Origin of the sequence: Vibrio sp. 1557 (assembly GCF_033340175.1) — a bacterium.
GTDB classification, from domain to species: Bacteria; Pseudomonadota; Gammaproteobacteria; order Enterobacterales; family Vibrionaceae; genus Vibrio; species Vibrio alginolyticus.
Genome location: NZ_JAWOVZ010000003.1, coordinates 1 through 56,051, shown reverse-complemented (window position 1 = coordinate 56,051; position 56,051 = coordinate 1). Strand labels below are relative to the sequence as shown.

General features: G+C 46.4%; 58 protein-coding genes, 1 rRNA gene, 1 pseudogene and 1 riboswitch (1 of these 61 running past the window's edge). Of the genes and pseudogenes, 24 read left to right on the top strand and 36 right to left on the bottom strand.

Annotation, left to right across the window (positions count from 1 at the left end):
* Nucleotides 1-275, bottom strand: the beginning of a protein-coding gene (locus R7070_RS05995) for a GGDEF domain-containing protein (RefSeq protein ID WP_025768745.1). Its footprint begins 874 nt before the window's first position; 275 of the gene's 1,149 nt are visible here — the first part of the coding sequence; its start codon is at nt 273-275; its stop codon lies off the left edge, out of view.
* A 507-nt stretch (nt 276-782) separates the two neighbouring features.
* Here R7070_RS05995 and R7070_RS05990 point away from each other — a divergent pair.
* On the top strand, nt 783-2,123 hold the full coding sequence (locus tag R7070_RS05990; protein ID WP_017633826.1) for an MATE family efflux transporter: 1,341 nt from the start codon (nt 783-785) through the stop codon (nt 2,121-2,123).
* Nucleotides 2,124-2,220: 97 nt separating this feature from the next.
* Here the strand turns inward: R7070_RS05990 and R7070_RS05985 are convergent, their stop codons facing one another.
* From R7070_RS05985 to R7070_RS05975, 3 genes are all read right to left on the bottom strand, one after another.
* The gene (locus R7070_RS05985) at nt 2,221-3,900 is read right to left on the bottom strand and encodes an RluA family pseudouridine synthase (protein WP_238967353.1); all 1,680 of its coding nucleotides are present in this window, start codon (nt 3,898-3,900) and stop codon (nt 2,221-2,223) included.
* Nucleotides 3,901-4,017: 117 nt separating this feature from the next.
* A complete protein-coding gene (locus R7070_RS05980) occupies nt 4,018-4,638 on the bottom strand; it encodes a DsbA family protein (protein ID WP_213903342.1) in 621 nt (206 codons plus the stop codon).
* On the bottom strand, nt 4,632-5,489 hold the full coding sequence (locus tag R7070_RS05975; protein WP_169628496.1) for an MBL fold metallo-hydrolase: 858 nt from the start codon (nt 5,487-5,489) through the stop codon (nt 4,632-4,634). The genes R7070_RS05980 and R7070_RS05975 overlap by 7 nt, the downstream gene beginning before the upstream one ends.
* A 126-nt stretch (nt 5,490-5,615) precedes the next feature.
* Here R7070_RS05975 and R7070_RS05970 point away from each other — a divergent pair, with 126 nt between their 5' ends.
* On the top strand, nt 5,616-6,503 hold the full coding sequence (locus R7070_RS05970; RefSeq protein WP_017633830.1) for a LysR family transcriptional regulator: 888 nt from the start codon (nt 5,616-5,618) through the stop codon (nt 6,501-6,503).
* 94 nt (nt 6,504-6,597) lie between these two features.
* Nucleotides 6,598-7,401, top strand: a complete 804-nt coding sequence (locus R7070_RS05965; RefSeq protein ID WP_213903341.1) for an HAD family hydrolase — start codon at nt 6,598-6,600, stop codon at nt 7,399-7,401.
* Nucleotides 7,402-7,510: 109 nt separating this feature from the next.
* On the opposite strand, the gene R7070_RS05960 is transcribed toward R7070_RS05965, so the two are convergent.
* From R7070_RS05960 to R7070_RS05940, 5 genes are all read right to left on the bottom strand, one after another.
* The gene (locus R7070_RS05960; protein WP_017633832.1) at nt 7,511-7,900 is read right to left on the bottom strand and encodes a hypothetical protein; all 390 of its coding nucleotides are present in this window, start codon (nt 7,898-7,900) and stop codon (nt 7,511-7,513) included.
* 24 nt (nt 7,901-7,924) lie between these two features.
* The gene (locus R7070_RS05955) at nt 7,925-9,022 is read right to left on the bottom strand and encodes a GGDEF domain-containing protein (RefSeq protein WP_213903340.1); all 1,098 of its coding nucleotides are present in this window, start codon (nt 9,020-9,022) and stop codon (nt 7,925-7,927) included.
* 5 nt (nt 9,023-9,027) lie between these two features.
* On the bottom strand, nt 9,028-9,483 hold the full coding sequence (locus R7070_RS05950; protein ID WP_005374384.1) for a hypothetical protein: 456 nt from the start codon (nt 9,481-9,483) through the stop codon (nt 9,028-9,030).
* Between the two features lie 444 nt (nt 9,484-9,927).
* The gene (gene fghA / locus R7070_RS05945; RefSeq protein WP_005374382.1) at nt 9,928-10,767 is read right to left on the bottom strand and encodes an S-formylglutathione hydrolase; all 840 of its coding nucleotides are present in this window, start codon (nt 10,765-10,767) and stop codon (nt 9,928-9,930) included.
* A 62-nt stretch (nt 10,768-10,829) separates the two neighbouring features.
* Nucleotides 10,830-11,978 carry an S-(hydroxymethyl)glutathione dehydrogenase/class III alcohol dehydrogenase gene (locus R7070_RS05940; RefSeq protein ID WP_017633834.1) on the bottom strand — a complete coding sequence of 383 codons (1,149 nt, stop codon included), beginning with the start codon at nt 11,976-11,978 and terminating at the stop codon, nt 10,830-10,832.
* A gap of 293 nt (nt 11,979-12,271) precedes the next feature.
* Here R7070_RS05940 and R7070_RS05935 point away from each other — a divergent pair, with 293 nt between their 5' ends.
* Both R7070_RS05935 and R7070_RS05930 read left to right on the top strand, forming a co-directional pair.
* A complete protein-coding gene (locus tag R7070_RS05935; protein WP_005374380.1) occupies nt 12,272-13,078 on the top strand; it encodes an arylamine N-acetyltransferase family protein in 807 nt (268 codons plus the stop codon).
* An 81-nt stretch (nt 13,079-13,159) separates the two neighbouring features.
* Nucleotides 13,160-14,032: a LysR family transcriptional regulator gene (locus R7070_RS05930; protein ID WP_017633836.1), complete on the top strand. Its 873-nt coding sequence runs from the start codon at nt 13,160-13,162 to the stop codon at nt 14,030-14,032.
* 99 nt (nt 14,033-14,131) lie between these two features.
* Here R7070_RS05930 and R7070_RS05925 read toward each other — a convergent pair whose 3' ends face one another.
* Both R7070_RS05925 and R7070_RS05920 read right to left on the bottom strand, forming a co-directional pair.
* A complete protein-coding gene (locus R7070_RS05925) occupies nt 14,132-14,905 on the bottom strand; it encodes a siderophore-interacting protein (RefSeq protein ID WP_017821025.1) in 774 nt (257 codons plus the stop codon).
* 179 nt (nt 14,906-15,084) lie between these two features.
* On the bottom strand, nt 15,085-15,669 hold the full coding sequence (locus tag R7070_RS05920; RefSeq protein WP_005482872.1) for a LysE family translocator: 585 nt from the start codon (nt 15,667-15,669) through the stop codon (nt 15,085-15,087).
* A gap of 114 nt (nt 15,670-15,783) precedes the next feature.
* Here R7070_RS05920 and R7070_RS05915 point away from each other — a divergent pair, with 114 nt between their 5' ends.
* Nucleotides 15,784-16,224 (top strand): Lrp/AsnC family transcriptional regulator, encoded by a 441-nt coding sequence (locus tag R7070_RS05915; protein WP_005482841.1) that lies wholly within the window; start codon nt 15,784-15,786, stop codon nt 16,222-16,224.
* Between the two features lie 214 nt (nt 16,225-16,438).
* A complete protein-coding gene (locus tag R7070_RS05910) occupies nt 16,439-17,617 on the top strand; it encodes a lytic polysaccharide monooxygenase (RefSeq protein WP_031813569.1) in 1,179 nt (392 codons plus the stop codon).
* A gap of 115 nt (nt 17,618-17,732) precedes the next feature.
* Here the strand turns inward: R7070_RS05910 and R7070_RS05905 are convergent, their stop codons facing one another.
* From R7070_RS05905 to R7070_RS05895, 3 genes are read right to left on the bottom strand one after another with little or no spacing between them, the layout of a single operon-like run.
* The gene (locus R7070_RS05905; RefSeq protein ID WP_053308043.1) at nt 17,733-18,353 is read right to left on the bottom strand and encodes an HAD-IB family hydrolase; all 621 of its coding nucleotides are present in this window, start codon (nt 18,351-18,353) and stop codon (nt 17,733-17,735) included.
* A 38-nt stretch (nt 18,354-18,391) separates the two neighbouring features.
* The gene (locus tag R7070_RS05900; RefSeq protein ID WP_256900180.1) at nt 18,392-18,703 is read right to left on the bottom strand and encodes a cupin domain-containing protein; all 312 of its coding nucleotides are present in this window, start codon (nt 18,701-18,703) and stop codon (nt 18,392-18,394) included.
* A gap of 9 nt (nt 18,704-18,712) precedes the next feature.
* Nucleotides 18,713-19,363 (bottom strand): Qnr family pentapeptide repeat protein, encoded by a 651-nt coding sequence (locus R7070_RS05895; protein WP_256900179.1) that lies wholly within the window; start codon nt 19,361-19,363, stop codon nt 18,713-18,715.
* Nucleotides 19,364-19,858: 495 nt separating this feature from the next.
* Here R7070_RS05895 and ompW point away from each other — a divergent pair, with 495 nt between their 5' ends.
* The 3 genes from ompW to R7070_RS05880 all read left to right on the top strand — a co-directional run bounded on the left by ompW (nt 19,859) and on the right by R7070_RS05880 (nt 23,227).
* Nucleotides 19,859-20,500, top strand: coding sequence for an outer membrane protein OmpW (gene ompW, locus R7070_RS05890; protein WP_017634373.1), 642 nt, complete (start codon nt 19,859-19,861; stop codon nt 20,498-20,500).
* A 214-nt stretch (nt 20,501-20,714) separates the two neighbouring features.
* Nucleotides 20,715-21,740 (top strand): HlyD family secretion protein, encoded by a 1,026-nt coding sequence (locus R7070_RS05885; RefSeq protein WP_318141167.1) that lies wholly within the window; start codon nt 20,715-20,717, stop codon nt 21,738-21,740.
* Complete coding sequence (locus R7070_RS05880) at nt 21,737-23,227, top strand: MDR family MFS transporter (protein ID WP_318141166.1); 1,491 nt, start codon at nt 21,737-21,739, stop codon at nt 23,225-23,227. Before R7070_RS05885 ends, R7070_RS05880 begins: the two co-directional genes overlap by 4 nt.
* A gap of 96 nt (nt 23,228-23,323) precedes the next feature.
* Here R7070_RS05880 and R7070_RS05875 read toward each other — a convergent pair whose 3' ends face one another.
* Nucleotides 23,324-23,569, bottom strand: a complete 246-nt coding sequence (locus R7070_RS05875) for a Rho-binding antiterminator (RefSeq protein WP_256900176.1) — start codon at nt 23,567-23,569, stop codon at nt 23,324-23,326.
* A gap of 180 nt (nt 23,570-23,749) precedes the next feature.
* On the opposite strand from R7070_RS05875, the gene R7070_RS05870 reads away from it, so the two are divergent.
* Nucleotides 23,750-24,859, top strand: coding sequence for an MBL fold metallo-hydrolase (locus tag R7070_RS05870; RefSeq protein WP_256900175.1), 1,110 nt, complete (start codon nt 23,750-23,752; stop codon nt 24,857-24,859).
* A 104-nt stretch (nt 24,860-24,963) separates the two neighbouring features.
* Here the strand turns inward: R7070_RS05870 and R7070_RS05865 are convergent, their stop codons facing one another.
* The 5 genes from R7070_RS05865 to R7070_RS05845 form a co-directional block, all read right to left on the bottom strand.
* Nucleotides 24,964-25,389, bottom strand: coding sequence for a VOC family protein (locus R7070_RS05865; RefSeq protein WP_033907199.1), 426 nt, complete (start codon nt 25,387-25,389; stop codon nt 24,964-24,966).
* 174 nt (nt 25,390-25,563) lie between these two features.
* Complete coding sequence (locus R7070_RS05860; RefSeq protein WP_025768760.1) at nt 25,564-26,049, bottom strand: VOC family protein; 486 nt, start codon at nt 26,047-26,049, stop codon at nt 25,564-25,566.
* Nucleotides 26,050-26,188: 139 nt separating this feature from the next.
* Nucleotides 26,189-26,518: a DUF4144 domain-containing protein gene (locus R7070_RS05855; RefSeq protein ID WP_033907198.1), complete on the bottom strand. Its 330-nt coding sequence runs from the start codon at nt 26,516-26,518 to the stop codon at nt 26,189-26,191.
* Between the two features lie 24 nt (nt 26,519-26,542).
* Entirely contained in the window at nt 26,543-27,079 is a 537-nt protein-coding gene (locus tag R7070_RS05850) for a DUF924 family protein (protein WP_256900174.1), read from the bottom strand.
* Between the two features lie 69 nt (nt 27,080-27,148).
* On the bottom strand, nt 27,149-28,996 hold the full coding sequence (locus R7070_RS05845; RefSeq protein ID WP_318141165.1) for a M3 family metallopeptidase: 1,848 nt from the start codon (nt 28,994-28,996) through the stop codon (nt 27,149-27,151).
* 276 nt (nt 28,997-29,272) lie between these two features.
* Here R7070_RS05845 and R7070_RS05840 point away from each other — a divergent pair, with 276 nt between their 5' ends.
* Nucleotides 29,273-29,635: a hypothetical protein gene (locus R7070_RS05840; RefSeq protein WP_054575251.1), complete on the top strand. Its 363-nt coding sequence runs from the start codon at nt 29,273-29,275 to the stop codon at nt 29,633-29,635.
* Nucleotides 29,636-29,705: 70 nt separating this feature from the next.
* Here the strand turns inward: R7070_RS05840 and R7070_RS05835 are convergent, their stop codons facing one another.
* Nucleotides 29,706-29,879 (bottom strand): hypothetical protein, encoded by a 174-nt coding sequence (locus tag R7070_RS05835; protein ID WP_005374332.1) that lies wholly within the window; start codon nt 29,877-29,879, stop codon nt 29,706-29,708.
* 234 nt (nt 29,880-30,113) lie between these two features.
* Here R7070_RS05835 and R7070_RS05830 point away from each other — a divergent pair, with 234 nt between their 5' ends.
* From R7070_RS05830 to R7070_RS05820, 3 genes are all read left to right on the top strand, one after another.
* A complete protein-coding gene (locus R7070_RS05830; protein WP_005374330.1) occupies nt 30,114-31,256 on the top strand; it encodes a sugar diacid recognition domain-containing protein in 1,143 nt (380 codons plus the stop codon).
* A 158-nt stretch (nt 31,257-31,414) separates the two neighbouring features.
* Nucleotides 31,415-32,767: a GntP family permease gene (locus R7070_RS05825; RefSeq protein ID WP_256900172.1), complete on the top strand. Its 1,353-nt coding sequence runs from the start codon at nt 31,415-31,417 to the stop codon at nt 32,765-32,767.
* Nucleotides 32,768-32,783: 16 nt separating this feature from the next.
* The gene (locus R7070_RS05820; protein WP_042522351.1) at nt 32,784-33,920 is read left to right on the top strand and encodes a glycerate kinase; all 1,137 of its coding nucleotides are present in this window, start codon (nt 32,784-32,786) and stop codon (nt 33,918-33,920) included.
* A gap of 95 nt (nt 33,921-34,015) precedes the next feature.
* On the opposite strand, the pseudogene R7070_RS05815 reads toward R7070_RS05820, so the two are convergent.
* Nucleotides 34,016-35,451 (bottom strand): annotated as a pseudogene (locus R7070_RS05815) (PLP-dependent aminotransferase family protein).
* Between the two features lie 92 nt (nt 35,452-35,543).
* Here R7070_RS05815 and R7070_RS05810 point away from each other — a divergent pair.
* The 3 genes from R7070_RS05810 to R7070_RS05800 all read left to right on the top strand — a co-directional run bounded on the left by R7070_RS05810 (nt 35,544) and on the right by R7070_RS05800 (nt 37,542).
* Nucleotides 35,544-36,443, top strand: coding sequence for a DMT family transporter (locus R7070_RS05810; protein ID WP_017634359.1), 900 nt, complete (start codon nt 35,544-35,546; stop codon nt 36,441-36,443).
* 66 nt (nt 36,444-36,509) lie between these two features.
* Nucleotides 36,510-36,797 (top strand): hypothetical protein, encoded by a 288-nt coding sequence (locus tag R7070_RS05805; RefSeq protein ID WP_005374318.1) that lies wholly within the window; start codon nt 36,510-36,512, stop codon nt 36,795-36,797.
* Nucleotides 36,798-36,951: 154 nt separating this feature from the next.
* Nucleotides 36,952-37,542 carry a type II secretion system protein gene (locus tag R7070_RS05800; RefSeq protein ID WP_411912988.1) on the top strand — a complete coding sequence of 197 codons (591 nt, stop codon included), beginning with the start codon at nt 36,952-36,954 and terminating at the stop codon, nt 37,540-37,542.
* Nucleotides 37,543-37,579: 37 nt separating this feature from the next.
* On the opposite strand, the gene R7070_RS05795 is transcribed toward R7070_RS05800, so the two are convergent.
* The 5 genes from R7070_RS05795 to R7070_RS05775 all read right to left on the bottom strand — a co-directional run bounded on the left by R7070_RS05795 (nt 37,580) and on the right by R7070_RS05775 (nt 40,455).
* Nucleotides 37,580-38,107, bottom strand: coding sequence for a GNAT family N-acetyltransferase (locus tag R7070_RS05795; RefSeq protein ID WP_256900170.1), 528 nt, complete (start codon nt 38,105-38,107; stop codon nt 37,580-37,582).
* Between the two features lie 33 nt (nt 38,108-38,140).
* On the bottom strand, nt 38,141-38,608 hold the full coding sequence (locus R7070_RS05790) for an HAD family hydrolase (protein WP_193837834.1): 468 nt from the start codon (nt 38,606-38,608) through the stop codon (nt 38,141-38,143).
* Between the two features lie 118 nt (nt 38,609-38,726).
* Nucleotides 38,727-39,197: a GNAT family N-acetyltransferase gene (locus R7070_RS05785; RefSeq protein WP_033907192.1), complete on the bottom strand. Its 471-nt coding sequence runs from the start codon at nt 39,195-39,197 to the stop codon at nt 38,727-38,729.
* A gap of 1 nt (nt 39,198) precedes the next feature.
* Entirely contained in the window at nt 39,199-39,930 is a 732-nt protein-coding gene (locus tag R7070_RS05780) for a glucose 1-dehydrogenase (RefSeq protein WP_193837835.1), read from the bottom strand.
* Nucleotides 39,931-39,939: 9 nt separating this feature from the next.
* Nucleotides 39,940-40,455: a GNAT family N-acetyltransferase gene (locus tag R7070_RS05775; RefSeq protein WP_025768771.1), complete on the bottom strand. Its 516-nt coding sequence runs from the start codon at nt 40,453-40,455 to the stop codon at nt 39,940-39,942.
* Between the two features lie 270 nt (nt 40,456-40,725).
* Here R7070_RS05775 and R7070_RS05770 point away from each other — a divergent pair, with 270 nt between their 5' ends.
* Nucleotides 40,726-41,820 carry a NapC/NirT family cytochrome c gene (locus tag R7070_RS05770; RefSeq protein ID WP_017634357.1) on the top strand — a complete coding sequence of 365 codons (1,095 nt, stop codon included), beginning with the start codon at nt 40,726-40,728 and terminating at the stop codon, nt 41,818-41,820.
* A 22-nt stretch (nt 41,821-41,842) separates the two neighbouring features.
* Nucleotides 41,843-44,290, top strand: a complete 2,448-nt coding sequence (locus R7070_RS05765) for a trimethylamine-N-oxide reductase 2 (protein ID WP_193837836.1) — start codon at nt 41,843-41,845, stop codon at nt 44,288-44,290.
* Between the two features lie 70 nt (nt 44,291-44,360).
* On the opposite strand, the gene R7070_RS05760 is transcribed toward R7070_RS05765, so the two are convergent.
* The 8 genes from R7070_RS05760 to thiD all read right to left on the bottom strand — a co-directional run bounded on the left by R7070_RS05760 (nt 44,361) and on the right by thiD (nt 50,893).
* Complete coding sequence (locus R7070_RS05760; protein WP_005374297.1) at nt 44,361-45,086, bottom strand: phosphatase PAP2 family protein; 726 nt, start codon at nt 45,084-45,086, stop codon at nt 44,361-44,363.
* A gap of 210 nt (nt 45,087-45,296) precedes the next feature.
* Complete coding sequence (gene thiE / locus R7070_RS05755; protein WP_005374296.1) at nt 45,297-45,911, bottom strand: thiamine phosphate synthase; 615 nt, start codon at nt 45,909-45,911, stop codon at nt 45,297-45,299.
* Between the two features lie 61 nt (nt 45,912-45,972).
* Complete coding sequence (gene thiM / locus R7070_RS05750) at nt 45,973-46,764, bottom strand: hydroxyethylthiazole kinase (protein ID WP_085569487.1); 792 nt, start codon at nt 46,762-46,764, stop codon at nt 45,973-45,975.
* 18 nt (nt 46,765-46,782) lie between these two features.
* Entirely contained in the window at nt 46,783-47,445 is a 663-nt protein-coding gene (tenA, locus tag R7070_RS05745) for a thiaminase II (protein WP_085569488.1), read from the bottom strand.
* A gap of 54 nt (nt 47,446-47,499) precedes the next feature.
* Nucleotides 47,500-48,450, bottom strand: coding sequence for an ABC transporter substrate-binding protein (locus tag R7070_RS05740; protein WP_086027682.1), 951 nt, complete (start codon nt 48,448-48,450; stop codon nt 47,500-47,502).
* A 47-nt stretch (nt 48,451-48,497) separates the two neighbouring features.
* Nucleotides 48,498-49,298: an ABC transporter permease gene (locus R7070_RS05735; protein ID WP_009706843.1), complete on the bottom strand. Its 801-nt coding sequence runs from the start codon at nt 49,296-49,298 to the stop codon at nt 48,498-48,500.
* Nucleotides 49,291-50,046, bottom strand: coding sequence for an ABC transporter ATP-binding protein (locus R7070_RS05730; protein WP_033907185.1), 756 nt, complete (start codon nt 50,044-50,046; stop codon nt 49,291-49,293). The genes R7070_RS05735 and R7070_RS05730 overlap by 8 nt, the downstream gene beginning before the upstream one ends.
* Complete coding sequence (gene thiD / locus R7070_RS05725; RefSeq protein WP_005383329.1) at nt 50,036-50,893, bottom strand: bifunctional hydroxymethylpyrimidine kinase/phosphomethylpyrimidine kinase; 858 nt, start codon at nt 50,891-50,893, stop codon at nt 50,036-50,038. The genes R7070_RS05730 and thiD overlap by 11 nt, the downstream gene beginning before the upstream one ends.
* Nucleotides 50,894-50,990: 97 nt before the next feature.
* Nucleotides 50,991-51,098: riboswitch (TPP riboswitch) on the bottom strand.
* Nucleotides 51,099-51,409: 311 nt separating this feature from the next.
* Here thiD and R7070_RS05720 point away from each other — a divergent pair.
* Complete coding sequence (locus R7070_RS05720; protein WP_085569489.1) at nt 51,410-52,795, top strand: TldD/PmbA family protein; 1,386 nt, start codon at nt 51,410-51,412, stop codon at nt 52,793-52,795.
* Nucleotides 52,795-54,138: a TldD/PmbA family protein gene (locus tag R7070_RS05715; protein ID WP_085569490.1), complete on the top strand. Its 1,344-nt coding sequence runs from the start codon at nt 52,795-52,797 to the stop codon at nt 54,136-54,138. Before R7070_RS05720 ends, R7070_RS05715 begins: the two co-directional genes overlap by 1 nt.
* A gap of 77 nt (nt 54,139-54,215) precedes the next feature.
* Here the strand turns inward: R7070_RS05715 and trmY are convergent, their stop codons facing one another.
* Complete coding sequence (gene trmY / locus R7070_RS05710) at nt 54,216-54,815, bottom strand: tRNA (pseudouridine(54)-N(1))-methyltransferase TrmY (protein ID WP_017634347.1); 600 nt, start codon at nt 54,813-54,815, stop codon at nt 54,216-54,218.
* A gap of 160 nt (nt 54,816-54,975) precedes the next feature.
* On the opposite strand from trmY, the gene R7070_RS05705 reads away from it, so the two are divergent.
* Nucleotides 54,976-55,500 carry a DUF3087 domain-containing protein gene (locus tag R7070_RS05705; RefSeq protein ID WP_033907183.1) on the top strand — a complete coding sequence of 175 codons (525 nt, stop codon included), beginning with the start codon at nt 54,976-54,978 and terminating at the stop codon, nt 55,498-55,500.
* Between the two features lie 483 nt (nt 55,501-55,983).
* Nucleotides 55,984-56,051 (top strand): 16S ribosomal RNA (locus R7070_RS05700); the annotation flags it as partial.

The window sequence follows — 56,051 nt, the reverse complement described above, 5'->3', positions numbered from 1 at the left end:
AACAATAACCCTTCGAACATTAAGACAGCACTTAGCCATAAGTCGGCGTATTGATGGTGCCGCTGGACTTTTATTACATAACTGATTGCTAAGCATGCCAAGGCACACAAAGCATGGAAAAAGCTTAAACCCCAGTTATTCTCAAGTGATTGAGCAATGGAACCATAAGTTAAACAGGCAGCGGCGATACTGGAGCATAAAAAGACAATTTTCTTTTTTCTTGTTGAGCGGATGTCCGCCATTTCTTCTAAGCGCGCCCCAGCCAATGTCGACATTACGTATCCTTGCTTAATTAACGTGTACGCTTATTCTAGGCGGTATTTTCGCGATAAATAGAACAACAAAGTTTCCAAATGTGATATCAGTCATTTTTAGTGCAAAGCCATCAGTGTGATTTGGTGCGAGTGTTCAAAGAGGAATGGTGGCGCATGCAGGTTTTCATGACGGTTCTTCATGGCTCTATATGGTTGGACTGATAATTCAAAGTAATGTATCTAGTTAGACATATTTCTATTGATTATCCTGATTCTGTTCGGTGCTCGTTGATTGAGAGTATTGTTCACCAATCTCTGCTCTACGTATCGTCAAGGCATATGTCGTTTCGAAAATGCATTAGAAATATTTTTCCGAAACAGGGCGAAATATTGTTGTCGTTATGACCAATATGCGACTAGAATCCGCGCTAAATCACAACCTCATATCGAGCTTCGTTCGAGTCACTATTTTTAAACTGCTTCACAAATATTGTGAGGCAGTTTTTAGTTGTAGGAAAGGTTACAAGCATGCCTAAAAGCCAAAACATCAACCAACGAATGTCCATCGTGGCATTAGCTTGGCCAATTCTTGTCGAAATTTTGCTACGGACGGCTTTAGGAACCAGTGACGTGTTCATGCTGAGTGGCTACTCAGACAAAGCCGTATCCGCTGTTGGTGTGATCACGCAGATTACCTTCTTTTTAATCATCGTTTCGACGTTTGTCAGCAGCGGTACGGGGATTTTGATTGCCCAATACAATGGCGCTGGACGCGAGCAAGAGTCAGTGAGCGTTGGTGTTGCGAGTATTGCGTTGTCTGTGCTCGTCGGTGTGCTATTGAGTGTGATTGCCGTGCTTGGTGCGATATATCTACTCCCGTATTACGGCTTGGAAGCGCAAGTCGAGCAGTACGCTCATGAATATCTGCTGATAAGCGGTGCGATGACGTTTAACGTTACGATTGGCGTTGTTTTTACAACTATTCTGCGTAGTCATGGTTATTCACGTTCCCCAATGGTGGTGAATTTGATCTCGGGTGTATTCAACATCATTGGTAACTATATTGCGCTTTACCAGCCATTCGGTTTACCTGTGTATGGTGTGCAAGGTGTAGCAATAGCAACCGTCGTCAGCCAAGTCATCGGTACGTTAATGTTATGGTTTATTCTCGCTCGCAGTAGCATTGAACTACCAATGTCGACTATGAAACAAGTACCGGCAGAGATTTACAAAAAGATCTTAAAAATCGGCGGCATGAACGCGGGTGAGGTGCTGTCTTACAACGTGGCGCAAATCTGCATTGTATACTTTGTGGTGCAAATGGGGACGGCATCGTTGGCGGCTTTCACTTATGCGCAAAACATTGCCCGTTTCTCGTTTGCTTTCGCGCTGGCAATTGGTCAGGCTGCGCAAATTCAGACCGGTTACTACATTGGTAAAGGTTGGGTGAGTAGCATTTTAAAACGCGTACAAATCTACTTCTTAGTGGGATTTGTGGCATCAACGGCGGCAACCACACTGATTTACCTGTTTAGAGAAGAGATTCTACGCGTATTTACCGATCAACCGGAAATACTCGCATTGGCAAGTTCGTTAGTCATGGGCTCAATTTTGCTCGAAGCTGGACGTGTGTTTAACCTGATTTTTATCGCGGGGCTCAAAGGCGCGGGTGACATCAAGTTCCCAGTGCAAATGGGGATTTTGAGTATGTGGGGACTAGGCGTGCTTTTCTCTTACATCTTTGGCATCCACTTGGGTTATGGCGTTTTAGGGGCTTGGATGGCAATCGCACTCGATGAATGGGTACGTGGTATCATCATGGCAAGGCGTTGGCGCTCTCAGGTGTGGACCAAGTTTAAGGTGAGCTAACGGTTTTCGGTATCGCGCATCACGCTTATTCTGTTGTTAGAAACCAAAAAAGGCACTGTTAGTCAGTGCCTTTTTGTTATTTAAAATCGGGAAGACGTTAGAATTCGCACTCAGCTTGGAACACCATACGCTCTTTGCTGTATGGATGATCCAGCTCTAGCATCTCAGCATGCAGGTGTAAGCGATTCGATTTTTCGCCGTATAAACCATCACCAACCATCGGCATGTTTAACCCCATGTGATGAGCACTGTGTACACGTAGTTGGTGAGTTCGCCCGGTTTTCGGATACATGTATACCTTGCTGCGTCCATCTTTGACTTCAATCAGTTGCCAGTAGGTTTCTGCATGTTTCCCGTGTTCAAAACACACCAGTTGACGTGGGCGGTCGTCTGGGTCACCACGCATTGGCAGTGAAATTTCCCCTTCAGGCTCGTTTAATACGCCTTCGAGCAGTGCCATATAACGTTTTTGTACGCCGCGAGACATAAACTGTTTTTGCAGACTTTTGTTCGCGCGCTTAGTTAAGGCAAACACCAAAATGCCAGAGGTCGCCATGTCGAGGCGATGAATCACAAACGGCCCTTCCACATCAGGGAACATCGCTTGTAGGCGCGTATAAGCAGAGTCTTTGATGGTTTTACCCGGCACTGAAAGTAAGCCCGAGGGCTTGTTGACGACGACCATAGCGTCGTCTTGGTAGATTATCTCTAGCTCTTTGTCTTCTGCCCAATTCTCCGCCAATGGGTTGGGTTCGACGTCCAGCCCTTGCATCATATGGCCTAAAATCGGCTGACATTTGCTGTTGCACGATGGGTAGAATTTTTTGTGTTGGCGAACCTCAGACTTTGGCGAAACACCCCACCAAAATTCTGCCAGCGCCAGCGGTTTGAATCTGTGTTTAAATGCGTATTGGAGCAGTTTTGGCGCAGCACATTCCCCCGCACCTGCTGGTGGGATTGGGTTTGTGGTGTCCGCAAAAATGTCCACCAAGTCGCGTGTTTCGCCATGGCTGTTTAGGAAGCGGTATTGTTTATGCAGTTTGTGCTGTAAAGCGTTGGAGAGCGTTTTGCGCTGTTCTTTCAGATGAGCAAGTTGCTGCTCTAACTCAGCCAAGCGCGCTTCTTTGATTGCAAGCTTTTCATCCCACGCTTGCTTTAAGTATTTGAGAACGTTTTTCTCGGCGACACTTTGCTTACCCAACTCATCCAATAAGATTTTGAGGTCATCGGCATTGAGTGTTTGCTCTCCCTGTTGACGCTGTCGTTTGCGTGCGGCGCGGCCGTCAATCATCACTTGGCGCTGTGTTTGCTCCTCTTGCTGATAAGCGGCTCGGTCGGCTTGTATTTGCGCTTTAAGATCTGCCAATTCCGGATTCGCGGCACAGGTTTTGTACTCCGCATTGGCGGCGTTGATGGCATCCGTTTCTGCGCGGAAGAAACCTTCATCGGTCAGCATGTCGTACACAGGAGGGACAAACCCTGGAATCAAGTTTTGGTCAGCAATTTTGCCAGAAAACGCACTTAAAAATCCGAGTTCGCCTTGAGGGTTTTCTACCAGCAATACGCCAAACATTTTGCCTCGCCCCGTTTCTTCATTAACCAAACCAAAATCGTGTTCGAAGTCGGTTTGCGCTAATAAGTGCTGTTGCAATTGCTTTGCGGCCATAACGCAAAGAGGATGCGGCGTGTAGTAGAACGGAAACGTAAACTGCGTTGGCAATTCATAGCCAGAAATATCAGCAGTAAAACGAGTAAAACAATGTTCAGGCGAGTGCATGGTGGGTATCCGCGAGAGTAAAAAATCGAGCGAGGATTGTACCTGTTTGAGTCAGGATTGCCATGTCGGTGTTGGCACTCGCTCTTGGATTAAGAACAAGAGCGAGTGGGGAAGAGCTTATCGCAGTTTTTGTAATGCAAGCTTCCACTGTGCCGGTTTGTCGTAGTAGGTCGAGTGCGGCAAGGTCAAGTACTCGCCATTTACTTCTGCAATCAGGGTTGGATAACCACCAACGTGTAACTGTCGCATCAATTGTCGGCTAGAGCGAATTCTCTCATCTAGTTCGGCTTCGCTTAACGCCATGTTTTGCTCCCACGCATCACTTGCTAAACCTAGCGATTCTGCAATGGCTTTGAGCGTCGATGCTTCATTCACTTTTAACCCGAGCTGATAATGCGCAGATTGGATGGCCTTTAGCATGTGCCATGGATTCAGCCCCATTTTTTCCGCACTCAAGATCGCTTGTGTTGGTAGATAAGAATTAAGAACAAACGCATCTTCGCTTTTCACGCGTTGCAGATATGCTTCACCAAACGTCGCTCCGGTTTCGGTTGCAATACGAGCGTCACTGTTGATGATGTGCTGACGAAATTCAGGTTCAATCGCGCGTTTCTCAATCATACCGCCGGGATGAAGCTCTACCTTAAATTGAGAGGTGTCCATCAAGGCTTCGATGAGTGGTGATGCCCCGTAGCACCAACCACACATGGGATCGAAGAAGTAATGCACGGTTACCATGACATTTCACCAGTATGCACTTTCGCACCGATTTCTAGCGCGATTGGCAATTGAGCTTCTGGGTATTTCGCAGACATGGTGTCAATGAGTTGAACGCTGTTATTGCTGTGTTTTTTCGCTTGCTGAAAATCCTGCAAGTATTGTTGCGAGTAGCGAATGGTGTCTGCGTTCAGCTTTGTGCCTGCTTTCATGTGACCAGGAATGACCACTTGAGGTTTAAGCGCAAGCATCTCGCTAAGTTGCTGCTCCCAAGCATTGATGGCGGTCTGGTCAGCGGCATCTGCCATCCACAAATGTACGTTTGAGTACACGGCTACGTTACCTAGAATCGCTTTGTTATCTGGAATCCATAGGTAAGGGCGGTGTGCTGATGTGCCATGGTTACCACGAATTTCAATCTTATGACCTTCTAGCTCCAATGATGCTTTATCGTACGCGACAGGGATCACTGGTTTTACCGGTGCGTTTGCGCCAAGCTTTGGTCCCCAGTACGCCAGCTTTCCAGCCAATTTCTCTTTAATAATTTTTTGAACCGCAGGCGTTGTGATGATCTGCGCATCAGGGAACTGTTGGTGTAAGGCCTCTGCGCCAAAGTAGTAGTCTGGGTCCGCTTGGCTGATAAAAATGGTTTTAAGCGTTTTGCCTGAGTCCAGCACTTTAGCGGCAATGCGCATCGCGTCAGCTTTGGTGAAGCCAGTGTCGATAACCATGGCGTCAGTCTCACCGTATACCAAGGTTGAGTTTACGTGGAAGCTGTTACCGTCGGCGTTGTAAACCTCAAGAGTAAGGGGAGAGGCTAGGACAGGGCTTGCCATTAAAATGGATGCAGCAATCAAAGTTAATTTTTTCATAATAAGCTCCTAAAGAATTTGGGGCCAAGCGACCATGGCTTGGGAACGGGAGCTATATTAGGAAATTGATACGCTCGGAAAAATACACAATAATGTGCATCACTATTTCTTATTTCGATCAAATGTATGGATAGAGTAACGGCAGCAAAAGTGTTTGTGGATGTGGTGTATTCTGGCAGTTTTACCGCGACCGCAGAGCGGTTAGACATGTCTCGGCCAATGGTGACTCGTTATGTAGAGGCGATGGAGAACTGGCTGCAAACTCGTTTGTTACACCGCACCACGCGCAAGGTGTCCCTCACCACCGCAGGGGAGCGCAGCTTGCCTCAGATTGAGCGCTGGTTAAAACAGGCCGATACATTAACGTCGAACATTGCCGTTGATGGTGAGCTGTCCGGAAAAATCCGTCTTGCGTCTAGTACTTCATTTGGATTCTCACAGTTGATCCCCGTAGTAAACAGTTTTATGCAAAAGCACCCCAAAGTGTATATCGACATAGATCTGCAAGATTCAGTGAGTGATCTAACCGAACAACGCATCGATCTGGCGATCCGAATTGCGTCAGATCCCGATCCTTCTTTGATTGGTAAGCCGATTGCGGTGTGCGAATCGGTGTTGGTAGCATCACCGCAATATTTACAAACTCACCACGCGATCGCGCATCCGCGAGATTTATCTTCACACGACTGTTTGGGATACAAAAACTTTGAGCGTCACGTGTGGCATTTGTCTCAGGGCGACCAGTTCGAATCGGTGGGAATTGAGTGTCGCCTAACCAGCAATGAGGCCACGGCGTTATTGCATGGCGCTTTACAAGGCATGGGTATTTCGATGTTGCCAACTTACTTGAGCAATATCTATCTCAAATCGGGTCAGCTTGAGTCGGTGTTGCCGGATTGGAAGCCAAATGATCTCAACATTTACGCGCTGTATTCATCACGTAAACACTTGTCTCCTGCGGTGAGAGCTTTCATCGATCACAGTGAAGATTACTTTAAACAGCACCCTTGGTGAATGCGAAAAGCGTCGTCATCCCGACTTGAGATTCATACAAGATCCTGTACCTTACATGGATATATTTTCGCAGCATCATTTAGAGTTTTCGTTAATGTCACAAGTTTGCATCAAATTTATTGCTTCCGATATGGATGGCACATTGCTTGACCAGTACGGTCGTTTGGATCCAGAGTTTTTCGATCTGTTTTTGCAACTGGAAGAGCAAGGCATTTTGTTCTCCGCTGCGTCTGGTCGTCAGTATTACAGCCTGCGAGACACGTTCGCGCCAATCAAAGACAGACTGTTGTATGTGGCTGAAAACGGCACCTTGGTGATGTACCAAGACAAAGAGCTCTACAGTTGTACCATTCCTAAAGCGGAAGTGTTGGAGATTGTGAAAGCGGCTCGTGAGATTGACGGGGCGAACATCGTATTGTGTGGCAAGCACTCGGCGTACATCGAAACGCATGATCAGCAATCGCTGGAAGAATTTCAAAAGTACTACCACCGCTGTGAATATGTGCCGGATTTGCTTGAGGTCGAAGACGAGTTTATTAAGGTAGCAATTTGTCACTTTGACGGTTCGGAAGAGCTCCTGTTTCCGACCATGAACGCTAAGTTTGGCGCAACGCATAAAGTCGTGGTGAGTGCAAAAATCTGGCTGGATGTGATGAATGCCGAGGCCTCTAAAGGTGCGGCCATTCAGCATCTTCAAGAGACGATGAATTTTACTCCGGCAGAAACCATGACGTTTGGTGATTACCTCAATGACCTCGAAATGCTGCAAGTCAGTGAGCATTCGTACGCGGTTGCCAACGCGCACGAAGAGATTAAGAAAATTGCTCGTTATTCTGCGCCAAGCAACCAAGAGGCTGGGGTACTCAAAGTGATTAAAGAGAAAGTGTTAGCGAAGTAACGCTCATTTATTCGATGTTATTTTCTTCTTCACGTAAAAAGCCCCGCAGTGTATGCGGGGCTTTGTTTTTTTTGTGTGTGTGGTGGGAGGGGGTAGTAATGTTCCCGTTTTAGCGTACGTACTTGGCGGTTGCGCTGACTAAAAAGTGTTGCAATTTCCCGTCTGATTTTGGCACCCACAAGTCGTTATGATAATGGTAAATACGGCCATTGATGGTCACAGACAAGGTATTATCACCCGTTTGCTCCATGCGAATAAACTGATCCGAAGTGACCAAAAACGGCTCTTGCTCTTCAATGCTCTGGCCCGTTGCCAATACGAAGTAGCCGAATCGGTTGCCAGCATCCGGATCGGTTGAGTAGATTCGATGTCCAACGAGGCTGTAGTCGTCGTTGAGTGCCTGCTCAAGCGTTTTTTGCCCGATGGTTTCGTGCGATGGAATAAATACCCAAGCCAACACACCTGCCGCAATGACTGCCAGTAGAAGCAGTACTTGCATGAACTTTCTCATCATATATACCGTTTAACGTTGAAATTTCATTTTGTACATGCGCTTATCCGCTATGCTGATAAGAAAGTCAACATTGTCACTGTCTTTAGGGTATTGCGCTAAGCCCATGCTTGTTGAAAGTGTTGAGACTTTATCGGAGTTTAATATTTGTGCATCAAAGACGGTATCTATCTGCTCACGTACGTTCTCTTCATTGAGATGTTCACCTTCAAGGATAACCGCGAACTCATCTCCTCCCATGCGATAAACAGTAAAATCATTGAGTGCCATAGAATTAAGCCGCCTAGCGATTTCCCGCAGTACAGTGTCGCCAACTTGGTGTCCGTGTGTGTCGTTGACTTCTTTAAAACCATTTAAATCTAGAATCCAGAGAGAAAAGGGCCTTTTTTCTTGAGTAAATTTGTTTAGGGTAATGAATAGTGCATTGCGGTTCCCTAGGTTCGTCAAAGGGTCGCTGAGCGCCAATTTTCTATGAAAATGGGATTCACGATAAAAGAAATAAGTTAGAGAGATAATCGACAAAACGAACGTCGCAAACAACATATATTGTGCTTGCATTAAGCGCTGGGTTTGACCTTTTTGTGCTTCATAAGCTTTACTGCTTAGACGGAAGTTTTGATTAACGAAGTCTATTAAGCCTAAATATAGTGTTTGAGTTGAACGATAAAATGCAGCAGCAGCTTGGCTATCACCTGTTCTAGCTTCTACTAGTTGTTTTTCTAGCTCTTTGAACTCTTCAAAAAGGTTAATGAAGTAAAGGTGCATGTTGTTCCGAGAAAAGAACTTATTGGCTTTCGTGCTACTGGTCAATAAGTCAAAGCGACTCCACGCTAACTCGTATTGAAGCTCTGCACCATCAATATTCAATACGTTTTCATCTAACCGTCTGGCCTCGCCGACAAGTTCTGATAGTTCTTTGGAGAGTTGGAATAAAAACCAAGTCGCTTGTTTTTGTTCGTTATTAAAATTTTGTGAGAGTGAACGTGTTTGCTGTAAAAGCACGACATTCGCGAGAAGCAAAGAAACGGCAAACACCACCAGCAGCATTTTGCTGGTGGTAGAATATTGCAATATTCTTTGTTTCTTAGAATAGGGTTCTGATAACTTCATTCTTATTATTTTTCTTTTATTTCATTTACTTGCCATACCATTTGCGCATGATATTTATTGTAGTTTAGCTCTGGATAGAGATTGAGTGGATATATCACCCAGAAAGGGCCTTTATTCCTGACTTTTATGTAATTCTGATCTTGTTGATAAGCCAGTATTGGTTGATATCGAAGAATATCTTGTCGGGACAATGTCGAGTGATAGTCGTTTAAGCTGCTGATATCAACCTGCTCTGGTACCTTTCCATAGACGTGTGTAAGAAGCGTGCTGAGTTTAACGCCTAAAAACTCTGACGAGGCAGGAAGCCAAGGCAATGTCATCGTGTAGCTAGTGGTAGGTAAAGCTTGGATCTCTTCCAGTTCCAGTATGACACTAGGCTGCTGGCTACTACTAAATACGATCGTATTTGCAGACAAGAATGGCGCAACAAAAAACAGACCTAGCGCGACTATCTTTTTCATCATATGCCCTTTTGAGTTTTATTCTTTTTTCTTAGCTAGGACAAAGGTGCTAGCGGTAATTTATTTATAATTATAGAGCCAACCGGATGAGATTTTATAATACGTTATGTTTCAAAAATAACTGTCGGTTTACGTCACGTCAAGGTTATTAAGTTGCTTCTTAATTAAAAGCTCAGAGTATTGGGATGATGGTAGAGTTTCGTAATGATTTCGCGGTATTTAATTGGTTTTTAGTGCAACTTTGTTTCATTTTTAATAAAGATACTGTGTCGGAAATGAGAATTTAATAAGGCGAGAAATGGACGTCGAATTTGTTCTTAAGTTACATTATTTTACATATTTAAATCATCGATATTCAGATATGTATTTGTTAGTACGTAAAGAAAATAAAGTCACCTAGTTTTGGTGACTTTATTTTTTATTTCATGAGCTTACTTAAATTAACTATGCAAACAAATATTTTGCATGGAAGTTGAGGTGCTCTTCAATAAAGCTTGAGATGAAGTAATAGCTATGGTCATAGCCTGGTTGCATTCTCAAGGTTAGGTTTGAATCGTGTATTTTTGCCGCAGCAATCAGCGCTTCCGGTCTAAGCTGCTCATTTAAGAAGCCATCAGCATCACCTTGATCAACCAAAATTGGTAATGGTGATTGTTGTTGTTTTAGAAGTTCACTTGCATCGTATTGCTTCCAGCTTTCAAGCTCCTTGCCTAAGTAAGCAGTAAAGGCTTTTTGTCCCCAAGGGCATTGCATTGGGTTACTGATTGGACTGAACGCTGAAATAGAACGGTACTGTTCTGAATTTTTCAGACCAATGGTGAGCGCTCCGTGGCCGCCCATACTGTGACCGGAAATTGACTTCACGTCAGAGACTGGGAAGTTACTTTCGATGATCGCAGGCAACTCCTCAGTCACATAGTCGTACATACAGTAATGCAGTGACCAAGGTGCTTGCGTCGCATTAAGGTAAAAGCCAGCTCCTTTTCCTAGGTCATAGCTTTCGTCGTCAGCGATACCTTCGCCTCTCGGACTTGTGTCTGGTGCAATGATCGCAATGCCAAGCTCGGCCGCCATACGAAATGCGCCCGCTTTCTGCATAAAGTTCTCATCGGTACACGTTAAACCAGAGAGCCAGTATAGCGCGGGTACGGGATTTGATTTCGTTGCGTTAGGTGGCAAGAATATTGCGAAGCGCATGGTGCAGTTTAGGGCATTGGATTCGTGTGTATATTGCTTGTGCCAACCGCCAAACACTTTGGCTTGGCTTACATTTTCAATGGTCATGAATAAACTCTCTAATTAGCAGAAGGAATTCAGGCTCCCCAAAAGGAGAGCCTGAGGCAGCATTATTGATCCATATGGATAACTGTTCGGATGCTCTTACCTTCATGCATCAGATCAAACGCTTTGTTGACGTCTGCTAATCCCATTGTGTGGGTAATGAACTCCTGTAAGCCGAATTCACCAGCCATGTAACGGTTTACGATTTCTGGAAGCTCAGAGCGACCTTTAACGCCACCGAAAGCGCTGCCACGCCATACACGACCAGTTACCAGTTGGAATGGACGAGTTGAGATCTCTTGACCTGCACCAGCAACACCAATGATGACTGACTCACCCCAACCTTTGTGACAGCACTCAAGTGCTTGGCGCATCACGTTTACGTTACCGATACATTCGAATGAGTAGTCAACACCACCGTCTGTCATTTCAACAATCACTTCTTGAATTGGCTTGTCGAATTTTTGTGGGTTGATTACGTCAGTTGCACCAAGTTGTTTCGCTAGGTCGAATTTGCTTTCGTTGATGTCTACACCGATGATGCGGCTGGCACCAGCCATGCGAGCACCGATGATTGCAGAAAGACCGATACCGCCGAGACCAAAGATTGCCACTGTGTCGCCTTTTTCAACTTTAGCTGTGTTTAATACCGCACCCATACCAGTGGTTACGCCACAACCTAGAAGACAAACTTCTTCAAGTGGTGCTTCTTTGTTTACTTTCGCTAGTGAGATTTCTGGAAGAACCGTGTACTCAGAGAAAGTAGAACAACCCATGTAGTGGAAGATAGTTTCGCCGTTGATAGAGAATCGGCTTGTGCCATCTGGCATTAGGCCTTTACCTTGCGTTTCACGAACGGCCTGACATAGGTTCGTTTTGCCAGATTTACAGAACTTACACTCACCACATTCAGCAGTGTAAAGTGGGATAACGTGGTCGCCAACTTCAACGCTTGTTACGCCTTCGCCAACCATTTCAACGATACCGCCACCTTCGTGACCAAGGATTGAAGGGAAGATACCTTCTGGATCGTCACCTGATAGTGTGAATGCGTCAGTGTGACAAACACCAGTTGCTACGATGCGTACTAGCACTTCGCCGGCTTTTGGAAGTTGTACATCCACTTCTTCCATTTTAAGCGGCTCACCTGCAGCCCAAGCGACCATTGCTTTTGATTTTATGTGAGTTTGACCAGGTTTGATTTCAAGCGACATTGGATGTTTCCTTTATATTTTCAGTATATGGAGTGACGTAATAAGCGTAGTTAAGGTTTGCTTACCGCGCTTCGTCGTTTTGTTGGTGCTCATTTTAGGTGTTTCAGTAAAAATGATAATCCGTCCATTTTGAAAATGATTTTTACATATGTGTAATAATGATAAGGTGAGCGTGTAAAAAGAGTGCGATGCCTCCTTAAAGCGGAAGGGAAATGGAAAAGGTGATTGACCTGAAGTTAGATAGAGGGGCTAAAGTAGAAAACTGTCAAACCATCAGCTAAGTAAGAGTGATTATGAATAAGACGGATCTGAGTGCCTATTTAACCAAGCTAGGCTTGCCTAGTGAATTGCCCGCCGATTTGGAGTCATTGCACAGAATTCACGTGGCGCAGCATCGTTGCCTGCCGTTTGAGAATTTTGACATCGCATTGCAGCGAGGCGTCTCTGTTGAGATTGAAGATATTATTCAAAAAACCGTGTACCACTCTCGCGGTGGTTACTGCTTTGAATTAAATGGTTTAATGCTTGATGTGCTCAACACTCTTGGGTTTGAAGCGCGAAGTTTGCTAGGGCGTGTACATGTGTCTGGTACACCAACAGGTCGTAGTCATCAAATCACGTTAGTGACTTTAGAGGAACAAACATGGATTGTCGATGTGGGTTTTGGCTCCAATACCCCTCGAGCGCCATTGCCATTTATCCTTGACCAAGTGATTCAGACGGATTTACAAACCTTCCGTTTTGTCAAAGATGCTCAGTTTGGTTATTTCCTCCAAGTGCTTTCAACCGATGGAACGGACACGTGGAACAATCTATACAGCTTTGACCTAGAGTTTGTGTTTGCTGGTGACATTGCATGTAGCAACTTCTTTACCTCGACTTCGCCTAATTCGCGTTTTACTAGCGCAAGGGTCGCTGCTAGAGCGACAGAAAGTGGGTTGGTGACGCTGCTTAACTACACACTCAGATGCACAAATCATGAAGCGCTAACAGAAATAGAGCTAGAGCCAGGTCAAGCCTACCTGGATGCGTTGAAAGAATATTTTGGTATTGAGCTTGATGCGCAATACGACGATCTTCGTCCGTTACCTGACGCGTAAAGTTTTCCCGGTTTTCAAAGCGTAGCTCGACGAGAACAATGTAATCACTATTTGTCTAGAGGAGGTCGACAGGAATACAGCATGGCGAATTGGGAAGGAGTCAGCGAGTTTGTTGCCGTAGCGGAAACTAACAGCTTTACAGCTGCCGCGGCTAAACTGAAAACGTCAGTGGCACAAATCAGTCGCCGCGTATCGGCACTTGAAGAGCGTCTTGCGGTTAAGTTACTGCATCGCACGACGCGAAAAGTTTCTCTGTCTGAAGCTGGACAGCTTTATTATCAGCAGTGCAAACACTTGGTCGAAGGGCTAGAACTAGCTGAGCTTGCTGTAACGCAAATGCAGACCGAACCGCGAGGTTTGCTGCGTGTGACAGCGCCTGTGACCTATGGGGAAATGAACCTCGCGCCGCTCTTGCATCAGTTTTTGGAGAAGTACCCGCGTGTGGACCTCGATTTAGTTCTGACCAATCAAAAACTGGATTTGATAGAGCAAGGGGTAGACGTGGCGATTCGTCTTGGCCGCCTGCAAGATTCCAGCATGATCGCAAAGCGTCTTTCGTCGCGTCAAAATTACGTGTGTGCTAGCCCTATGTATTTGGAGCGATTTGGCGAGCCTCACACATTATCCGAACTGGCTCGACATCAGTGCTTGGTTGGTTCGGTCGATTATTGGCATTTTAAGGAAAATAAACGCGATAAGTCTTTGCGCGTGTCGGGGAGGATTAAATGCAATAGTGGTTTTGCGCTAATGGGCGCCGCCAAACGTGGTTTGGGTTTAGTGCAGTTGCCGGACTATTACGTTCAAGAAGCCCTAGATAACGGTGAGCTAGTCGAGGTGCTGACCGATTACCGAGACGACCGTGAAGGCATTTGGGCACTGTATCCACAAAGCCGAAATTTATCGCCCAAAGTGAGGTTGTTAATCGACTTTTTAGCGCAGGAACTAGCGGATTAGAGTTTTCATGAACTTTAATACAACTGAAGTTGCTAAAACGCCCGGTGATGCCGGGCGTTTTTATTAGGGTGAGAGCTGGAATCGAAAAGACATGAATCACTATTGGTTGGATTCCGCGTCTTCACGTTTAATCACTTTGTGCCCATCTTCAGACACGCCTTGCTTCCAATAGCTGCTGATGTAGATGTTCTCGCGATCGACTTCTTTCTCATTGCGGAAATATTGGCGCAGCGCGCGCATTGAATCGAACTCACACGCACACCATACCGAAGCGTTACCGTCTAACCACTCGAGTTCGCGAACGCTATCAGCCAAGGTTTGCTGTTCAGTTAGCCAAATCAACTCCATACCGGCTGGCGTGTTTAGGGGTTGAATGTCGGCTGGAGACATCACGCTGATCACAGCGTAGCCTTTGGCCTCTTCTGGCAGCGTACGAATTTTCGCAGAAAGTGCTGGAAGTGCTGTCATATCGGCAGCCATGAAGAACCAATCCGCCTCAGTATTTAAGTTGGAGATGCTACCTGGCCCAACAATGCTGATCGTGTCGCCTTTTTGCGCGGCCATTGCCCAACGCGCTGCAAATCCGCATTGCAGATCTTGCGTTACGTGTCGGACGAAATCCACTTCGATTGAACTGGTTTCTGGATGAAAGCGTCGGATAGTGTAGGTGCGCATGATTGGTCGGTCGTCTTCTGGCAGGATGCTCAGATCCGCGCCGCCCATATCGTTAAACAGTAATTTGATGTAACTGCCTTCGCAGTCACGAGGAAAGTGGCTCAGCGCCTCACCTTGCAAGGTAATGCGCTGCATGTTTGGAGTGATGGTTTCTGTGTCTGTGACAACAAGCGTTTTAGGTTGAGGCTTCTTTTTCATTGTTACTTTACTCGATAATTATTCTCTTTCTCATTTAAAGATTATCAAGTTCCCTAACAAGAGGGTAGCGTCTTTAAACAAATTTACACTGTGAATTAACGCCAAAGCCTCAAGAAAAATATTACCTCTATCCTTTCTCTAACCACGTAAAGTGAGTCGTTTTTTAACCATAAATGGACTTATATCATTGGAATCGTAGACAAAAGCAACAGCGCTGCCATGCTGTAGTTGAACCCCTTAACGCGTTTATCGGTGGTCAACCAACGCTGCAATTGCATACCTGCCGCCGTCCAAAATGTCACCGATGGCAAGTTGGCTAAACAGAAGATACCGGCGATAAAAGTCAGTTCGAGCCAAGAACCGCCACTGGTGTATACCGTAATGGCCGTCAACGCCATCGACCAACCTTTTGGGTTCACCCATTGGAATGCAACAGCCCCTAAAAAAGACATCGGGCGAAAATCGTGTTTTGCTTCGGTTTTGTCGCTGGTGGCGATTTTGTACGTCAAGTACAGCAAATAACTCAAGCTCAATACTTTTAAAATCGAGTGGGTTAGCGGGTAGGCATGGAACAGGCTCATCAAGCCAATACCCACCAAAATTAGCATGGCACCAAAGCCGAAGGTAATGCCCAACATGTGTGGGATAGTGCGTTTAAAGCCGACATTTGCCCCTGAGGTCATCAACATAATGTTATTGGGACCCGGCGTAAAAGTGGAGACAAAAGCGAACAACGCCAAAGCGCCCAGTTGATGATATTCCATAGATTGTTCCTTGAATCAGTTCTCGATAAGTAAAGAACAACTATAAGTAGAACTGAGGTCAATATTGTGCTTTTATTTGATGATTAGAAACTAAATAAGCAATGAAACATCATCATGGATAGATTTGACGAAAGAATATTGCAAGTGCTCAAACGAGACGGAAGAATCTCCAATGTGGAGCTGTCGGAACGCGTTGGTTTATCTCCGTCTGCAACCTTACGCCGAGTGCAAGATTTAGAGCGTAAAGGCGTGATCAAAGGCTACCGAGCGGTACTGGATAATCAGCAACTTGGCGTGGGTTTTGTCGCTTATGTGTCGATTGGTTTGGCCTCGCACTCTAAGCAGGCGCAGTTGGGTTTCGAAGAGCATGTGCGTTTTGTAAACGAGGTGGTGGAATGTCACAACATCACTGGTGCGAACGAGTATTTGCTGCGTGTGGAAACGCAAGATCTCGCCGCTTATAAAGCGTTTCACGCTGATGTGTTGGGTGAGTGCGAACACGTCAAGTCGATCACAACCATGGTGGTGATGGACACACCAAAAGACGAGCGCTAGCCAAACGAGAGTGACAGTTTTTGTGGCACACGAATTTGAAGTGACTCGAAAGAGTCAGTCGAGTATGAGAATGGTTCACAACAAATGCTGGAAAGCAGATGGCACTCTTACAATTTCCATATTTATTCTCACCTTCTAAATAATCCCATCCTGCTAGTTTTGCTTAAACCGCTTGTGTTTCAGAGCGGCGAGTCAGCAAAATTAAGGATGAACGATGAAATCACATGTAACACTTCCTCTTTTGAGCTTAAGCGCTGTTGCCGCATTGAGCTCATTTAACGTCAACGCCCACGGCTGGGTAGAATTTCCAAGTGCTCGTCAGAATACGTGTTATTTAGACGGTGGTTTTTGGACCAACGAGATCCCTAACCAAGCGTGTAAAGCGGCTTTTGAAGAATCTGGCGCGTATCCGTTTGTGCAGCGTAGCGAAATTGCAGCAAACGTACCAAATTACCGAGATATGGAGCATGTGAAAGCCGTGGTTCGCGACGGTGAGCTATGTTCTGCTGGCGATGCAGCTAAGAAAGGCTTGAACATTCCTTCTCCAAACTGGCAGCGCACCAATGTTACGCCAGATGCAAATAACCAGATTGAATTGGTGTTTTACGGCAAAGCGCCGCACAACCCATCGTACTGGGAATTCTATCTCACCAAGCCAACTTATGATGATTCAAAACCTCTTACTTGGAGTGATTTAGAGCTGATCGACACCGCAGGTGATGTGTATGTTGATGCGGAAAAACGCTACCGTATTCAGGTGACTTTCCCTGCTGATCGTTCCGGCGATGCGGTGCTTTATACTCGTTGGCAGCGCATTGATGTCGCTGGGGAAGGCTTCTACAACTGTAGTGACATTACGTTAAACGGAACGGGTACGACGCCACCGACTGACCCTGTTGATCCAACCGAACCAGGCAACAATCTGACATCTCTAGGCTACTTTGTTCAGCAAGGTTTTGGGCCAGTAGAGTCTGGCGATACGGTGCGTTTCCGTACGTTTAATGCGACGGGGAATGAAATTGTCGATATTTCACTACCAATCAGCGCAAACAATACGGCGACTTGGGCTGCAGAAATAGCAGATCAATTTAACGCGCAGCAAACGGGCGATTGGTATGTTGGCATTTGGCATCAAGAGATGAACCACTACATGTTCGATAGTAAGAACGTGAATGCAAACCAAGTATTAGCGCCAAGTGCAGACTTCAGTTATGCGTTGTCACTGATCAAAGCGGATGTACCGCCACCAGTTGAACCAACCAACTTGTGGGACAAGACGGCCGTTTACAACCAAGGTGATGTGGTGACACACAACGGCAAAGAATGGACTGCCCAGTGGTGGACGTCTGGTGAGGAACCAGGCACAACGGGTCAATGGGGTGTATGGCGTTAAGCCAGTTATTTGGGCCCTGAACAGTAAACCCTTCTCATGTGAGAAGGGTTTGTTTTTTCAGTCTAAAACGATCACTTTGGTTGAGTGGTTGTCTTGAAAATCAGAGCACATATCGTTATTCGCTTGCTCTCCACTCGCTCCAGTTGAGCATCGCGTAGTCTGCCAGTTTTAGCATCGGAATGTCTTCGTGCGTATCACCGTAGGCATAAATAGACGCAAACTCGTCGAGCGAAAACGTGGCCCTAACGCGCGAGACTTTTCTTTCTAAACTGCAATCACCTTGCTGGTAAAAGCCACTCAGTTTTGGCTGTTCTGAGATCAGTTCACTGCACAGCAAGTGGTAACCGTTCACTTCACACCAAGGCTTGAGATATGCATTGAGTGATGCCGACACCACCACAATGGTATCGCCTCTGTGTTGATGCCACGCCAACCTTTCCATCGCTTCTGGCCGTAAGTACAGCGGGATCACTTCATGGGCAAACTGAGTGCCAATCGCTTCAATTTTCTGCGTTTCTTTCCCTGAAAATGCAATAAAACTGCTGAGAGGGCGCATAACACGAGCGGGTAACACTCCGAGTTTGTACAGCGCATAAAATGGCATGATAGCGACCTTTCCTACTCGTTTGCGCAGGCCATAAGCAGAATAGTGGAGGAAAAGGCTAAACATATCCTCTCGGGTGATGGTGCCATCAAAATCAAACAGTGCCAGTGACGGCTTAGTAGTATCGAGCAAACTCAGCGCCTATTTTTGGGTTTAAGATCGTTTTGTGTTTATTGATAAAACACCGCCAACCAGATGGTTTCTTGCGTTGGGTCAGTCCAGCTCACTTTGTGTTTGGTATGAGCTGGAATCGTAACGTGATCGCCTGCCTCAAGTCGTTGCACTACACCTGATTCAAAAGTCAGCTCTCCAGCTCCTTTAAGAACCAAGACCCATTCATGTTCTTCTTGATCGTACCAGTCACTTTCGGGCGAGGTTTGCCCCGTTGAGACAATGCGTTCTATACGCAGGTTTTTGTGGGTCAGCAGGTCTTCGAACACTTCCTCGTCGAGGTTATTCGGTAAGTCTTTAAACAGGTTCATGGCCTTTCCTTAGAGAATGATCAATCCAAAAGGCGCAAGCAATTGCTCTTGTTGCCAATCACAAATTTTAACACCAAACAGAGAAACGCGGCGAACATCCAGCCCGTCTAGTTCGACATGAGTCAGATCACATTGCTCAACGTTAAAGGTTCCCCATTGTTCTGGCGAGAATTCGCAGCGAGATAAATCCGAGCCTTTGAGAGTTGCCCCTGCGAGGTTCGCACCGTTCCAACGGTTTTCAAAGAGGTCACATTTTTCTAGTAACACTCGTTCGAAGTTACAGTAGGTGAGGTTGCAGCCAGTAATAAAAGCAGGACAGAAAAACATGGTGTTACTGACGCGATTAGCAAAGTTCGCACCTTGGAAGTTTGCCCCTTTGAGATCGCACTTACGCAGCTCCAAGCCCATACAATTTGCGCCGTTAAACAGGCTCATCGCCAACATACAGTTCGTAAAGCTAGCGTCTTTTAAGTTCGCGAAGCGAAAACTACACCCTTCTAGCGCTTTGGATTCGATAAAGCGACAGTCGATGAACTTAGCATCGCGCAGATCGGCATGGTCGAAACAGCACATATAAAAGTGGCAGTTTTTAAAGGTGGCATTCTGAAAATCGTGATGAGAAAAGTTTTCTCGTTCAAAAATGAGGTCGGTTTTTAACATGTCTTCTCCTTAGCTGCGAGCAGACTAGCACTCCAAGTGACTGATTTTCCATAAAAATAACTTCTTGTATTTCAGTGTTTTACAAACCCCTCAAATCGCGATTTTAAGGGGTCAAACGAGATTTTTAAGTGGGTTTTTTTTTGAAAATAGAAGAAGTAGAGGACGAAAAAAGTTTTTACTGGCTACGAGCCTTAACGAGAGGATTCGCATTTATGGGTATGCATGGCAACTCACACGCACAGTTTGCATTACAGAATTGTATCCTATTTGCATAATTTGTTGATCAATATGGCGTTTCTCCATACAAAAAACCTATATTTTTCACAAATTGATTTCCATCAAAATAGTAGGGTTTCTATGTGCTAGATTGCGCACAGCTCAAAAAGATATAGATACCCGTGTGCTTCAAGGCGCTGAGTTTACTTGAAATCTCAGATCAGTTAGCAGGCACCCCTTTGGGTACGACATAACGAAGCCCTACGAAAGGAAATAAAAATGAAAAAAACAATCTGCAGTCTAGCAGTGGTTGCTGCACTCGTGTCACCAAGTGTTTTCGCTCATAAACAAGGTGACTTCGTTCTTCGTGTTGGTGCGGCGTCTGTCGTTCCAAATGACAGCAGTGATAAGATTCTTGGTTCTCAAGAAGAGTTAGAAGTTGACTCAAATACGCAGCTTGGTTTGACGTTTGGCTACATGTTCACAGACAACATCAGTTTAGAGCTTCTAGCAGCAACACCATTCAGCCACGACATTTCGACAGATTTGGTTGGTAGTGATATCGCGAAAACCAAACATTTACCACCAACGCTAATGGTGCAGTACTATTTTGGCGAGTCTCAAAGTAAGTTCCGTCCATACGTTGGTGCAGGTCTGAACTACACCATATTCTTTGATGAAGATTTCAATAGTACGGGTAAAGGCGCTGACCTGTCAGATTTGAAATTAGATGATTCATTCGGTCTAGCAGCGAATATTGGTGTGGACTACATGATCAACGATCAATGGTTCCTCAACGCCGCTGCGTGGTACGCAAACATTGAGACAGAAGCAACTTATAAAGCAGGTGGAGTGAAGCAAAAAACCGACGTCAAAATTAACCCTTGGGTATTTATGATCAGCGGCGGTTACAAGTTCTAAGAAAAACCAGCAGTTACACGCACATTACTATTATTGGCATGACTTTGGGGGCGGTTACGGGGACTGCCCCTCTTTTTTATCCTCGTTTTGATTGCACATCATTTACTCCACTTAGCAACATGCAAAATTGGATCTTTACCTTGCAGATCATTTTATTGTCGGAAGATCGAAAAGTCCTACACTGATCACATAATTGAACAAGTGGACAATATAAATGAGCGACGACATCGCAAAGCATTCTTCCTCCAGATCTAAGCTGGTAAAAACTCTTTTCTTTACTCTCTGTGTTATCGCATTTGGTGCGATGTATTGGTCTTGGCAGTATTCAGACAGTCACCCAAGCACGGAAGATGCCTACGTTAGGGCAAAAATTCTGTCGGTAGCGCCTCAGGTAAAAGGCCAAGTGGTTTCTGTGGATGTTAAAGATTTCCAATCCGTTAACAAAGGTGACCTACTGCTGAAGATAGATTCACACCCATATTTGTTGGCAGTGAAGCAAGCAAAAGCGGCATACCAATTGGCGGTCCAGCAACATGACGTTGCCGATAAGCAGGTAACTGAAGCCGTTGCGGGCTTAGATGCGGCGCGCTCTAACATGACAGAAGCGCAAGTGGAGTACAAACGTACGGATTCCTTGGTGAAACGCAAACTGGCGTCGGACCAAGATTTAGATACGGCAAAAAACAAACTAGCCAATGCCCAAGCGAGCCTGGAGCAAGCGCGCGCGACGGTAGAAAAAGCCATTGCGAACCGTGGTGAAGAAGGCGCAGAGGCTGCGGTTGTTCAACAAGCGGGAGCACAGTTAGCGCAAGCAGAGCTGAACTTGAGCTACACCGACATTACGTCACCAGTGGATGGCATTGCCGGTGAGATCAATACGCACGTAGGCTCGGTCGTTAGCGTGGGTCAAACGTTGTTCCCTGTGATTTTAAAAGACAGTTATTGGGTACGCGCGAACTTTAAAGAAACCGATCTTACTCATATTAAACCTGGCATGCATGCGGATGTGGTGATTGATATGTACCCAGACGTGGTGTGGAAAGCAACGGTAGAACAACTATCGCCTGCGAGTGGTACATCGTTCTCCTTGATGCCACCAGAAAACGCAACGGGTAACTGGGTTAAAATCAAACAGCGTTTCCCTGTACGTTTGGCATTAGAAGTACCGGCCGATGCGCCGCAACTTCGCGTGGGTGCGAGCTCAGAAGTCACCATTGATTTGCAAAGTAGCGTGCAATGAGCCATCAAATTACGGCAGACAAACGGGGGATTGCCACCGTCGCCGTGATGCTTTCTGCCATCATGGTGTTAATCGATATGACCGTTGCGAACGTGTCGCTATCGCACATGATGGGCGCGTTGGGCGCAACGGCAGACCAAATTACGTGGGTGTTGACGGGTTACAGCATGGCGGAAGCGATCTTCATTCCGATGACCAGTTTCTGGGTGTCGCGTTTTGGTGAACGCAAAGTCATGTTGGTTGCTGTGATCGGTTTTGTGATTGCCAGTGCGCTTTGTGGGCAAGCACAGTCTCTTGAAGAGATGGTGCTATTTCGCATTATCCAAGGCGCTTTCGGCGCGTCGGTGATTCCATTGGCGCAGTCGACGTTAGTGCAGATCTATCCGTATGAGCAAAAAGGCAAAGCGATGGCGATTTTCTCCATCGGCATTTTGCTTGGTCCTATTTTGGGCCCAGTTGTAGGTGGTGTGATCACCGACAACATTAACTGGCGCTGGATTTTTTACATCAACTTGCCATTCGGTTTGATCTGTACCTCTTTGATTTATCGCTATATCCATATCGACAACAAATCCAAACCTAACTTTGACTGGTGGATCATCGGTTACATGGCGTTAGGTGTGGGCGCGTTGCAGTTTGTGTTGGATAAAGGGAATGAAGACGACTGGCTCGACTCACGTATGATTCAGACCGCGATATTGCTCGCAGTCATGGGATTGGTGATGTGGATCTATCGCAGTTGGAAAACCAAAAGTCCAATAGCGCCATTGTGGCTACTGAAAGACCGAAACCTTATGGTCTCGTCATTGATGATTGCCGTGGTGTCGATGGCGATGTTTGGTCTGACGACTCAACAACCAATGCTGTTGGAAAGCTTGCTGGATTATCCGGTCTCAACCACTGGTTTATTAATGGCACCGCGTGGGTTGGCGTCAGCGGCGATGTTGATTTTGGTGATTAAGCTCAATCCGCAATTCGATCCCAGAATCAAAATAGTCTTTGGCTTAAGCTGCATCGGGATTGGTAGTTATTTGATGACGCAATACTCACTGCAGATCGATACATTTTGGATTGTGATGCCGAGTATGATTCAGGGGATGGGGCTTGGTTTAACCTTCTCGACGCTATCCACCTTGGCGTATTTAACGATTCCGAAAGAGCAATCTGTTGCGGCGGCGAGTATTTACAATCTGTTTCGTACCATTGGTAGTTCGTTTGGTATCTCTATCGCTACCACGTTCCAATATCGTGATAGTCAGCAGCAATGGCATGTGCTGGGAGAGGGTATTAATCCTTATAATCCTAACTTGCATGACTGGGCGGCCAATCAGGGGCTTTCCATTACCGACCCGGTTGCGTTAGACCAATACCAACAGATGTTGCAGCAGCAATCGCAAATGGTCGCGTTTGTGCACACCTTCCAGCTTGTGGGAGTGATGTTCGTGATCATGATGCCGATGCTGGTTTTCATCCGGTCGCGTGAATAACAACAAGTTCAGGTGAACCGTGTAAGAGAACGCCTCTCAAGTTGTGACAGCTTGAGAGGCGTTTTTTATTGGACGGCGTCAGTGAAAGAAGGACGTTTACTCAAACGTCACTTCGTCAAAATGCGGATTGGCTTTGAGCGCGCGCATTGCGACTAATTGTTCAGTCGGGAAGGCGGTGTGCTCACCATCCATATCTAAAAACAAGCACTCTTGTCGCTGCATGTCGTAGCCTGTGTCGAACGCGTTGCCCTGATGAGTTTTACCATTTTTTAGTGTGATCTCGATAGGGAGCTTAAACATACAGGCGATTTCAATAAAATCGTATTGGCTGCAAGTCACCATAGTTTTCTCCTTTCAAACCGACGCTGTATTCAGAAGGTTTGAGAACCGTATCCTTAAATAGAAGACGTTTGATTGAAACTGAATCTTCATCTTACACCTCATTTTGGTCACGAAATAGACATACACGCACGTTTTAATAAACCTACTGTTGAGCGTTCGCAAGTGAGACAAAACTACAATATGTCTGAGACGATACTTAAGCGCACATACCTAACGAGTGAACAAAAGACACAAAAGCCAAGTTCACTGATTCCGCCTCAAACCTACCATGCGCAGTTGGCGCACCGTGTTCACCACTCGCCTCAATTTGAAAACGGCCGCGTTAAAAACGAGATGCCAAATGTCCCTAGTCCGCAATCATTCTGGCAGGTGTGTTGGAGTTATCTTGGTGGTAGAACGCCGTTGAGTCCTAACGAACATCTGCCACATTCCCCAATTCAACCCACGCAGTTTGCGCAGCGAAGTGAATCGATGCGCGTTACTTGGCTGGGCCATTCCACCATGCTGGTGGAGGTCGATGGCATTCGAATTCTGACCGATCCGTTATTTGATTACGCTTCTCCGTTCATCGCAAAAGCGTGGTTTGAACGCAATATTCCCAATACCTACGCCAGAGATTGTTTGCCGATTCCTGAAATTATCGTGATTTCGCACGATCATTACGACCATTTAGAAGCATCGACCATACGTTTCTACGCTGATAAATCCGTGACGTTTTATGTGCCCTTAGGGGTTGGCAAGCATCTGATAAAGTGGGGCGTTTGCGCAGACAACATCGTGGAATTCGATTGGTGGGATAGCGTGCACTATGCCGGAATCGAACTGATTTGTACGCCTGCTAACCATAATTCGGGTCGTACTTATTTCGATAAAAACGCGACCCTGTGGGCTTCTTGGGTCATCAAAGGAAAAGAAGAGACGCTCTATTTTAGTGGCGATTCAGCTTACGATTCGCACTTTTCCGAGATCGCACTGCGATGTGGACCAATCGACATTGCCTGTTTGGAAGTGGCTGCCGATGTGAAAGGCCAAGGTTATCCGGTCGAAAACTGGGGGCACATGCAGGCTCATCATACCGTGCAAGCGTTTCGCGATTTAAATGCGAAAAAACTGTTGCCAGTACATTGGGCTACATACGAGCTGTTTACTCACCGCTGGGACGAACCGATTTTAGATTTGCTTGCCCATTGTCAAAAAGAACATATAACGCTGCTGACGCCAATGCCGGGGGAGAGTTTTTTCGTTCATAAAAAACAGATAAATAAACAATGGTGGCGAGAAAAAAAATAGGTGAGCCAGCTAGAATTTTGACTTAATAATATGTTCTTACTTCAATAATTATTTTAGAAGTTAACCTTGTTATTTTCAGAATATAACAAGGTTTTTTTACTCGCTTACTCATCAATCACTTGAGGTTTTAACTCGACGACATTTCCTTCCGGATCATGAATATAGAGTGAGCGACCGAATCCTTGTGCGCCGTAGCGTTTCGCAAACTCTTCGGTTTCAATGCCGTTCGAACGCAGATATTCCAGTAATTCATCCTCGGAAAAAGGCGCCAATTGCAGGCAAAAATGATCAATATTACGACCATTTTGAACTGGTGGCTTTCCGCCGAGTTGACCCAATTCGCTGTCTACCGTCACTACATCAATCAATGCGTTACCTGCCCTAAGTTGAGTTAAACCAAGTTCCGTTACTTGGCGCTCGACAGGGCAGCCCAAAATGTCTCGATAGAAATGCAACATAGCATCGAGGTTACAGGTCCTTAATACAACATGATCAAGCGCTTTGATGGCGATTGGATTTTTGGTAGGCATGCTTCACTCCTTTTTGCATTGTGTTGAGGTAAGTATAAAGTGACCTTAAAAGTGGTGAGAGAAATGATCAAATTCCAGACGTTTTTTTGCTAGAGCGAGTGCAGAAACACTGCAACTTAAAGCAAACAAAAAAGGCTAGCGTATTGCTAGCCTTTTGGAATATGGATGGGGCTATTACTCGTAATCAGAAGCGTAAGTTTCTTCGTAAGAGTGTGAGTAAAGCTCGAATAGGTTACCGAATGGGTCTTCTAGGTAAACCATTTTCGCAGGCTTATTATCGTCTTCTGGGTGGTAACGCATGATGTCCATGCGAACTTTGCCACCTAGTGCTTCGGTGCGTTTGATAGCACCTTCAAAATCGTCTGTCTGCAAACAGAAATGGAAGATACCGATGCGAGAAAAATCCACTTCATGGCGCTCTTGACGCTCTTTCATTTCGAATAACTCAAGGCCGATGCCATCACTTGTCACAAGGTGCGCAATGTTGAAGCCTTTAAAGCCTTCCCCAAAGACCGCAATACACATTCTGCCAATTGCCGTTTCGCGTTCTTCAATCACTTTCGTGTTGCCCATAACGACTTTTAGACCTAGCGCTTGCGTGTAAAACTCAACCGCTTTGTCCATATCTCCGACCATAATACCGACATGATTCATTTTCATTTGTTTGCTCCCAACATGTGTGTTTGAACGTTGTCTTGTTTCGATGTGGGAGAGTATATGGCGTGATATTGATTACATTAAATTATCATAAATTATAAAAATGATAATTTTATTTAATGATGTGCGTATTGGGATTGATTTAGTGAGCTAAGGCCTCAACAGCTTGCCTCACCGAGGTGAAATGAATCTTGATAATGCACCGTTGCGCGAGGCTGAATTCATGCGATTGGATTAATGACGTAACCTCTTCTACGGACAGCGTTCGTTCTTTTGGGTGTAAAAGAGTGGTGTTCGAACCATTGTTTTTCAATTCGAACGTGTTGCCATTTGAGTCAATAACGTAATCATCTTGCCCAAAAATGAGGGCTTCGCATTCAGAGTCTAAGTCGGACTGGGAATGCGTGTAGATCAGCTCATCGTCGCCGTCTAGTTTTAGCAAGCATGGCCAGCATACTGCGTGGTCTCTCATGGTTAACTCATTATTCATTGTTATTTAGAAACTTGACCCAGGTTGTTGCAAAAACGCTAACTCTTCGGGAGTGCTCTTTCTTCCCAGTATCGCATTGCGATGAGGATAGCGCCCAAACTGGTCGATGATGGCTTTGTGTTTTAGCTCAAAATCGTAGTTATTTTCAAGCCCTGATGCGCGAAACAATTTTTCAGCTTCGACATGAATGAGGCGAGATTCGCTATGCATAAATGGCATGTACAAAAAACTTAGCTGCTCAGGCGCTAATTCTTTGTCGTGACCTAACCGAATTGCCTCTTGAGCCAATGCTAATGCGAGTGGGTCTTGTGCAAACGCTTTTGGGTTGTTGCGATACACATTACGTGAAAACTGGTCGAGGACGATGATTTCGGCCAATCGTCCTTGTGCGCTGTTACGCCAATTAAACAGTTCACAACGAGCGGCTTGTTCTAATACCGAGGCAAATCGCGATGCAATACGCTTGTCCAGTTCTGGGTTGTTTTCAAACCAATTTTGGGGCGATAGCTCCTCGAACCAAAATTTGATGACTTCTTGGTACATGGATCTTCCTTCCTATTGCATTAGCTAAAGAATAAAAAGCCAGAAGGCGAGCTCCTGGCTTTCTGCGTGTTATCGACCGTAAGTCTCTACGATGTAACGTTCAAAATCGTCACACATTTGTTCGTCAGAGATGGCGTTGCTTGCCAGCTCTTTACTGCCGTCGACGACTTTAATCGCGGCGTTCAGTGAAGCGACTGATGCTCGCTCTCGCGTCGCAAGTGAGTCGATTTTCTTCTGCTGCACTTCCCATGCCTGTTCTAGCGACAGGTTACACACGTCTGCAAGGTATTTGGCATTGAAGCCTTCGCCAGTCAGGCTGACAATGGTTTCGTTGTGCGACAAGTGATTACCTGCGTGCCAGTAGTGCTTTGCCAGCAGTGGGCCAATTTCTGGGTTATCCGTCAGGTAACCAAACTTCTCAAGGAAGTATGCACGGGTCTGATACACCGCCATGTGCGCGAGTAGATAACCTTGATACGCACAAGCTGCTTCGTCGGATAGCAAATGTGGAATCGCCATCAGTGGGCGAGGGCTGCATTCCAAACCAAGGATCTGCTTTTCACAATCGCGAGCCAGCTTAGTGATGCGCTCTGGCGTTAACTCGTCATCGCTCAATTGATACAACGCGCGCTCAAAATATGGTACAACCAAGATGCTACGTTCTTCATAAGCTTTGAATGGCTGACGGCTGTTGATCATTGCTTGAATAATCTCATCAGGAACAGAATTCCCTTCATCATCCAGTGCGTACTGTTTTAGCCAATCGGCATCGGTTAACAGGCTATCACAGAACATCGACTGAGTTTCTGCATAAGCCATTGACGTCGGCGAAAACTCCTGCGAGAAACAAGGCGCGTTCATTTTTACGTTCGCAAAGTGTGCTGCGTGGCCGCCTTCGTGGAACAGCGTGTTAATGCCATCGTAGCCACTGCCCACTTGGTCTGGTTTGGCATTACTGGTGAAGTTCACCTGCGCTGCGACCCATTCGCCTTGATTATAGAAAGAAGGGATAGGGCCGTGGCAGAACCCGTTCGGGTACTTACCTTTGCGATCTAGTAAATCCAGCGTTAGCGTCGCGCCAGAGTAATCAATATTTAGGCGACCAAATGATTCTACCCAGCGTCTCAGAGATTTTGAGAACGGCACGTATGGGTCAAGGTCACGCATAACGTTACCCGCGAATGAGTAAACAAAGTTGTAGCCTGCTAGTGCGCTTGCGCCTTTCTCTTTCGCCAAGTTTTCTAAGCTGTTTAGGTGCGCATCTCGCGTGCGTTGTTCGAAATCTTCCAAAATCTCGAATAGCTGCTCAGTGCTCATCTTTTCCGTTTTTTGCACGGAGTAATCAAAGAAAGTCGCATAACCCAGTGAGCGAGCGAACTGGTTGCGCAGTTTGATCAGTTCAATAAAGCCGTTTTGCAGTAGCCATTGTTCAAGGTTCAGCAACGCTTGATGAGCCGATTGGCGAACTTCTTCATGATTGCTGGTGCGAATGGTTGAGCTTAATACTGGAAGTGAACCTTCTACTTGCTCGCCGTTCTCATCGGTAAATGTTTGTACGTGGTTCTGTTTTTTCTCGAAGAGCTCAGCTTCAAAGGCAATGAGCTGATTTTTCAACGCTTGTGCTTTTTCGCCCTCGATAGCGTGAGATTCAAACATCGCCAGCCAACCAGATAGACCCGTAATGGTTTGTTGTTTCTCTTGTGGGTCGGTAATTGAGTCCGCGGCTTCAAGCTGTTGTTTGATGGCAGTAATTTGCTCGGCGTTGCTTAAAAAGCTTGTCCATGCCGTTTGTGCTTGCGTCGAGCCATTATGGTCATCGCTGATCCCCATGTAAGTTTCCCAAAAGAAATCTTCTTTGGTGCGGTGAATCGCAAGGTAACGTTGATTGAGGTCGTTGAGGTAATCCGTTGCGGTCATTTTGATCCTTCAAATGGTTTCGTTATGTAGACAGTTGATTATTGCACGCTTGGTCGCGAGAAAGGAACGCTAATCTCATTTGTCGATTTTGCATCGCGTAAAGGTGATTTTACTATTTGTTTACATTTGGGTGAGTTAATAGGAGTTATGAGCTTGCAGTGTTAAGACTGGTATGGAGTTTACAGTTTATTAAGTAATTAATCTGCGGTGCGCTATCGATGATCCTTATCAGGTGTAATAAGATTTCCATATCGTGGCGATACAGTTGGAAACTATATGATAAATAAGACAAAAGTTACGTTATTGGCGGTAGGTACGATTTTAGTTGGATGTTCCACAGTCGCGCCACCAAGAAATGATGCGGTTGAAAGCATTCAACAAAAGTGTTCTGTGATTTTAAGCAATGATGTTGCGGGCGATCAGCGCTGGCAGACGTACAACGGCTTGCTTGTAGAATATGCCGTGCATGGCGTTAAGAGTCAGGCGCAACTGGAACATTTTGAAGCGTTTGTGCAGAGAGTGCAAGATGATGAGTCTGGACAGTTAGTTACTGAGTTGATTGAGGTCACCGACTGGGGATGCTCAAACGGCAATTATCTAGAAGAGATGAGCTTGTTTATTCAAGAAGTTCAAAAGTAGAAAACCGAGCGTTAAGTCGCTCGGTTTTTCTGTTTGTGGAACGCTTTTGTGCGCTGGCTCGTCAGGACGTTTACTCCTCTGGATACTCGCCCATACCTTGCGTTTTACCTTCCGCTTTCCAATGCTCTCCAGGAGCAAATGCTTCATCGCATAAATCTACGGTGTAGCCCATTTCTGTGATTTCCTTCAAAGTGAGGTTATCAGCAATATTTGCAACTTCCCCCGATTTATTCCGTAACTCCATGTTGATCTCTCCTCTGTAGGTAGACGAGTGGCATCAATGCACAGTGAAGAATGCATTGGTAACCTTTGTTCTAAGTATATAACCCGCTGCTAAAAATGAAGGTTTAATCCACTTTTTAAATATGGGTAATTGGATAATGCTTTGAGCTGCTTCCGTTATTTAGAACCGCAGCATCGCGATAGTTTGCCATTTGTGATTTATTGAGTGATTAAACGGTCAATTTGGAAACTCGAAATGGTGATTCTCGACCACGCTTTAGCACAACAAATTGTTGATCGAACCATGTCCATCATTGGTCACAATGTGAATGTGATGAACTCGGCAGGCATCATCATTGGCAGTGGCGACCCTAAACGTGTTGGGCAAGTGCATGATGGCGCGGTACTGGCGCTGAATCATGGCGATTCGCTAGAGCTTAATGAGCAGCAATGTTTGACGTTGCAGGGTGTCAAACCCGGTATCAATATGTTGTTGAAATTACATGGCGACGTGGTCGGTATTGTTGGCGTCACAGGAGAGCCGGAGAAAATCCGAGATTTTGCAAAACTGGTTAAAATGACCGCTGAACTAACAATCGAGCAAGCTGCGCTGGTGGAAAAATTTCAGTGGGACAGACGTCATCGTGAAGAGTTTATTCTGGCTTGGATCAATGGCAAATTGACCGATGAAGAGCTGAAAGATTGGGCGATGCGTCTTTCTATCGATGTTACTCAACCAAGGGTGGCAACGGTGATTGAAGTCTCGACGCCGTCCGCCTCGAAAAGCATGAAGAGTGTGCGCAATATTGTTGAGCTGCTTGAATACCCAGAGCGTAACAACCTGGTTGCGATTGTCTCGGTGAATGAAATTGTGGTGTTGAAACCGTGTCATTCCGCCAAGCAGTGGGATAGCCAAGTTGAAAGTGAGCGCATTGATAAGTTGATGTCGCGTTTAAGCGATCACGATTCGCATACGTTTCACATTGCGCTAGGGCAGCTGTTTAATGAGCCTAAAGATGTCGCGTTGTCATACCAAAGCGCGAAGCAGGTATTAGCCATTGGCAAGCAGTTCTACCCAGAGAAACGTAAGTACCTGTTCGATGAACTTCGTTTGCCTGTTTTGTTAGCGCCGTTGGCGGATATTTGGCAAGGTGAACAAATTATTGATGGTGTGAAACGGTTGAAAGAGAAAGACAAATCTGGGCAATTATTGAAAACCCTAGATGCACTGTTTGAATGCAATGGCAATGTAACAGAATGCTCTAAAATGCTGTTTATTCACCGGAACACTCTGCGCTATCGGTTAGAGAAAATCACCGAGATAACAGGGCTACCAACAACCAATTTTGTGGGGTTAGCGGAGCTTTATATTGCGACTCGGCTCTCAAAAATGTCGTGATGTTGTGCATTTGCACAATACGCGTTATTTTTTGACCACATCATTTGTCACTCCGCCTAAAGGAATTCGAAAGCAAACGATTAATAATTCATGCGTCCCTACATGTTGAGTGAGCCAACACGGACTCGCTCAGCAAAATAAGAATAAATGGAGTTATCATGAACCTTATATTAATCCTGCTTGGGGTGATCGCATTTATTGTGCTCACGACCACCAAATTCAAATTACATCCCTTTTTAGCGCTGATCATCGCAGCGTTTCTTGCGGCATTTGCTTACGGCTTACCGGCAGATAGCATTGCCAAAACCATTGCTTCTGGCTTTGGCGGCATCCTTGGTTACATTGGCTTGGTGATCGTTTTAGGTACCATCATTGGTGTTATTTTGGAAAAAAGTGGTGCGGCGATCACCATGGCCGATACGGTCATCAAAGTGTTGGGTGAGCGTTTCCCTACATTGACCATGAGTATCATCGGTTACATCGTTTCTGTTCCAGTATTTTGTGATTCAGGCTTTGTCATTCTGAACTCGCTCAAAGAATCACTCGCGAAGCGTTTAAAAACCTCAAGCGTTGCAATGAGTGTGGCGTTGGCAACTGGCCTATACGCGACGCACACGTTTGTGCCGCCAACTCCTGGCCCTATTGCCGCTGCGGGTAACTTAGACCTGGAATCTAACCTTGGTTTAGTGATTGGTGTGGGTGTGTTTGTTGCAGCGGTTGCGGCGTTAGCGGGGATGTTGTGGGCGAACCGATTCCAACATGTTGAACCAGATGGCATTGAAGCCGTAGAAGAAATTCAGCAAGACTGGCAAGCACTCAAAGCGTCTTACGGCAAATTGCCAACGGCGAGCCAAGCATTCGCTCCTATTTTTGTTCCTATCTTATTGATCTGTTTTGGCTCTATCGCGAAATTCCCAAGCCTACCGCTGGGCGAAGGTTTTGTGTTTGATGTTCTGACTTTCTTAGGACAGCCACTAACGGCATTGGTGATTGGCCTGTTCCTTTCTGTTCGCCTACTCAAGTCAGACAACAAGATTGAAGAATTTGGCGAGCGAATCAGCCAAGGTATTACGGCTGCTGCGCCTATTCTTTTGATTACCGGTGCGGGTGGTGCATTTGGCGCGGTATTAAAAGCAACGCCGCTAGGTGAATACTTAGGTACGACGCTATCGGCGCTGGGCGTGGGTATTTTCATGCCATTTATCGTTGCGGCTGCGCTAAAGTCGGCGCAAGGTTCATCAACGGTTGCATTGGTGACCACATCGGCTTTGGTTGCGCCTATGCTTACGCAATTGGGGCTCGATTCAGAAATGGGCCGCGTATTAACGGTGATGGCGATCGGTGCTGGTGCGATGACGGTTTCTCATGCAAACGACAGTTTCTTCTGGGTAGTTTCGCAGTTTAGCCGCATGTCGGTGGGCTTAGCGTACCGCGCGCAAACCATGGCTACGCTCGTTCAAGGTGTCACGGCAATGGCATTGGTGTACATTTTGAGCCTCGTTCTCTTATAAGTCTCTGGAAATACGTATGAAAGTGGTAATTGCACCTGATTCATTTAAAGAAAGCTTAACCGCCAAACAAGTGAGCGAGGCGATAAAAACGGGTCTTGCTCGCGTATGGCATGATGCTGAGTTTGTTACGGTTCCGGTCGCAGACGGTGGCGAAGGCACGGTTCAATCTTTGATAGATGCAACTCAAGGCGAACAAGTCTTCACAACAGTGACTGCGCCATTAGGGAATGATGTTGAAGCGTTTTATGGCATCCTCGGCGACGGCGAAACTGCGGTTATTGAAATGGCGGAGGCCAGTGGGCTACACCTTGTGCCGAGTGACGCTCGCGACCCAAAACTGACCAGTAGCATTGGTACCGGACAGCTGATCAAACACGCGCTAGACAGAGGCATTCAACGTTTAATCATTGGTTTGGGCGGCAGCGCTACCAATGATGGTGGCGTGGGCATGTTGACCGCGTTGGGGGTGGCGTTTCTTGATGAATCTGGTCATGCAATTACCCCAAATGGAGGCGGGTTAGCGGCGCTTGCGTCCATCGATATTTCTGGTCTTGACCCTCGTTTAGCAACTTGCGAAGTGTTGGTAGCGTGCGATGTTGATAACCCACTCTGTGGTGACAAAGGCGCGTCGGCTATCTTTGGCCCGCAAAAGGGAGCGACCGTATCAGACGTTACTCTGCTCGATAACGCATTGCGCAAGTTTGGCGAGTTGACGGAACAAGCGACGGGTAAGCATGTACTGACTCGTGAAGGGGCGGGTGCTGCTGGTGGTATGGGCGCGGCCTTGCTCGGGTACACGCCAGCACGTTTGCAACCGGGAATTGAGATTGTGCTTGAAACGGTCAAACTTGCTCAGCATGTTGCGGATGCGGATATCGTATTTACAGGCGAGGGTCGAATCGATCATCAAACCGCACATGGCAAAACGCCGATGGGCGTTGCTCAGGTGGCTAAGCAGTGTAATTTACCAGTCATTGCATTAGCAGGCTGTGTGGGCGACAACTATCAGGCGGTTTATGAGTGCGGCATTGATGCGGTGTTTGCTTGTGTACCAAGGGCGATGAGCTTACCTGAGGCCATGAAAGAGGCCGACGTCAACGTTGCTAATTTAGCCGAAAACGTCGCGAGAATGTGGCAAATTAAGTCGCACTGAAGGCGATGACGATATGAAAAACTCCACCTTTGCGTGGAGTTTTTTGTTGTTACCTGTTTACGTGTGTCGGCATAAGTTCATTTAGTAAGAGCGAGTTAACAGGCATGCTTTGCTATCAATTTTGCCAGTGTTTGCATCGCGTGACTCCAATCGGTTTCATGACCAAAGTTTGCCACGCTGAGGCGCACGCAATGTCGATATTGCCCTTGAGTGCCAAATACGGTGCCGGGAAGTAGGCTGATTCTGTGCTTATTGCATGCTTGATACAACGCATAGCTGTCCGTGTCTTCGGGCAGTCGCAACCAAAGTAAGAACGAGCCTTGTACGGCGTTGATCTGGTATCGATTTTTTAGAGGTTCGTATTCATCCAAGTATTGATGAAGCATCTGTATAAATCGTCGCATGTTGTTTTGATAAACCCGACCCATTCGCGCAGTATGCGTTCGATACTTGCCTGACGTTAGAAACGTTGCCACGGCGGATTGCATCAGGTTCAAACTGCCCATGTTCTCACACAGTAGATATTGTTCAATTTGGTCTCGATATCGCCCCGCCAACATCCAACCAATTCTCAAACGCGAATCGAGCGTTTTGGATAACGAATTCACGTAAATTACGCGTTGCTTGTCATCGAGCAATCTCAAGCTTGGCAACGGCTTATCATAACTTAACCCGCCAAACACATCGTCTTCGATAATAGGAATATTGCCGGACGCCAATAGTAATTGTTGACGCTTTTCTAGCGGCATCATGGCACCAGTTGGATTGGTGAAGTTTGGCGTTACGATGATCGCTTTTATGTCCCATGTCGCCATTGCTTTTGCTAAGGCTTCGGGGCACATACCGTCGCGTGGGCAACTCGGAATTTCCACCACTTTGAGGCCGAGTGATTCTAGCATCAATAAGTTGCCAACATAGCAAGGGGACTCCACCGCGACGATATCGCCTTTTTGTGTCGTTGCGCGCAGCGCTAGGCTAATGGCTTGTTGCGCGCCGTGCGTCACCATGATCTCATCCAACTTGGCTGGCGTGCCCAAATCTTGTGTGATTTTCGCTAGTTGTTTGATTAAGAGGTGATCACCGGGTGGTAATTGGTAATGGCTCGGTACATGCGTTTGCTGGCGGCTGTGGCGGCCGATCTCGGCGTACAGCTTTTGATCGCGGGGGAGTCAATGTTTGGGTGGGCAGAACCGGTAGGCAAACGCTCTTGGTATTCAGGATAAGTAAGGATTTCTTTGCAGATCGAGAGCAAATCCACGCGAGTCGGATCCGGAATTGAGCGAGAGGTCGGCAAGGCGACTTTAACTCGATAACCCGATTTGGGAACCGAGTAAACCAAGTTTTGTGCTTCCAGCTCTTGATACGCACGAATCACGGTATTTTTACTGACGTTTAATTCTTGGCTCAACGAGCGAATGGAGGGCAGTCGATCATCCGCCTGATAAACGCCACCATTGATGGCTTGTTTGAGGTGTTTTTCCACCACGAGGTACTTATTCCCTTCACCGCTTCCCAATAAATCTGTACCCATAAAAACACTTCCATCTGTCACTTTTTGAAAACACTGTACCTAATTACATTAGCAGTATCTCAAAACATAAAACAAGCGTGAGTGAGGCGATCATGTTAATCCGAGCCATCCCTTTTGTATTTGTCATCCTTTGGGCTTCTGGATTCGTTGGTGCGCGTTTTGGTTTGCAATATGCCGAGCCAGCGACACTACTTTCTATCCGTATGGCATTCAATGTCTTATTGTTTTTGGTTCTTGTGGCGGTATTGCGTAGAAGGTTGCCGACAGGAAAAGATTTTTGGCACAGCTGTGTAGTTGGTGCGTTGATCCACGGTTTCTATCTGGGCGGTACTTATTTCGCTATCGCCTTGGGTATGCCTGCTGGGTTGAGTTCGTTGCTGGTGGGTATTCAACCGATTTTAACCGCGGCTTTGCTGGTGGCGTTTGTTCGTGAGGAATTTAAACCCTCGCAATGGTTGGGTTTGGCTCTTGGTTTTGTCGGTATCGCTATGGTGTTGATGGGCAAAATGGAGTGGCAATCCGAGCAGCATAAAGTGTTGGCCATTGGTTTGTGTTTGTTGGCTTTGGTTGGTATCACGCTAGGGACGCTTTATCAGAAAAAACATTGCCAACAAGTGGATATGGTGGGTGGTGCGACGGTGCAATATTTGGCCGCTCTCGTCATGTTTCTGCCCGTTGCGATGCAGTTTGAAACCATGCAAGTGCAGTGGGAACTGGAGTTTATTTTGACTGTGTTGTGGTTGGTCGTCGTGCTCTCTTGTGTAGCTATTCTACTGCTGTTGTACATGGTTAAGAACGGTGCTGCATCGAGCGTAGCTTCTGTATTCTACCTGGTGCCGCCAACGACGGCGATTCAGGCTTGGCTCGCGTTTGGAGAGTCATTTGATTGGATGGGGATTTCTGGTTTCGTACTGGCAGCTACGGCGGTGTATTTGGTGGTTAAAAAGCCGGATCTGACGATAAAGAAATCGATTCAAACAGAATATACCTAAATTGGGTAGGGACATTTTCGTACCAGTGGGTACAATCTGCTTCATCTTAATCCGTGGAGCAGAATGATGAAGGTAAAGCCAGATCGAATGACCGCCATGCGTAGCATCATCGAGCAAGTAAAAGCGGAACTACCAATTTATGAACCAGAAACGTTTGTATGTGGACCAGAAGGGCAGTGCATTGGCTGTCCGAAGAAATTGTTGGAAATGGTCGATTCAGAAGTCACTTATTGGGAGTCAGCCATGGAGCGCGGCATTGTTCCGCAGTTCGATGAGATTCGTCGTTTTGGCAAAATGTGCACGAATGTTCGTCGTGGTCTGGTGCGAAATAATGTGCCTTTACTCAGTAACTAGAGAGTAAAAAACCGTCTAATATCTGACACATAGCGTCGTTTTGTTACACTGCTCTTTGGCTGCTGTTCTCAAGTTTGAGTGGTGTTTGTCTCTTCTTACCCCTTAAGCCTTTAATCGTAAGAAATTGGCGATATATTGGCTCGGTCTCACATGGATGTGGGGCTATTGTCTTGGGCTAGTTGAGATAAGAAACGTGAAATCAAAGGGATTTACGCTGATGGAAATCACCATAGTGCTTACCACTTTGGCTTTCATCGCATTAGCTGCTTTACCAGTATTACTCGATATTCATCGCCAAGCATACGCTGCGATGCTGCACAGTTCTCAGTCTTCTTTGGGTACGGCTCTCAAATTCTTTCATGCTCAAGCTGTGATTGATAACGCTTACGGCCAAGAGCACGTTCACTACATTGGCCGACATGTCAAAACACGCAAAGGCATGCCAGAAGCGAGTGCCGATAGTATTCGAGCTTTGTTAGAAATCGATCTACCAGCCAGAGGTTATTCGAAAATTGACGTGCCGTGCAAAGGCAGTGATTTTTGCATCATCGGTCAGCAGCACCCAAACAGTGCTCATTTTGTCGCTATTCCTGATTATCAGTTCTTAGATAAATCGGGTGTTGATCGCGTGGTGTACATTTGGCCGCAAGGTTACACACTGGCAGAAGAAGCATGCTATTTCTACTACGTGAATCAAGCCTCTAACGATTCAATTGTTCGAGGGCATGTGACGCAAGGGTGTTAATCCCGAATAAGTGTTGCGAACAACGGTTATCGTGACTCTACAAATCGGGGTTTTTCGAAGGGCTTTGCGCTTTATACAATACCATTTTTTGACTCATCAAGACTTTACCATTTGGCAAGGTCACTTCCCCAAGTTCCCCCTGATGTTCAAATCCAAACCGTTCATACAAAGCAATCGCTGGTGTGTTGGTTGTGTATACGTAGAGTGCGATTTGGTCGTAACCAAATTCCCAACCACGTGCGATCGCGACTGCCAATAGTTTCCGCCCCAATCCTTTGCCTCGGTAGTTTTTGTCGATGTGAATACCAAGAATACCGACGCGAAGGCGTTGCCCTCTTTCGTAACCGCACATCTCAGCTGGGTAGATTTCAACACTACCGATAAGTTTTTGGCGGTCAAACGCGACAAACTGAGGGATGGACTCGTTTTCCACACGTTGCAGGATTCTGCGAAGCGTTGCGTTATCGGGTGCAGGAGAAATCAAAAATTCCCCTTCGGAGTACACTCGATTCCACAGCGCGTTGAAGCGCGCGATATCGCTCACCTTGATGGATCTGATTTGCATTCATCTTCCTTGATTAGTGCAGGTTAGTAACGGTTAGGGGATAAGCTCAGATAAACAACGAATTTGGTTAGGAATGGCTTCGGCTGGTGCATCAGCGCCCGTTGGGTTAAACCAAATTGTGTTTACGCCCGCTTTCATCGCAGGGTAAATATCTTTGTGAGGTAAATCGCCAACCATGGTTATTCCACTCACGTTAACCCCTAACTGTTTTGTGATGGCGAGATAAAACTCAGGTTGGTTTTTAGCGATGCCGAGGTTGGCAAAACAAAAATAGCCATTTAAGTATTGGTCTAAGTCGACGCGAACAAATGCACGCTGAACCTCTTCCATGTTGGAATCAGATGCACTGGTCGCAATGTAGATGGGATGATTTTGGGAAAGTATTGCCAGTGTTTCTCTGGCTTGAGGAACTGCTTCTACGTGTTCCCAATCGCACATTTTTCCTTGTGCCTCAGGGAAATCTACCATCAAGGTGTTCCCCCAATCGAAAAGATAAATCATGTTCGAATCTCCTTATCCGCACATCATATCGTCTTTTTCTAAAATTAGGGGGTAAATTGCATCGATAAATACGATTTAGGTGGGTTTAGTCGTGAAAAGCGCTTAATTGTCGTTATCGTTACAAATGTTTCAGCATAATGCGTGAGTTAGTTTTAAAACCTTGATTATCGTAAAAGCGCTGTGCTGGCTGATTGAATTCCATCACTTCCAATCGAACTTGTGTGGCATTGGCATCGCGCGCCCATTGCTCACAGGTTTGGAGCAGTTGGCGGCCGATTCCTTGCTGCTTTTGCGCTTCATCGACAACAATTGTTCCCACGCGACAAATTGGGTCTTTGATCAGAAAACTGACGGTGTCGTTTTGGGTGATCATCGCGGTTAAGAAGCCGAGAATTTGCTGTTCGCGTTCGGCAATCAAAAAGAGTCGCTCTTTGTTCTCTAGTGCTTGTGCAAGAAATTCGCGGTCAGCTTCTGAAGGCGCAACAAAGGCTTCTGGCGCATTTGCAAAATGCAGTGAATTAATTTGAAAATTAAGCTGAAAAATTTCGTCTAAATCATCGGGAATCGCTTGTCGGATATGGACTTGCATTCTATCTGCCCCCTGCAATATCGATAAATGATCCTGTGACATAAGAGGCTTCGTCACTTAATAGCCAAGCGATCGCATTTGCCACTTCTTCTACCGTGCCACCGCGTTTAAGAGGAATTTGAGGGCTGAGTCTATCTACTCGGTTTGGTTCTCCGCCGTCGGCATGCATATCAGTGTAAATGAAACCAGGTCGAACGCCATTGACGCGAATATTGCGCTCTGCCAACTCTAGCGAGAGCCCTTTAGTTAAGGTATCCATCGCGCCTTTTGATGTGGCGTAATCGACATACTCAAATGGCGCGCCTGAGCGCGACGCTCCAGAGGAGACATTCACAATTGCACCGCCTGCACTGAATCGCTTCGCCGCTTCTCGACAGCAGAGAAAACAGCTATTCACATTGGTGTTCATTACTTTCTGAAAGCGTTCCAAGCTGATTTCTGACAAAGGCGATTGAGTAAATAGGATGCCAACGTTGTTGACCAAGTGCGTCACTGCACCAAATTCACGTTCTGTTTCATCAAACAAGGAGAGCACTTGCTTCTCATCGGCTACGTCTGCGGCGATGGCAATCGCTTTGCCACCGTTTGCTTGTATTTCTGCCACAACTTGGTCGGCGGCCTCTTGCTGAGTGCGGTAATTAACGCAAACGCGATAGCCTTGCTCGGCCAGCTTTTTCGCCGTTGCGGCTCCAATGCCTCGGCTTGCGCCGGTAATGATGACTACTTTATTCAAAATACGTCCTTATTTTTGTAGTGAGTAGATTTTATCGGCGTAGGGTTTGCCACCAATTTGGTATGCGTCTGGAATGACCTCAATGAGTTCGAAACCACATTTTATCAGGACACGTTCTGACGCAATATTGCCTTCAGTGACCGTCGCGGAAAAGTGGTTGATGTTATGTGTCGAGGTTGCCCAGTATAGAAGCGCTTGAAGAGTTTCTGTTCCAAACTGTTGGCCATGAAATTCCGGCAAAAGTAAGTAACCTACCTCTGCCTTACCGTTTTCAATAGCAAAGCCAGTGATGCCGATGGGTTGTTCAGATTGCTTATCGAGTATTACAAGGCAAAGCCAATGCTGGCTATTTGGGGTCCATGGTAATAATCGCGAAGCAAATTTTTCTCTTATTTCTGTTTCGCTGGGACGATCGAAACAGAGCGCAATAACCTCTTGTTCGGAGAGTAATCGTTGAAAGAGTTCCCAGTCACTGGCTTTGATGGGTCTTAATTGGCTTCTGTGCGTCTCGATATAAACTGACATGCGTGTCCTTACTGCATCAATGTGGAGATTCAGTCTCTCATCCTCTTATCTGTTTAATCAAATAGTTGCATTCATAAAAGTGATTTATGTGGTGAATAGTTGGCTAGGTAATGGATTATTGTCATATATTCATCTTTGAGATGTAAATAACAAAATTTCATACTTGAGGCATACAGAGCAACACGGAAATGATGTGGATCAAGAGAGGACTACCCATAAAGTAGTAATTTGCGACCTATAATTACATTTTATTTGGAAGTGTTGCTAATTATGTCAATAAAAAAACGATATGTTGCACTGCTGGTTGCTGCCGGCATTGGTGTGGGCTGGTTAACTTTGGGGGGGAGTGCGGCAGTAATGCATTACACCTCAGATACTGAATTTTGTCTCTCGTGCCACTCTATGGAAACCCCTTACAAAGAGTACCAAGGCTCAGTGCACTTCAGTAATGCGAAAGGCATTCGCGCGGAATGTTCTGACTGTCATATTCCTCAAGAACCAATGGATTACCTGATCACCAAAATTCGCGCGTCGAAAGACATCTACCATGAATTTGTGACAGGTAAGATCGACACGCCAGAGAAATATGAAGCACATCGTAAAGATATGGCTGAAACGGTATGGGCTCAGTTCCGTGAAAATGATTCAGCGACGTGTCGTTCGTGTCATGATTTCGATGCAATGGAAGAGTTTGAGCAATCACGTGATGCGGCGAAGATGCACGCTTACGCGAAAGCAAACGATCAAACGTGTATCGATTGTCATAAAGGTGTGGCGCACTTTGCACCAGAAGCAGAGCTAGACAGCAAGGCATTTGAAACGTTGATGAGCTTCACCACAAAAACATCACCTGGTGCCAAAGTCGTTTACCCTGTGACTGAAATCGCAATGGGTGAGATGGGTAAAATTAACCCAACGACGAAGTTGGAAGTAATCAGCTCTGAAGGCGACAACCGCACTGTTAAGTTGAACGCATTCCAAATGAAAGGCGCAGAGCAAGTGCTTTACATGGGAGAAGGTCAACGTGCCATCGTAGCAACGCTAACAGAGCAAGGCCAACAAGCGCTTGAAACTGGTGAATTTGAGGCAGATGTTTACGGCAACGAATGGCGCGCGGTTTCTCTAACAGGTGCTATTGATTCTCCAGTTGTAGACACGCTTGAACCCGTATGGTCATACGCAGAAGAGTTGGACAACGTTTACTGTGCAACTTGTCACGCGAAAATTCCTTCAAATCACTTCACAGTGAATGCATGGGGACCGGTAGCGAAAAGTATGGGTGATCGAACTGATATTTCAGCCGAGAACCTAGAAATTCTAACCAAGTTCTTCCAGCACCACGCGAAAGATGTGGTTGGTCACTAACGATAAATAGAAGGATAAGATTATGACTAATATGACCCGTCGCGGATTTCTAAAAGGCACTGGTATGGCGGCTGGTGCAATGGCATTCACTTCATTTGCACCTATGTCTGTTGCTTCTTCTAATGCTCGCGGCAAAGGCATTCTAACAGCGGGCCGCATGGGCCCAATGCTGTGTGAAGTGCAAGACGGTAAGTTGGTTTCGACTACTAATGCTCTTCCACAAACTGTACCAAATAGTCTACAAACTACTGGGCCTGACCAAGTGCATACCAAGGCGCGTGTGAAGTACCCAATGGTACGTAAAGGCTACTTGGCAAACCCATCGTCTCCAGAAGGTGTGCGCGGTAGTGATGAGTTTGTGCGTGTGTCTTGGGATGAGGCTTACAAGCTGATCCACGAACAGCACATGCGAATTCGCAAAGAATATGGCCCGGCTTCTGTGTTTGCAGGCTCTTACGGCTGGCGTTCAAGTGGCGTGCTGCACAAAGCACAAACCTTGCTGCAACGTTACATGAGCATGGCGGGTGGCTATTCAGGCCACTTGGGTGACTACTCAACGGGTGCTGCGCAGATCATCATGCCGCACGTTGTGGGCTCTATCGAAGTGTACGAGCAACAAACCACGTACCCAGTGGTATTAGAGCACAGCGATGTGGTTGTGCTTTGGGGCTTAAACCCAATCAACACTCTAAAAATCGCGTGGAGCTCAACAGACTGTGCTGGTCTTGAATTCTTCCATCAATTGAAAAAATCAGGCAAGACGGTTATTGCGATTGACCCAATTCGTTCTGAAACCATCGAGTTCTTTGGCGAGAATGCGGAGTGGATTGCTCCTCACCCAATGACCGACGTGGCAATGATGATGGGTATCGCACACACCTTGGTGAAACAAGGTAAGCACGATAAAGCCTTCCTCGATAAATACACCGCAGGTTACGACAAGTTTGAAGCGTACCTGATGGGCGAAGAAGACGGCGTAGAAAAATCAGCAGAATGGGCATCACAAATCTGTGGCGTACCTGCGAAGCAACTTGAGCTACTGGCTGACATCTTCAGTAAAAACCGCACCATGCTGATGGCGGGTTGGGGCATGCAGCGCCAACAATACGGTGAGCAGCGTCACTGGATGCTGGTTACACTGGCAACGATGTTGGGTCAAATCGGTTTACCGGGCGGTGGTTTTGGTTTCTCTTACCACTACTCAAACGGTGGTAACCCTGCTCGTGATGCTGGCGTACTTCCTGCGATTTCGGCATCGCTGGGTGGCGGCTCTTCTGCGGGGAACGACTGGGCGGTGTCTGGCGCGGTGCAAAGCTTCCCTGTAGCGCGTATTGTCGAGGCGTTGGAAAACCCAGGTCAATCCTACCATCATAACGGTCATGAACTGACGTTTCCGGATATCAAGATGATTTGGTGGGCAGGTGGTGCGAACTTTACTCACCACCAAGACACCAACCGTTTGATTAAAGCGTGGCAAAAGCCTGAGCTGATCGTAATTTCAGAGCCTTACTGGACGGCGGCTGCGAAGCACGCGGACATCGTTCTGCCAATCACCACATCGTTCGAGCGTAACGACTTAACGATGACGGGTGACTACAGTAACCAACACTTGGTGCCAATGAAGCAAGTGGTTGAGCCGCAAGGTGAAGCGCGTAATGACTTCGATGTATTCGCGGACATGGCAGAGATGCTAGCTCCGGGTGGCCGTGACGTATACACCGAAGGCAAAACCGAAATGGAATGGCTGTACGGCTTCTACAAGGCGGCGCAACAAGGTGGCCGTGGCTCTCGCGTAGCAATGCCGAACTTCAGCAAGTTCTGGGAAGATAACCAACTGATCGAGATGAAGTGGAACGAGAAGAACGCACAGTTTGTTCGTTACGCAGATTTCCGTGAAGACCCGATCATGAATCCACTCGGTACACCAAGTGGTAAGATCGAAATCTTCTCGAAAACCATTGAAGGTTATCAGTTGGAAGACTGTCCTCCACACCCAACGTGGATGGCACCAACTGAGTACACCGGCAATGCAAAAGATGGCGAGTTGCAGCTAATGACCGCGCACGCAGCGCATCGTCTACACAGCCAATTTAACTACGCGAAGATTCGCGAAGAGTACGCAATTGCAAACCGTGAACCTATTTGGATTCACCCTGAAGATGCGAAAGCGCGTGGTATTAAAACGGGCGATCTAGTTCGTGCGTTTAACAACCGTGGCCAAGTATTGGTCGGCGCGGAAGTGACTGACCGAATCAAGCAAGGTTCAGTATGTATTCATGAAGGCGGTTGGCCGGATTTGGATCCGAAAACCGGCATTTGTAAGAACGGCGGTTGTAACGTGTTAACGTTGGATATTCCGACCTCTCGACTTGCAAACGGCTGTGCGGCGAACTCGGCGCTGGTTCGTATTGAAAAATACACTGGCCCAGAATTAGAACTAACAGCGTTTGAACCACCAAGAAATGGTTAGAAAAAAGTAGCGTTTTAAAGCAAGAAGCCAGCGAATCGCTGGCTTCTTTTTTATCTAGTAATCGTTCACATTAGCGCGAAGCGAGAGAAACAAATGGCATCTGTTTCTTAATTTGAAATGTCGGGAGTAAAGTAAATACAATCGCGACAAACAAGACTGAGCCTATTAAATCTTCAGGGCGATGCATCCCCAGCCATAAGCGGCTATATGCGACGCTCATTCCCCACATCCATAATGACAGTGCAGAGATATAGCACTTGTTCTGTAAGAACAACCCGCCAAAGAAAGCCAAACAAATCGAAACGAAAATCGTATGGCCGGATGGGAAAGAATAGTCTTTCTCGCCTTGCCAATGGCGCGTTCGCCAATCACTGACGTGTTCAGAAATCTGGTTAATTACGTTGGCTTGCTGCTTTGTATCCAACTGATAAAACGCGTCTGGGTGCTCAATCAATTGTTCTGCTGCGAGCAATTCCGTGTAGGGACGCGGGCTTTCTGTCATCAGTTTTAGCCCCGTTTTGCTGGCAAAACCAATCACCAGTAACAACCCTAACATTGAGAGTTTTTGTATCCACTCAATGCGACTTGGTTTAAAGCGAAATAAAGAAAGCAGTAGCAGTGTTAACGTAATTAAAAAGCCTTTGCTACCAGCAGAATCTGTGAGCAAAGTAAAAGTAATACCCAGACTTTCCGGCACCTGTGAAGTGAGATTGTGATAAGAGCCAAACAGCGACATTGGGATGATGCCAAGAACAAACAAGGCGAGCATCATCAATCCATATTTTTTGGTTTTCATTGAGAGCGTTTTGTTTTTATTGAGGGTTATTCAACCACGTGAAAATAAGGGGCTTATCTTACGTTATCTGGCGTGAAAAACTTATCAACGCTCTGTCAATTCGAGCGTGAAAGTGACATTGCAGCTCTTCGTTGTGAAAGGAGAGGTTGTTGAAAGTACTGAAAGGCAAACGCGCTCATCCATAAGCGCTTTGTTCAGGCGTGAGCAAGGTTAGCTCATCAACCCTAATAAATATTCCGATGCGGCTTTTGGATCTTCTGCGTGGCAAATCGCTGAAACCAAAGCTAAGCCATGAACACCAGTGGCGCTGAGTTGCGGAATGTTACTTTCGTTAATGCCGCCAATGGCAACAATCGGCAGTGAAGTCGTCTCTAACGCCATCTTCAAGCCATCAATACCCCAGAACTTCTTGGTGTTGGTTTTGGTCGGCGTCGCGAAGATTGCGCTCAAGCCGATGTAATCAATCGGAAGAGAGTCCGCTTCTGCAAGCTGCTCTTCATTTTCGATGGATAAGCCGAGGATTTTGTTTGGTCCAATCAACTCACGAGCGATAGTTGCGGGCATGTCTGATTGCCCGAGGTGAACCCCATCGGCATCAACTGCCAGTGCAACATCAACGCGGTCATTGATGATCAAAGGCACATTGGTATCTTTAAGGATGTCTTTCACGGCTTGAGCACGTTCGATAAACGCACGCACATCGCCGTGTTTTTCGCGGACTTGTACCATGGTCACGCCACCTTCCACGGCTTTTCTCACAACACGCTTTAGTGTGGCTAAATCTTGTTGGTCATCGGTGACCAAATATAAACGATAGGCGTTCATTTTGTTTCCTTTGGGCCTCTCATCTACAGGGAGTGAGAGGCCGGTATTTGTTAGAGAAAGCTTAACTCACTTGGAGTTTTAGGCGTTTTGCCAGTGTTTCTTCATCCAGTTGGTAAAGCTCATCCAACAGGTTCATTTGCAGACTGCCTGGCCCTCGCGCTTGCTCAGCCGCAATTTCACCCACAACGCCCAGTACCGCCGCGGCAGCAAGTCCGGAGTGATCACCAACAGCAGCGAAAGCACCCGTCAGTGCCGTTAGTGTGCAGCCCATTCCGGTTACGTATGGCATCATCTCGTGACCGTTGTTTAGCTGCACAGTTTGCTCTTTCGTGATGATGTAATCAGTCTCGCCAGAAATCACCACACTTGCACCATACTCTGAAACTAAGAAGTTCGCTGCGCCAAGTGCTGCGTCGCTGCTGTCTAACGCATCGACGCCTTTGCTTTGTGCTTGTTCGCCAGCGAGACCGATGATTTCTGAGGCGTTACCACGAATGATCAACTTGTCTGCAAGGCGTGCGATTTCACGTGATGTCTCTGTACGTAGTGAGCTTGCTCCACAACCGACAGGGTCGAGTACAACGATTTTACCATTGGCATTGGCTTGCTCTACGGCATAGCTCATACGTGGTATCCAAACGCTGTCTAGGGTACCAATGTTGATAACCAGTGAACCCGCGAACGACATCATCTCTGCCATTTCCTGCTTGGAGTGCGCCATGATTGGAGAAGCTCCGATGGCCAATAGTGCGTTTGCTGAGTTATTCATCACCACGTAGTTAGTGATGTTGACGACTAATGGCTTTTGCTGGCGTACTGCGGTTAATGCTTGGGTGATTTGTTCAATTAACATGAGACTCTCCGATTAATCTTACTGAGCGTTCAGACCTTGTTGCCAGAATGCCACTTCCATACGCGTTGCGGTTTTGAATACCTGAATCAGGTTTTGACCACGCTGGCTATTGATGTCGATTTCCGCCAATAACTGGTTAAAGTGTTCTGTACCTTTTGCGACACCAGATTGGAACTCTTCACCACCGTAGAGTTTGATCCAACTTGCGTATGGGTTGCCTTCGATTACTGTCTTTTCATCTTCAATCAGCATCTTACCGATTACGGCATAACCGATAGAGCATGGTGCTAGTGCCGCGTATAGATCAACAAGGTCGCCCGTCATGCCAGCATCTAATACGTAGCGGGTATAAGCTACTGTCCCGAAATCCTCTGGCTCGTTTTCCAAGTCGGATTCTGTCAGTCCCCATTGCTCACAGTAAGTCACGTGGTGGGCAATTTCAGAATCGAGCAATGCATGTACGCTTGGTAAGGCACGGCGCATGTCATCCAAAGTACGTGCTTTGTAGATCGCTAATGCGTAGGCTCGTGCGTACTGTTTTAGGAAAAGAAAATCCTGCTTTAGGTAATGCAGAAAACAAGGCTGAGCCAGAGTGCCTTGCGCCAATTGCTGCACGAAAGCATGCTCAGTGTATTCTTGCCAATCTTGGCGGCAAGCGTCGATCAAATCTTGGTATTTCATTATGGGTATCTCGTTATCAAAAGACCCTAGGCTTAGAGCCCAAAGTCAGTAGAATTAGTCAAAGTTCGGTACGTAATCTTTCGCTTTTGGCAGTGTTTCGATGATTTTTTGTGAATACATGAATTGCGCATAATCATCGTAGCGTTTCAGATCTACTGCGGATGGACGAAGAGCAAAACGAGTTAGCGTGTCGTTCCAAGCGCGTTGGTTAAGCTCGTTGTTGAGCGTGTCTGGTGAATAAGCAACAAACTCTTTCCAAGATTCTTTTGGATGGTTAACGATGTAAGTGGTTGCTTGCTCTAGCGCTTTGTTGAATGCCTTGATGGCTTCTTTGTCGTAGGTTTTTGCATTGGCTACGAAGACTAACTCGTCATACGCTGGCACGCCGTGTTCTTCAGGGAAGAAGGCCTTAGCTTTATAACCTTCTAGTGCCAGTTGGTTGGTTTCGAAGTTACGTAGACCGCCCCAAATCGCATCCACCTTGCCAGACGCAAGAGACGAAGACAGCGCCCAACCTACGTTGATGATTTGTACGTCAGAAAACTTCACGTTTTCTTGCGCTAGCATGGTGCCGATTGTCGCTTCTTCGTTGCCTGCGATCGCAATACCGATCTTCTTGCCTTTCAAGTCGCCAAGGTTTTCATTCTTACCGTTATCCAGCACCATCAACGTGTTGAGTGGCGTAGCAATCAAAGTCGCAGAGCGGATTAGTGGCAAACCCGCCGCGACATCGATAGTTAGGCTTGGTTGGTAAGAAATCGCCATGTCGACTTTACCCGCCGCGACCAACTTAGGTGGCGTGCTTGGATCTGCCGGCTCTTGAATGTTGACCTTCAAACCTTGTTCTTTGAAGTAACCACGCTCTTTGGCAATCACGATAGGACCATGATTTGGGTTGACGAACCAATCCAACATCAGTGTCATCTCTTTTTCTGCTGCAAGCACATTGGTTGATACCACTGAAGCGAGTAGAGCAGCAGCGCTCATAAGTTTGTTTTTATTCACGGGGTTCTTCCTTTTCTTTCCCAATTTTCTTTGGTTATTTTCTGTAATTATTTGCTTTCCCAAGGGATGGCTTTTTTCAATAATTTATCGGTGATGAAGTAGAGTGAGATAGACAGCACGGCTAGGATAAACAGCGCCGCAAACATCTCATCAATGATCATGCGAGCATTAGCTTGGAGCATCAGATAACCCAAGCCTTCACTTGAACCTACCCACTCACCGACCACTGCTCCAATCGGCGCAATAACGACGGCAACACGAATGCCTGAGGCTAAAGTTGGTAGGGCGGCTGGCAATTGAATATGACGAAGTAACTGCCATTTAGACGCGCCCATGGTCTTGGCAAGGTCGAGGTAACCTGTTGGTGTATTACGTAAGCCGTCGTAGCAACATGTGGTGACGGGGAAAAAGATGATGATCGCCGCCATGACGACTTTCGATGCAATGCCGTAACCCAGCCAAAGCATGAGTACTGGCGCGATGGCGAACACAGGGATCGCTTGGCTAGCAATCAGAATGGGCAGTAACCAACGCTTCAGCGGTTCGAACATCAGCATTTGCAATGCGAACAGCAAACCCATTGATAATCCAAGCGCCAAACCAAGTAAAATCTCTTGCGCGGTAACCCAAGTATGTTTGAGCAAGACATCGTAACGAGTGACCAATCTATCCAGCACTTCAATTGGTGAAGGTAAGATGAAGCTTGGCATGTCGAATACCACAACAACCAACTGCCACAATCCCAAGATCACCGCTGTGCTAATGACCAAGCGCAGAGCCGGATGGGTCACGCGTTCTTTTTTACTAATGCGTGCCGAAACGGAGTTGTACTGAGTCATATCACTCATAGTCTTTCTCCAGTTGATCCAAAATCGCTTGTTGTAACGCCGCGCACTCTCCATCGAGAACTCGGGGCGGCTTGGAGTCTGGAACGACCAAGTGCTGAGCTTGCGCAGGTGTGCCTTGCAACACATAGAGTTGGTGAGCTAATCGCACCGCTTCTTGTGGGTCGTGGGTAATCAGAACAACCGTCTTATCTTTCAGCAATTCGGCAGACAAGGTTTGCAACTTATGACGAGTAACCGCGTCCAGTGCAGAGAAAGGCTCATCCATCAGAACTAGAGGCTTGTCTTGCATCAGAGTGCGAGCAAGGGCAACACGTTGTCTCATGCCGCCAGAGAGCTGAGCTGGCTTAGCATCCGCGTAATCGGCGAGTCCCACTTGGCTTAGTAAAGTCAGTGCACGTTGTCTATTTTGCTCTGGTGCTTGCACTTGAGAAAATCGAGAACTGAGGCAGACGTTGTCTAACACATTCAACCACGGTAGCAATAAATCCTGCTGAGCCATGTAAGCGATACGGTCATGCAGTGCAGCGCCATCCGTTGTGATGAGTTCGCCATGCCAGTCAACTTGGTCATCCAGTAGGCCAGCTAAGTAACGCAATATTGTGGTTTTCCCGCAGCCACTGCGACCAAGTAACACTGTCCATTGATTAGCAGGAATAGTCATACTCAACCCTGCTAGCGTTGGTGTTTGGCTGTCTTTGTATCGCAGACTAGCATCGGAAAGCTGAATGCCAATCGCGTTAGCGAACATAAGTATGACCCGCAAAAAAGTGGTTCACAGGGCCATGGCCTTTACCTACATCCAATTCATCAGCGTGTGCGATAGCTTGGCTGATGTACTGCTTACCCAGGTGCACCGCTTTGTGTAGGTTGTTGCCTTGGCCAAGATAAGACGCAATGGCGGAAGAAAGTGTACAGCCTGTGCCATGAGTGTTTTTGGTTGGAAATCGCTTGGCGCTAATTAACTCGGCACTGTCTTGCATGATAAGCAGATCGTTGCTGTTTTCATTTTCTTCAAGGTGACCGCCTTTGAGCAGAATAGCTTTGGCGCCAAGCGCACGAAGGTCGGTAATCATATCGTTCATTTCAGATTCTGATTGAGGCATTGGCTTACCCGTCAATGCTGCGCCTTCGGGTAGGTTAGGGGTAATGATGTCTGCGAGCGGAATCAATTCTTCTTTTAAAGTGCTGATTGCCGACTGTTCCAGTAATAGATCGCCGCTGGTGGCCACCATCACAGGGTCAATCACGAGGTGTTTTGGCTGGTATTGTTTAATTTTGTCTGCAACGACTTTGATGATGTTGGAATCTGCCAGCATGCCCACTTTGACTGCAACGATGTTGAGGTCGGTAAATACTGCATCAAGTTGGCTCTCTACATGGTCGAGAGGAATGGGGAAAATCGCAGAAACGCCTTGGGTATTTTGCGAAGTAATCGCCGTGATTACCGAGCAAGCAAAACTGCCGGTTGCGGACATCGCTTTGATGTCGGCTTGAATACCTGCACCGCCACCACTGTCTGAGCCCGCGATGGTCAATACGATAGGGGTAGGCAAGGCTGGCGTGTGATGTGAATGAGGTTGTGATTGCTGCGTCATGGTCGCTCCTACTACAAGACGTATAGGAACTGACTTTGACCGTTGCAGATAGATCGATTTTTCGATCGCTATCGCTTACCTAAGAGGGGCGACGAAAGGCAAAGTGTGCATAGTTCCCTACGTCAGTGCTAACTGAATCAGGTTCAACGGGTCTCGAATTTCGATCTCAGCCAACACTTGTCGTGTGGCCCCCCGACTATTTCGTTCGGATGATAGCAGGACCATTGCGGAAGGGATACGTTTTTTGAGCGTAATTATAATGAGTATTCAATTATGCGAGGTGAGTGATAAAGTAAGCACCTAAATGGTTTGCTGGGTGGAATTTACTAGTGCAACGCTCTGGTGAATGAGCAGAACCTGGAATATTTAATAAATAATCGTGGTCTCATTAAGCAAGGATTAGCACAAAACAAGGTTAAAAAACTGTTAAAATTTAACGTGTTGCCAATTTAACTTTGTTGAACTTTTTCACAGTTAATTAGGAAGGCTAAGACGATCATCGAGCAAGGAGACTTCATGCTTAATTCTGTAACAGCGAAGTCAGTGATCGATCATGCGCTCTTTTTGGGGGCTGATTTCGCTGAACTATTCGTTGAACATCACCAAACCAACACTGTCCAGATCGCATCTGGTGAAGTGGATAAGGTTAACTCGGGTATCGATTTTGGTATCGGTATTCGTCTTTTTTTCGGTCATAAGGTGCTTTACGGTTACACCAACAGCACAGATGAAGCCGAACTAAAGCGCGTAACCTCGCTGCTTGCTGCAAAAGACAAGCGTGAGCAAATCGCGTCAGCGGGTTCTTTGAATTTGAACCGCTACCCAATCCAACATGGTTGCCGCATGCCGCTAGGTAAGGATGCTAACCTAGATTCAAAAATCGCGTTTCTATTGAAAGTTGACCAAGCCGCACGTGCTGAGAGTGAACATATCAGCCAGTTTATTGGCAGCGTTCTTCAGCGCGAGCAACAAGTGTATATCTTCAACTCAGAAGGTCTACACGTTGACGATACTCGCCACTACATTCGTGTTGCTGGTAACACTGTCGCGCAAAAAGGTAATGAGCAGTCTTCTGGTATGGAAGGTCCTGGCGCTCTTGCTGGTTGGGAATTCAGTGAACAGCTTGATGCCAAAGAGCTAGGTCAAACTATCGCGCAGCAAGCGTTAGTAAAACTTGGCGCGGATGCTTGTCCATCGGGTGAAATGCCGGTGGTGATTGGTAACGGCTTTGGCGGCGTTATCTTCCATGAAGCATGTGGTCACTTGCTAGAAACCACTTCAGTTGCGAAGAAAGCATCAGTCTTCCACGACAAGATGGGCGAAATGGTTGCTCACACCGCAGTGAATGCAGTCGATGATGGCACCATGACCAACGAATGGGGCTCGATTCACATTGATGATGAAGGTATGAAGACTCAGCGCACTCAACTGATCAAAGACGGTAAGCTAACCAGCTTCATGGTCGATAAAATGGGTGGCATGAAGACAGGTTATGAGCCTACGGGTTCTGGTCGTCGTCAAAACTACAAGTTCGCACCAACCTCGCGCATGCGTAACACCTTTATCGAAGAGGGCGAGCATTCACTTAATGACATGCTTGCAGGCATTGAACGTGGTATCTATGCGAAGAAGATGGGCGGCGGCTCGGTTCAACCGGGTACGGGTGAGTTTAACTTTGCTGTTCGTGAAGCTTATCTCATTGAAAATGGCAAAATCACCAAGCCTCTGAAAACAGCAACGCTGATCAGCACGGGTCCAAAAGTGTTAAAAGAAATCAGCATGGTCGGCAAAGACATGGCGCTTGCGCCGGGCATGTGTGGTTCCGTAAGTGGTTCAGTGCCAACAACAGTCGGTCAGCCAACGCTGAAAGTCGATAACATTCTGGTAGGAGGCGGTAACTAATGAGCCAAGAACAACAACTTCTCAATGTGGTTGATTACGTCCTATCAGAAGCAAAACGCCAAGGTGCAGAAGCGGACGTCATTGTAAACCGCAACAGCAGCTTTTCTCTGAAAGCGAACCAAGGAAAGCTGGATGAGTACAAAGTAAGCTCAAGTCAAGTGCTGGGTGTTCGACTTATTAAAGATGCTCGTGTCGCGACAAGCTATTCTGAATCACTAGAGCAACCAAGCTTGGATTTAATGCTAACTAATGCACTGCAAAGCGCTCGTTTTTCCAAGCAAGATGAACATCAGACCATTAGTTGTGTGAACAGCCAAATCACGACTGACGTGGCTGAGATTGCTCAAGAAGACACAACTTCGGTTGATGAAAAAATTGAACTGTCTCTCGCACTTGAGCAAGGCGTAGTGGCTCTGCCTCACGCTTCTAGCGCACCTTACAATGGTTATAGCGATGGCGAAACACAACTGATCATTGCCAATACTCAAGGCACATTGTGTCAACACTTCGAGCGCTCGTTCACTTGTTACGCGTATACCTTGTTTGAAAAAGACGGCAAACAGTCAATGGCGGGTAGAATGTCACTTGGTCGCCGTTTTGATGAGTTGAATCCAGCTTACTGTATAGAAGGTGGCTACAACCTTGCTCGTGATCTTCTGGAAGGCGCTCCGGTTGCGACAGGTAACTACCCTGCTATTTTCCACATCAATGCGCTAGCAAGTTTATTCGGTGCTTTCGGCAGTGCTTTCTCTGGCGTAAGCGCGATGAAAGGCATTACGCCACTGGGTGACAAGCTTGGTCAACGTGTTGCGAGTGATTTAATTACCTTTACTGATACGGCTTACATGCCAAATGGTATGGCAATCGCGAGTTTTGATAGTGAAGGCTTCGCTACTCAAGATAATGTCATGATTGCTAATGGTGAGTTGAAAACCTTGCTACACAACAGCCAGACCGCAAGTTACTTGGGCGCAGTCTCGACAGCAAGTGCCGCTCGCGGTGCAAAATCGAGCCTAGACGTATCAGCGAATCACAAAGTGATTGCGACGGGTAACAGCAGTGCGTCAGAAGTAAAAGCGGGTGAGTACCTAGAGTTAGTCGAACTTCAAGGTGTCCATTCTGGTGCGGATGCAGTGAGTGGTGATTTCTCATTTGGCGCGAGTGGTTTCTTGTGCCGTGATGGTAAGCGCATTCAACCAGTTCGTGGGATCACGGTAGCGGGTAACTTCTACAATATGCTGCAAGAAGTTGAGGCAGTAGGTGATACTCAGCTAATTAACGATAGCCGAACTTTCTTCTCGCCAGACGTTCGTTTTGCTCGTTTGAGCATTGGTGGTAAGTAAACTTAGCATTACTATAGAAACAAAAAGAGGACTCAATAGAGTCCTCTTTCATTATCTAGCAACGTGTGCGCGAATAACTAGAATTCGCGTATGTCCAACTCATTGTGGATCAATACTACACACTGAGAAGCGAAAAGCATCTTAGGACCTAAGCTGATCTTCTCTGTGCCAAGGCGCTTTAAGCTGTTAAAAGACTTTTTCGGCATCGGTATATGGTCAGTTAGCAAGAAACATGGATTTTCACCAATTTCTGCATCACGAACAAATTCGCCTTTCTTATCCAGCATATATAGTTGGTGATCTTCTGCCAGTTCTTGTACTAGGCGTTCAAAGCTCACTGTACGAACGGTAATACCAGGTTCGACTTCACGAAGTTGCTCTTTACCCATACCAACCGAAGCATCCAAAGCGCGAGCCACTGCTGCAATCAAGGTTGACTCATGGAAGCCGCCAATGTTGGTGATGTCGTTGGAGCGAATAGTAATGGTGCGTGAGAAATCTTTTGTGCTTTCTAAAACCAAGTGAACAACCACATCTTCACGGTGTGATTGAGCAACGAACATCGTGTTCATCATGGTATGAGCAAGAATCTCTGTATGCGCTTCATTACCAACACCTTCTAACAGTGCTTTGCTGGTGGTTGGCGCCGCGCGAGCTCGTAAAACAAAAGAGCGCATGAATTTAGCCTCTATATAGGAAGAGTGAATGCGCGGAAGTATATACCCAAGCAGGGAAGGGATGCGAGTTTAATAGCAAATGTGAACTTACTTACAAAGCTTCGATTGTGGAGCAGGGTGTGCTGGCTAGAATAGGAGGCAACCCTGTTAGGAGTGGTATATGGAAATCAAACAGATAAATAAAGACATTTATAAAAAGAAAGTAAACCTTGTGATTGGCGGTTTTGTTGCGTTGCTCGCCATCTCCTCTCTTGCCTTTAGTACCTTGTTGATTGTTTTGTTTGGCAACACTGAAGTCGTACCAGAACAATCAACGGGCAATTTCCATTGGAATTTGATTGGTGTCGTTCTCGCAGTTGCAACTTCCCTCTCTTTATTGAATCAAATTAAAACTCGACCATACATGGAAGAAGTGCTGTACGTTTGGAAACTCAAGCAGCTGCACAACAAGATCTTTCGTAAACTAAAAAGCATTAAAGCAGCCGCGAACAATGGCGATGTAAAAGCGCTGACGATCCTTAAGTTCTACTATACGACTCAAAGTCAGGTGTTTGAGCTAGACAACAACACACTGACGATGAGCAGTGTAAATAAAGAATTGGAGGCTATCGAGCAAATCGAAGCGGCGCAATCAATGAGTCTCGATATCACAGGCTTTGAAGAGTCTTGGCTAGACACATATTGATTGCCTATTTGCTACTTGAAGTTAACAACTGAGTGCTAAAAATAAGCGTTTGAGTGAGATTTAATCATTCGACGCTTTTTTTTGATTTTTTTTCTGAAAAGGGGTTGCCAAGAAAAATCATCTCCCTATAATGCGCCTCCGTTGTCAGGGCAAAGCGGAAACGCAAAAGCGGTTGGCAAGAAGGCGAAAGAAAACTTCTAAAAATTAATTTAAAAAAGTGTTTGACACTGAAAATTAATTCCTTAGAATACGCCTCCGCTTCGATAGCAAAGCTTACGAAGCAAGCTCTTTAACAATATAGACCTATCAATCTGTGTGGGCACTCGTTGATGATAATCCAATTAGATATTTCTTTCTTAACGGAAAGCGGTATCAAATTAGGTTTCAATGAAACGAAGTGACCATTGAATCGAAAGATTCAGCACAGTCAATTCAAACATTACTTATGTAATGTTCAGTATTCATTGAGCCGAACAAAATCTTAAATTGAAGAGTTTGATCATGGCTCAGATTGAACGCTGGCGGCAGGCCTAACACATGCAAGTCGAGCG

Coding starts and splice junctions, on each gene's coding strand:
- R7070_RS05990 (WP_017633826.1), top strand. CDS start 783: ATGCCTAAAAGCCAAAACATCAACCAACGAATGTCCATCGTGGCATTA.
- R7070_RS05985 (WP_238967353.1), bottom strand. CDS start 3,900: ATGCACTCGCCTGAACATTGTTTTACTCGTTTTACTGCTGATATTTCT.
- R7070_RS05980 (WP_213903342.1), bottom strand. CDS start 4,638: ATGGTAACCGTGCATTACTTCTTCGATCCCATGTGTGGTTGGTGCTAC.
- R7070_RS05975 (WP_169628496.1), bottom strand. CDS start 5,489: ATGAAAAAATTAACTTTGATTGCTGCATCCATTTTAATGGCAAGCCCT.
- R7070_RS05970 (WP_017633830.1), top strand. CDS start 5,616: ATGGATAGAGTAACGGCAGCAAAAGTGTTTGTGGATGTGGTGTATTCT.
- R7070_RS05965 (WP_213903341.1), top strand. CDS start 6,598: ATGTCACAAGTTTGCATCAAATTTATTGCTTCCGATATGGATGGCACA.
- R7070_RS05960 (WP_017633832.1), bottom strand. CDS start 7,900: ATGCAAGTACTGCTTCTACTGGCAGTCATTGCGGCAGGTGTGTTGGCT.
- R7070_RS05955 (WP_213903340.1), bottom strand. CDS start 9,022: ATGAAGTTATCAGAACCCTATTCTAAGAAACAAAGAATATTGCAATAT.
- R7070_RS05950 (WP_005374384.1), bottom strand. CDS start 9,483: ATGAAAAAGATAGTCGCGCTAGGTCTGTTTTTTGTTGCGCCATTCTTG.
- fghA (WP_005374382.1), bottom strand. CDS start 10,767: ATGACCATTGAAAATGTAAGCCAAGCCAAAGTGTTTGGCGGTTGGCAC.
- R7070_RS05940 (WP_017633834.1), bottom strand. CDS start 11,978: ATGTCGCTTGAAATCAAACCTGGTCAAACTCACATAAAATCAAAAGCA.
- R7070_RS05935 (WP_005374380.1), top strand. CDS start 12,272: ATGAATAAGACGGATCTGAGTGCCTATTTAACCAAGCTAGGCTTGCCT.
- R7070_RS05930 (WP_017633836.1), top strand. CDS start 13,160: ATGGCGAATTGGGAAGGAGTCAGCGAGTTTGTTGCCGTAGCGGAAACT.
- R7070_RS05925 (WP_017821025.1), bottom strand. CDS start 14,905: ATGAAAAAGAAGCCTCAACCTAAAACGCTTGTTGTCACAGACACAGAA.
- R7070_RS05920 (WP_005482872.1), bottom strand. CDS start 15,669: ATGGAATATCATCAACTGGGCGCTTTGGCGTTGTTCGCTTTTGTCTCC.
- R7070_RS05915 (WP_005482841.1), top strand. CDS start 15,784: ATGGATAGATTTGACGAAAGAATATTGCAAGTGCTCAAACGAGACGGA.
- R7070_RS05910 (WP_031813569.1), top strand. CDS start 16,439: ATGAAATCACATGTAACACTTCCTCTTTTGAGCTTAAGCGCTGTTGCC.
- R7070_RS05900 (WP_256900180.1), bottom strand. CDS start 18,703: ATGAACCTGTTTAAAGACTTACCGAATAACCTCGACGAGGAAGTGTTC.
- R7070_RS05895 (WP_256900179.1), bottom strand. CDS start 19,363: ATGTTAAAAACCGACCTCATTTTTGAACGAGAAAACTTTTCTCATCAC.
- ompW (WP_017634373.1), top strand. CDS start 19,859: ATGAAAAAAACAATCTGCAGTCTAGCAGTGGTTGCTGCACTCGTGTCA.
- R7070_RS05885 (WP_318141167.1), top strand. CDS start 20,715: ATGAGCGACGACATCGCAAAGCATTCTTCCTCCAGATCTAAGCTGGTA.
- R7070_RS05880 (WP_318141166.1), top strand. CDS start 21,737: ATGAGCCATCAAATTACGGCAGACAAACGGGGGATTGCCACCGTCGCC.
- R7070_RS05875 (WP_256900176.1), bottom strand. CDS start 23,569: ATGGTGACTTGCAGCCAATACGATTTTATTGAAATCGCCTGTATGTTT.
- R7070_RS05870 (WP_256900175.1), top strand. CDS start 23,750: ATGTCTGAGACGATACTTAAGCGCACATACCTAACGAGTGAACAAAAG.
- R7070_RS05865 (WP_033907199.1), bottom strand. CDS start 25,389: ATGCCTACCAAAAATCCAATCGCCATCAAAGCGCTTGATCATGTTGTA.
- R7070_RS05860 (WP_025768760.1), bottom strand. CDS start 26,049: ATGAAAATGAATCATGTCGGTATTATGGTCGGAGATATGGACAAAGCG.
- R7070_RS05855 (WP_033907198.1), bottom strand. CDS start 26,518: ATGAGAGACCACGCAGTATGCTGGCCATGCTTGCTAAAACTAGACGGC.
- R7070_RS05850 (WP_256900174.1), bottom strand. CDS start 27,079: ATGTACCAAGAAGTCATCAAATTTTGGTTCGAGGAGCTATCGCCCCAA.
- R7070_RS05845 (WP_318141165.1), bottom strand. CDS start 28,996: ATGACCGCAACGGATTACCTCAACGACCTCAATCAACGTTACCTTGCG.
- R7070_RS05840 (WP_054575251.1), top strand. CDS start 29,273: ATGATAAATAAGACAAAAGTTACGTTATTGGCGGTAGGTACGATTTTA.
- R7070_RS05835 (WP_005374332.1), bottom strand. CDS start 29,879: ATGGAGTTACGGAATAAATCGGGGGAAGTTGCAAATATTGCTGATAAC.
- R7070_RS05830 (WP_005374330.1), top strand. CDS start 30,114: ATGGTGATTCTCGACCACGCTTTAGCACAACAAATTGTTGATCGAACC.
- R7070_RS05825 (WP_256900172.1), top strand. CDS start 31,415: ATGAACCTTATATTAATCCTGCTTGGGGTGATCGCATTTATTGTGCTC.
- R7070_RS05820 (WP_042522351.1), top strand. CDS start 32,784: ATGAAAGTGGTAATTGCACCTGATTCATTTAAAGAAAGCTTAACCGCC.
- R7070_RS05810 (WP_017634359.1), top strand. CDS start 35,544: ATGTTAATCCGAGCCATCCCTTTTGTATTTGTCATCCTTTGGGCTTCT.
- R7070_RS05805 (WP_005374318.1), top strand. CDS start 36,510: ATGAAGGTAAAGCCAGATCGAATGACCGCCATGCGTAGCATCATCGAG.
- R7070_RS05800 (WP_411912988.1), top strand. CDS start 36,952: ATGTGGGGCTATTGTCTTGGGCTAGTTGAGATAAGAAACGTGAAATCA.
- R7070_RS05795 (WP_256900170.1), bottom strand. CDS start 38,107: ATGCAAATCAGATCCATCAAGGTGAGCGATATCGCGCGCTTCAACGCG.
- R7070_RS05790 (WP_193837834.1), bottom strand. CDS start 38,608: ATGATTTATCTTTTCGATTGGGGGAACACCTTGATGGTAGATTTCCCT.
- R7070_RS05785 (WP_033907192.1), bottom strand. CDS start 39,197: ATGCAAGTCCATATCCGACAAGCGATTCCCGATGATTTAGACGAAATT.
- R7070_RS05775 (WP_025768771.1), bottom strand. CDS start 40,455: ATGTCAGTTTATATCGAGACGCACAGAAGCCAATTAAGACCCATCAAA.
- R7070_RS05770 (WP_017634357.1), top strand. CDS start 40,726: ATGTCAATAAAAAAACGATATGTTGCACTGCTGGTTGCTGCCGGCATT.
- R7070_RS05765 (WP_193837836.1), top strand. CDS start 41,843: ATGACTAATATGACCCGTCGCGGATTTCTAAAAGGCACTGGTATGGCG.
- R7070_RS05760 (WP_005374297.1), bottom strand. CDS start 45,086: ATGAAAACCAAAAAATATGGATTGATGATGCTCGCCTTGTTTGTTCTT.
- thiE (WP_005374296.1), bottom strand. CDS start 45,911: ATGAACGCCTATCGTTTATATTTGGTCACCGATGACCAACAAGATTTA.
- thiM (WP_085569487.1), bottom strand. CDS start 46,764: ATGTTAATTGAACAAATCACCCAAGCATTAACCGCAGTACGCCAGCAA.
- tenA (WP_085569488.1), bottom strand. CDS start 47,445: ATGAAATACCAAGATTTGATCGACGCTTGCCGCCAAGATTGGCAAGAA.
- R7070_RS05735 (WP_009706843.1), bottom strand. CDS start 49,298: ATGAGTGATATGACTCAGTACAACTCCGTTTCGGCACGCATTAGTAAA.
- R7070_RS05730 (WP_033907185.1), bottom strand. CDS start 50,046: ATGTTCGCTAACGCGATTGGCATTCAGCTTTCCGATGCTAGTCTGCGA.
- thiD (WP_005383329.1), bottom strand. CDS start 50,893: ATGACGCAGCAATCACAACCTCATTCACATCACACGCCAGCCTTGCCT.
- R7070_RS05720 (WP_085569489.1), top strand. CDS start 51,410: ATGCTTAATTCTGTAACAGCGAAGTCAGTGATCGATCATGCGCTCTTT.
- R7070_RS05715 (WP_085569490.1), top strand. CDS start 52,795: ATGAGCCAAGAACAACAACTTCTCAATGTGGTTGATTACGTCCTATCA.
- trmY (WP_017634347.1), bottom strand. CDS start 54,815: ATGCGCTCTTTTGTTTTACGAGCTCGCGCGGCGCCAACCACCAGCAAA.
- R7070_RS05705 (WP_033907183.1), top strand. CDS start 54,976: ATGGAAATCAAACAGATAAATAAAGACATTTATAAAAAGAAAGTAAAC.